At 73.0% G+C, this 47,298-nt stretch carries 46 protein-coding genes and 1 pseudogene; 16 read left to right on the forward strand and 31 right to left on the reverse strand.

The window, feature by feature from the left end:
• The 10 genes from AB0C69_RS03320 to AB0C69_RS03365 all read right to left on the reverse strand — a co-directional run.
• On the reverse strand, positions 1–1,378 hold a 1,378-nt coding region (locus AB0C69_RS03320), incomplete at its 3' end, for a right-handed parallel beta-helix repeat-containing protein (RefSeq protein WP_360349147.1).
• Positions 1,379–1,451: 73 nt separating this feature from the next.
• Positions 1,452–2,069: an alpha-ketoglutarate-dependent dioxygenase AlkB gene (locus AB0C69_RS03325; RefSeq protein WP_345178092.1), complete on the reverse strand. Its 618-nt coding sequence runs from the start codon at positions 2,067–2,069 to the stop codon at positions 1,452–1,454.
• Between the two features lie 38 nt (positions 2,070–2,107).
• Entirely contained in the window at positions 2,108–4,042 is a 1,935-nt protein-coding gene (locus AB0C69_RS03330; RefSeq protein ID WP_360349150.1) for an AarF/UbiB family protein, read from the reverse strand.
• Between the two features lie 105 nt (positions 4,043–4,147).
• A complete protein-coding gene (locus AB0C69_RS03335) occupies positions 4,148–5,014 on the reverse strand; it encodes a helix-turn-helix transcriptional regulator (RefSeq protein ID WP_345178096.1) in 867 nt (288 codons plus the stop codon).
• A gap of 163 nt (positions 5,015–5,177) precedes the next feature.
• Positions 5,178–6,215: an XRE family transcriptional regulator gene (locus AB0C69_RS03340; RefSeq protein ID WP_360349153.1), complete on the reverse strand. Its 1,038-nt coding sequence runs from the start codon at positions 6,213–6,215 to the stop codon at positions 5,178–5,180.
• Positions 6,216–6,231: 16 nt separating this feature from the next.
• Positions 6,232–6,873: a hypothetical protein gene (locus AB0C69_RS03345; RefSeq protein WP_360349155.1), complete on the reverse strand. Its 642-nt coding sequence runs from the start codon at positions 6,871–6,873 to the stop codon at positions 6,232–6,234.
• Between the two features lie 28 nt (positions 6,874–6,901).
• Positions 6,902–7,648, reverse strand: a complete 747-nt coding sequence (locus AB0C69_RS03350; RefSeq protein WP_360349158.1) for a glutamate ABC transporter substrate-binding protein — start codon at positions 7,646–7,648, stop codon at positions 6,902–6,904.
• A 236-nt stretch (positions 7,649–7,884) separates the two neighbouring features.
• Positions 7,885–8,559 carry a hypothetical protein gene (locus tag AB0C69_RS03355; RefSeq protein WP_360349161.1) on the reverse strand — a complete coding sequence of 225 codons (675 nt, stop codon included), beginning with the start codon at positions 8,557–8,559 and terminating at the stop codon, positions 7,885–7,887.
• Positions 8,560–8,688: 129 nt separating this feature from the next.
• Positions 8,689–9,027 carry a hypothetical protein gene (locus AB0C69_RS03360; RefSeq protein ID WP_345178103.1) on the reverse strand — a complete coding sequence of 113 codons (339 nt, stop codon included), beginning with the start codon at positions 9,025–9,027 and terminating at the stop codon, positions 8,689–8,691.
• A gap of 121 nt (positions 9,028–9,148) precedes the next feature.
• Positions 9,149–10,783 carry an FAD-dependent oxidoreductase gene (locus tag AB0C69_RS03365; protein ID WP_360349164.1) on the reverse strand — a complete coding sequence of 545 codons (1,635 nt, stop codon included), beginning with the start codon at positions 10,781–10,783 and terminating at the stop codon, positions 9,149–9,151.
• Positions 10,784–11,096: 313 nt separating this feature from the next.
• Between AB0C69_RS03365 and AB0C69_RS03370 the strand changes: the two genes are divergently transcribed.
• The 4 genes from AB0C69_RS03370 to AB0C69_RS03385 all read left to right on the forward strand — a co-directional run bounded on the left by AB0C69_RS03370 (position 11,097) and on the right by AB0C69_RS03385 (position 14,825).
• Entirely contained in the window at positions 11,097–11,555 is a 459-nt protein-coding gene (locus AB0C69_RS03370) for a nuclear transport factor 2 family protein (protein ID WP_360349167.1), read from the forward strand.
• A gap of 92 nt (positions 11,556–11,647) precedes the next feature.
• A complete protein-coding gene (locus AB0C69_RS03375; RefSeq protein ID WP_360349170.1) occupies positions 11,648–12,868 on the forward strand; it encodes a hypothetical protein in 1,221 nt (406 codons plus the stop codon).
• Positions 12,868–13,653 carry an SDR family oxidoreductase gene (locus tag AB0C69_RS03380; RefSeq protein WP_353831027.1) on the forward strand — a complete coding sequence of 262 codons (786 nt, stop codon included), beginning with the start codon at positions 12,868–12,870 and terminating at the stop codon, positions 13,651–13,653. Before AB0C69_RS03375 ends, AB0C69_RS03380 begins: the two co-directional genes overlap by 1 nt.
• A 14-nt stretch (positions 13,654–13,667) precedes the next feature.
• Positions 13,668–14,825, forward strand: a complete 1,158-nt coding sequence (locus AB0C69_RS03385; RefSeq protein WP_360349173.1) for a sulfotransferase — start codon at positions 13,668–13,670, stop codon at positions 14,823–14,825.
• Between the two features lie 36 nt (positions 14,826–14,861).
• On the opposite strand, the gene AB0C69_RS03390 is transcribed toward AB0C69_RS03385, so the two are convergent.
• Entirely contained in the window at positions 14,862–16,283 is a 1,422-nt protein-coding gene (locus tag AB0C69_RS03390; protein ID WP_360349176.1) for a DHA2 family efflux MFS transporter permease subunit, read from the reverse strand.
• A 142-nt stretch (positions 16,284–16,425) separates the two neighbouring features.
• Here AB0C69_RS03390 and AB0C69_RS03395 point away from each other — a divergent pair, with 142 nt between their 5' ends.
• The 3 genes from AB0C69_RS03395 to AB0C69_RS03405 all read left to right on the forward strand — a co-directional run bounded on the left by AB0C69_RS03395 (position 16,426) and on the right by AB0C69_RS03405 (position 19,324).
• Complete coding sequence (locus AB0C69_RS03395) at positions 16,426–17,409, forward strand: sigma-70 family RNA polymerase sigma factor (protein ID WP_360349179.1); 984 nt, start codon at positions 16,426–16,428, stop codon at positions 17,407–17,409.
• A gap of 89 nt (positions 17,410–17,498) precedes the next feature.
• On the forward strand, positions 17,499–18,275 hold the full coding sequence (locus AB0C69_RS03400) for a class I SAM-dependent methyltransferase (protein WP_345178122.1): 777 nt from the start codon (positions 17,499–17,501) through the stop codon (positions 18,273–18,275).
• Positions 18,276–18,442: 167 nt separating this feature from the next.
• Positions 18,443–19,324 carry a diacylglycerol kinase family protein gene (locus AB0C69_RS03405; RefSeq protein ID WP_360349182.1) on the forward strand — a complete coding sequence of 294 codons (882 nt, stop codon included), beginning with the start codon at positions 18,443–18,445 and terminating at the stop codon, positions 19,322–19,324.
• A gap of 21 nt (positions 19,325–19,345) precedes the next feature.
• On the opposite strand, the gene AB0C69_RS03410 is transcribed toward AB0C69_RS03405, so the two are convergent.
• From AB0C69_RS03410 to AB0C69_RS03420, 3 genes are all read right to left on the reverse strand, one after another.
• Positions 19,346–20,194, reverse strand: coding sequence for a class II glutamine amidotransferase (locus AB0C69_RS03410; protein WP_360349185.1), 849 nt, complete (start codon positions 20,192–20,194; stop codon positions 19,346–19,348).
• A 198-nt stretch (positions 20,195–20,392) separates the two neighbouring features.
• Positions 20,393–20,950 (reverse strand): snapalysin family zinc-dependent metalloprotease, encoded by a 558-nt coding sequence (locus AB0C69_RS03415; RefSeq protein ID WP_345178128.1) that lies wholly within the window; start codon positions 20,948–20,950, stop codon positions 20,393–20,395.
• Positions 20,951–20,979: 29 nt separating this feature from the next.
• Positions 20,980–21,702 (reverse strand): trypsin-like serine protease, encoded by a 723-nt coding sequence (locus AB0C69_RS03420; protein ID WP_360349188.1) that lies wholly within the window; start codon positions 21,700–21,702, stop codon positions 20,980–20,982.
• A gap of 659 nt (positions 21,703–22,361) precedes the next feature.
• On the opposite strand from AB0C69_RS03420, the gene AB0C69_RS03425 reads away from it, so the two are divergent.
• Positions 22,362–23,324 (forward strand): isocitrate lyase/PEP mutase family protein, encoded by a 963-nt coding sequence (locus tag AB0C69_RS03425; protein WP_360349191.1) that lies wholly within the window; start codon positions 22,362–22,364, stop codon positions 23,322–23,324.
• On the opposite strand, the gene AB0C69_RS03430 is transcribed toward AB0C69_RS03425, so the two are convergent.
• A complete protein-coding gene (locus AB0C69_RS03430) occupies positions 23,261–23,836 on the reverse strand; it encodes a hypothetical protein (RefSeq protein WP_360349194.1) in 576 nt (191 codons plus the stop codon). The two genes, AB0C69_RS03425 and AB0C69_RS03430, sit on opposite strands and share 64 nt — an antisense overlap.
• A gap of 153 nt (positions 23,837–23,989) precedes the next feature.
• Here AB0C69_RS03430 and AB0C69_RS03435 point away from each other — a divergent pair, with 153 nt between their 5' ends.
• The 6 genes from AB0C69_RS03435 to AB0C69_RS03460 all read left to right on the forward strand — a co-directional run bounded on the left by AB0C69_RS03435 (position 23,990) and on the right by AB0C69_RS03460 (position 29,246).
• Complete coding sequence (locus AB0C69_RS03435) at positions 23,990–25,156, forward strand: histidine kinase (RefSeq protein WP_360349197.1); 1,167 nt, start codon at positions 23,990–23,992, stop codon at positions 25,154–25,156.
• A complete protein-coding gene (locus AB0C69_RS03440) occupies positions 25,153–25,755 on the forward strand; it encodes a response regulator transcription factor (RefSeq protein WP_345178140.1) in 603 nt (200 codons plus the stop codon). Before AB0C69_RS03435 ends, AB0C69_RS03440 begins: the two co-directional genes overlap by 4 nt.
• A gap of 228 nt (positions 25,756–25,983) precedes the next feature.
• Positions 25,984–27,540, forward strand: coding sequence for a carboxylesterase family protein (locus tag AB0C69_RS03445; protein ID WP_360349200.1), 1,557 nt, complete (start codon positions 25,984–25,986; stop codon positions 27,538–27,540).
• A 129-nt stretch (positions 27,541–27,669) separates the two neighbouring features.
• Positions 27,670–28,335: a response regulator transcription factor gene (locus AB0C69_RS03450; RefSeq protein ID WP_345178144.1), complete on the forward strand. Its 666-nt coding sequence runs from the start codon at positions 27,670–27,672 to the stop codon at positions 28,333–28,335.
• Positions 28,336–28,457: 122 nt separating this feature from the next.
• Positions 28,458–28,661: a hypothetical protein gene (locus AB0C69_RS03455; RefSeq protein WP_345178146.1), complete on the forward strand. Its 204-nt coding sequence runs from the start codon at positions 28,458–28,460 to the stop codon at positions 28,659–28,661.
• A gap of 54 nt (positions 28,662–28,715) precedes the next feature.
• Positions 28,716–29,246: a dihydrofolate reductase family protein gene (locus AB0C69_RS03460; RefSeq protein WP_360349204.1), complete on the forward strand. Its 531-nt coding sequence runs from the start codon at positions 28,716–28,718 to the stop codon at positions 29,244–29,246.
• A gap of 36 nt (positions 29,247–29,282) precedes the next feature.
• Here the strand turns inward: AB0C69_RS03460 and ppk2 are convergent, their stop codons facing one another.
• The 9 genes from ppk2 to AB0C69_RS03505 all read right to left on the reverse strand — a co-directional run bounded on the left by ppk2 (position 29,283) and on the right by AB0C69_RS03505 (position 38,681).
• A complete protein-coding gene (gene ppk2, locus AB0C69_RS03465; protein WP_345178149.1) occupies positions 29,283–30,083 on the reverse strand; it encodes a polyphosphate kinase 2 in 801 nt (266 codons plus the stop codon).
• A 47-nt stretch (positions 30,084–30,130) separates the two neighbouring features.
• Positions 30,131–30,715 carry a helix-turn-helix domain-containing protein gene (locus AB0C69_RS03470; RefSeq protein WP_345178150.1) on the reverse strand — a complete coding sequence of 195 codons (585 nt, stop codon included), beginning with the start codon at positions 30,713–30,715 and terminating at the stop codon, positions 30,131–30,133.
• A 48-nt stretch (positions 30,716–30,763) separates the two neighbouring features.
• Positions 30,764–31,492, reverse strand: coding sequence for an ABC transporter ATP-binding protein (locus tag AB0C69_RS03475; protein WP_360349208.1), 729 nt, complete (start codon positions 31,490–31,492; stop codon positions 30,764–30,766).
• Complete coding sequence (locus AB0C69_RS03480; protein ID WP_360349211.1) at positions 31,489–32,619, reverse strand: FtsX-like permease family protein; 1,131 nt, start codon at positions 32,617–32,619, stop codon at positions 31,489–31,491. The genes AB0C69_RS03475 and AB0C69_RS03480 overlap by 4 nt, the downstream gene beginning before the upstream one ends.
• Positions 32,620–32,698: 79 nt before the next feature.
• Positions 32,699–34,039 (reverse strand): MFS transporter, encoded by a 1,341-nt coding sequence (locus AB0C69_RS03485; RefSeq protein WP_360349214.1) that lies wholly within the window; start codon positions 34,037–34,039, stop codon positions 32,699–32,701.
• A gap of 218 nt (positions 34,040–34,257) precedes the next feature.
• On the reverse strand, positions 34,258–35,460 hold the full coding sequence (locus AB0C69_RS03490; RefSeq protein WP_360349217.1) for a hypothetical protein: 1,203 nt from the start codon (positions 35,458–35,460) through the stop codon (positions 34,258–34,260).
• Positions 35,461–35,943: 483 nt separating this feature from the next.
• Positions 35,944–36,906, reverse strand: a complete 963-nt coding sequence (locus AB0C69_RS03495; RefSeq protein WP_360349220.1) for an NAD-dependent epimerase/dehydratase family protein — start codon at positions 36,904–36,906, stop codon at positions 35,944–35,946.
• A gap of 12 nt (positions 36,907–36,918) precedes the next feature.
• Complete coding sequence (locus tag AB0C69_RS03500) at positions 36,919–37,587, reverse strand: AAA family ATPase (RefSeq protein ID WP_360349223.1); 669 nt, start codon at positions 37,585–37,587, stop codon at positions 36,919–36,921.
• Between the two features lie 11 nt (positions 37,588–37,598).
• The gene (locus AB0C69_RS03505) at positions 37,599–38,681 is read right to left on the reverse strand and encodes a hypothetical protein (RefSeq protein WP_360349226.1); all 1,083 of its coding nucleotides are present in this window, start codon (positions 38,679–38,681) and stop codon (positions 37,599–37,601) included.
• 77 nt (positions 38,682–38,758) lie between these two features.
• Here AB0C69_RS03505 and AB0C69_RS03510 point away from each other — a divergent pair, with 77 nt between their 5' ends.
• A complete protein-coding gene (locus AB0C69_RS03510) occupies positions 38,759–39,598 on the forward strand; it encodes an HAD family hydrolase (protein WP_360349229.1) in 840 nt (279 codons plus the stop codon).
• A gap of 79 nt (positions 39,599–39,677) precedes the next feature.
• Here AB0C69_RS03510 and AB0C69_RS03515 read toward each other — a convergent pair whose 3' ends face one another.
• The 6 genes from AB0C69_RS03515 to AB0C69_RS03540 are packed head-to-tail and all read right to left on the reverse strand — an operon-like array spanning position 39,678 to position 46,077.
• Positions 39,678–40,349, reverse strand: a complete 672-nt coding sequence (locus AB0C69_RS03515) for a shikimate kinase (RefSeq protein WP_345178167.1) — start codon at positions 40,347–40,349, stop codon at positions 39,678–39,680.
• 21 nt (positions 40,350–40,370) lie between these two features.
• Positions 40,371–41,537, reverse strand: coding sequence for a glycosyltransferase family 4 protein (locus AB0C69_RS03520; protein ID WP_360349232.1), 1,167 nt, complete (start codon positions 41,535–41,537; stop codon positions 40,371–40,373).
• Between the two features lie 14 nt (positions 41,538–41,551).
• Complete coding sequence (locus tag AB0C69_RS03525) at positions 41,552–42,775, reverse strand: arylsulfotransferase family protein (RefSeq protein WP_360349235.1); 1,224 nt, start codon at positions 42,773–42,775, stop codon at positions 41,552–41,554.
• Complete coding sequence (locus AB0C69_RS03530; protein ID WP_345178171.1) at positions 42,772–43,752, reverse strand: glycosyltransferase family A protein; 981 nt, start codon at positions 43,750–43,752, stop codon at positions 42,772–42,774. Before AB0C69_RS03530 ends, AB0C69_RS03525 begins: the two co-directional genes overlap by 4 nt.
• Entirely contained in the window at positions 43,742–45,304 is a 1,563-nt protein-coding gene (locus AB0C69_RS03535; RefSeq protein ID WP_360349238.1) for a carbamoyltransferase C-terminal domain-containing protein, read from the reverse strand. The genes AB0C69_RS03530 and AB0C69_RS03535 overlap by 11 nt, the downstream gene beginning before the upstream one ends.
• A gap of 8 nt (positions 45,305–45,312) precedes the next feature.
• A complete protein-coding gene (locus tag AB0C69_RS03540) occupies positions 45,313–46,077 on the reverse strand; it encodes a creatininase family protein (RefSeq protein ID WP_345178174.1) in 765 nt (254 codons plus the stop codon).
• A 42-nt stretch (positions 46,078–46,119) separates the two neighbouring features.
• Here AB0C69_RS03540 and AB0C69_RS03545 point away from each other — a divergent pair, with 42 nt between their 5' ends.
• On the forward strand, positions 46,120–46,311 hold the full coding sequence (locus tag AB0C69_RS03545) for a hypothetical protein (protein ID WP_360349241.1): 192 nt from the start codon (positions 46,120–46,122) through the stop codon (positions 46,309–46,311).
• 9 nt (positions 46,312–46,320) lie between these two features.
• On the opposite strand, the pseudogene AB0C69_RS03550 reads toward AB0C69_RS03545, so the two are convergent.
• A pseudogene (locus AB0C69_RS03550) lies at positions 46,321–47,298 on the reverse strand (AAA family ATPase); the annotation flags it as partial.

A 47,298-nucleotide genomic window follows, 5' to 3' on the forward strand; every position in this document is an offset into this window, starting at 1 on the left:
GCCGCTGCTCGGCCACCTTCTGAAGATTGGTCACCTTCCGGATCTCACGCTTCACCCCCGCGAGACCCACCATCGCCTCCAACCGGCCCAGCAGCACGTCGGCGGACGGCCCGCCGGTTCCTTCTCCGGTCGGCGGCGCGGTCGCGGGCTCCTGCTTCGGCTGGGGCTCGTCGGCCACCGCGGGCTCGACGACCTGCGCGGTCGTCGTGCCGTTCGCGTTCGGGTCGAGCCTGTCCGGCTTCTGGTTGCGCTCGCTGACGAGGCCGCTCACGTCCAGGTGCGCGCCCCGGTCGGCGACCACGCCCGCGCCGCGGGTGTCCACCACCGTGCAGTCGCGGAGGGTGAGCCGGCCGCCCGAATCCACGCTCACGCCGGCGAGCCCGCTGCCGCTGATCGTCATCCCGTCCAGTACGGCGCGCGCGCCGGAGCCGAGCCCCGCGCCGACCTTCCCCGCGCCGGCGATCCGGCCCCGGACGACCGTGACGTCCGCGTGCGCGACGAACGACAGGCCGTTGGTGCTCGCCCCCGTGACCTCGCAGTCCTCCAGCAGCGCGACGCCCTTCTCGACGACCACGCCGGTCCGCCGCGGCGACTCCATCTTGATCCGCCGCGCGGTCAGGGAGCCGCCGGTCGCCACCCACAGCGCGTCCAGGTGCGGGTCCTCGATCAGGCAGTCCTCCGCGACGGCCCTGCCCTTCTCCAGGACGATCAGGGACGACCCGCGCGAGCCGTGGAACGCGCAGTTGCGGACCGCCGCGTCCGCGTGGTCGTCCACCCGGATCCCGGCGCCCTCCGGCCCGCTGATCGTGCACTGCTCGATCAGCGGGCGCGACCCCTCGGTCACCCAGATGCCGTGCCCGCCCGCCTCGTTGACCTGGCACGACCGTAGGGTCACCGTGCTGCCGCTGCGGATCGCCACCGCGTTGCCCTCGGTCCCGCTGACGCTGGTGCTCTCCATGACCCCGGACGCGGCGGCGTACACGACCGCGCCGTCCAGCACCCGGCACCCCATCAGCGCCAGTTGCGCGCCGCTGGCCGCGCGCACGGCCACGTCGGAGCGGGTCATGAACTCGCAGTGCTCCGCCAGGACGCTGCCTTCCGCGGCGTCCAGCGCGAGGCCATCGTCGCTCCAGTTGCGGACGGTCAGCCCCTGGAGGGTCACTTTTCCGGTGACCTCGACCGTCGCGTTCGTGGCGCCGTCCAACGTGACCGAGCCCGGGCCGCCCACGGCCGTCATGACGAAATCGTCGGGACAGTGGAAGCCGGTGTTGGGATAGGCCCCCGGCTCGATCAGGATGTGCCTCCCGGCGCCGTACGGCAGCGGCGCCTGCAACGCCTCCAGCACTGTCCGATACGCCCGGGGGGAGGAGTGTGACACGACCAGACGCTGCAACGGGCCTCCTCACGAATCACCGTTCATGGTGCCATGAGGCGATCCGTGCTCGCCTCGCTCAGCGGACCCCGCGCGGACGGAACTGGACGCTGATCCGGGGGCCCGTCACGCGGGCGCTCTTCGGGATCGCGTGCTCCCACGTCCGCTGGCAGCTCCCGCCCATGACGATGAGGTCGCCGTGGCCCAGGTCGCGGCGGATCGCCGGCCCGCCGCCGCGCGGACGGAGCAGCAGGCTCCTCGGGGTGCCGACCGACAGGATCGCCACCATCGTGTCGTGCGTGGCGCCGCGCCCGATGGTGTCGCCGTGCCAGGCCACGCTGTCGCGCCCGTCGCGGTAGAGGCAGAGACCGGCCGTCCGGAACGGCTCGCCGAGTTCCCCGGCGTAATGCTCGTCGAGCGCCGCCTTCGCCTCGTCCAGGACGGGATCGGGCAGTTCCGCGTTCTCGTCGTAGAACGCCAGGAGGCGCGGGACGTCCACCACCCTGTCGTACATGCGCCGCCGCTCGGCCCGCCACGGGACGGACGTGAGCAACCGCTCGAACAGCGCGTCGGCGTTGGGGATCCATCCGGGCAGGACGTCGACCCAGGCGCCGTGCTCCAGCGGCGTCCGCCGCACGGCGTCCAGAGACCGCGGACCGCTCTCGTCCGTGCTGTCCAGCAACGACCCTTGGAACATTCCTCCACTGTACCCGTCCTGGTCAAACACATGTTCGATCAGCGGCGGAAGATCACCGCCAGGACGCGCAGGGAGAGGACCGAGCAGATGACCAGGCCGCAGTAGCCGAAGAACTGGAAGAGGGTCACGTCGCGGGTCATCGCGGGGCCGTCGCGCAGGCCCAGCAGCATGACCGCCATCACGCCGGCGGTCGACGCGAGGATGGTGAGCAGCACCTGCTGGAGGAGGCCGGTGACCGTGCGGCGGTCGGACTCGTCGGAGAACAGGCGGACGTTCACGCTCAGGCGGCCCGCCTCCGCCGCGGCGGTGATGCGGTCCAGGCGGCGGGGGAGGCGGCGCAGCATCGGCAGCAGGCTGAGCAGTTCGTCGTTCGCGGCCTCGCGCAGCGAGCCGGGCCGGAGCCGTTCCCGCAGGTAGGACTCGCCGAACGTGTGGGCCTCGGTGACGATCGCGAACCCGGGGGCGAGCTCGCTCAGGCCGCCCTCCAGCGTCGCGAGCGCCCGGAAGACCGCCGCGATCTCGGCCGGGACCGCGAGGTCGAACCGTGCGACCAGCCGGAACAGGTCGGTGAACATGGCCATGTCCGGGCTGGTCCCCGGGCCGAGGTGGCGGGCCATGAAGGCGCCGAGCGCGCGGGCGAGGGCCTGCTCGTCCAGCTCGTCCGGACGGGCCACGACCTCCAGGAACGCGTCCGTCACCGCGACCGCGTCGCCCCGGTTCAGGGCGATGAGCATGCGCTGGAGGCAGCCGCGCAGCTCGGTGTCGAGCCGTCCGACCGAGCCGAAGTCGATCAGGCCGAGGCGGCCGTCGTCGAGCAGCAGGATGTTGCCGGGGTGCGGGTCGGCGTGGAAGACGCCGTCCAGGACGATCTGGCGCAGCACCGTGTCAAGGAGGGTGCGCGCGAGGGCGGTCCGGTCGAGCCCGGCGGAGTCGACGCGCGGGCCGGCCTTGCTGAGCGCGACCCCGTCCAGGCGCTGCATGACGAGGACGCGGCCCGTGCAGAAATCGTCGTGGGGACGGGGGACGACGACGTCGCCGGTGCGGGCGGTCGCCGCGACCGAGGCCATGTTGCGGGCCTCGACGCGGAAGTCGAGTTCCTCGCGCAGCGCGCTCGCGAAGCCGTCCGCGAGGTCGACGACGCCGAACGACCTGGCCCATCCGGCGCGCTCGTGGAGCGTCCGGGCGAGGCGGCCGACGATGTCGAGGTCGCGTTCGACCACCGCGCGGACGCCCGGCCGCTGGATCTTGACGACGACCTCCTCGCCGGACCGGAGCGTGGCCCGGTGCACCTGCGCGATGGACGCGGCGGCGAGCGGGGTCCGGTCGAAGGAGGCGAAGACGCCGCGCGTGTCGCCGAGCTCCTCGTGGAGGACGCGTTCGATCTGCGGCCACGGGACCGGTGTGGCGCAGTCCTGCAGCCGCCCCAGTTCCCGGGTGAACTCCGGCGGCAGCACGTCCCGCCGGGTCGACAGGACCTGGCCGAGCTTGACGAACACGACGCCGCCCTGTTCGAGGGCGTGCGTGAACGAGCGCGCGGTGCGGGCGCTCGGGCGCGCGCGTCCGCGCAGGTACGGACCGAGGCCGTGGCGCAGGAAGATGAACGAGATGCGCCGGTACCGGCGGGTCCGGGCGATCCGCGACCGGACGGCGCCGAACCAGTGGAGCGGCGACGGCACCGTCCCGGTCGGGACGAACGCCTCCCACAGGACCAGGATCGTCATCGAGACGAGGAGCGCGCACGCGAAGCCGAGGCAGGCGAGCCAGGTCAGGGCCGCGGGCTCCCGGTCCGCGCGCACGTCGCCGATCAGCGCGCTGATGATCGGGCTGGCGACCGCCTGCCCGACCGCGCCCGCCACGAGCGTCCGGAACAGGGGGAACCGGGTGTCGAGCAGGCTCCTCGCCCCGTACGCCATGACCCAGGTGTTGATCGCCGTTCCGATGAGGAACGCGATGATCGTCGCTGAACCGTCCATTCCCGCCGCCCGCCGGATCGTCTTCCACGTCACGGGGGACGGTAGTGAGCGCGGGGGGCGGCGCCCCTCCCGCCGGAGGGGGAAGTCGCTCGTCCCGACGGGGGATCAGAGCTCGTCGAGCAGGTCCCTGAGGAAGGTCGTGGTGCGGGCGGGGCGGGCCGCGCGGATGCCCAGCAGATCGATGATCTTCTGGTAGCGGACGGCCTCCTGGCCCTCCGGGTAGCGGGCGCCGGTCAGCTGCTCCAGGTAGACCACGTCGTCCAGGTCGTACTCGGCGAACCGCACGATGGTGATCGGGCCGCCCAGCGCCAGGTGCCCGCCCGCCGCGAACGGCAGGACCTGCACCTTCACGTTGGGCATGCCCTCCGACACCGCGATCAGGTGCTCGATCTGGCCGCGCATCGTCCGCGGCCCGCCGATCGGCCTCCGCAGCGCCGCCTCGTCGATCACCGCCCAGAGCGTCGTCGCGCCGGTCGGGCGGTGCAGGATCTCCTGCCGCCGCATCCGGAGGGACAGGCGCCGTTCGAGGCCCCCGTAGGCCGCGTCATGGTGCTCCAGGCCGATGACGGCCCGCGCGTAGTCGCGTGTTTGGAGAAGGCCGGGAACGTATTGCACCTCGTAAGTGCGAATCGTCGCCGCCGACTGTTCCAGGCCGAGATACTGCTCGAACCAGCTCGGCACGATATCGCCGTAGCCCTGCCACCAGCCGGGCTTCCTGGCCTCCCGGACGAGTTGCACGAAGCCATTCCGCTCGTCCTCGTCCTCGACGCCGTAGAGGGTGAGCAGGTCGAGCACGTCGCGGATCTTGAAGCCGTGCCGTCCGAGCTCCAGCCTGCTCATCTTGGACGCCGAGCCGCGGATCGCCTCGCCCGCCTCCACCCGGCTGAGACCGCGCTCCTCGCGCATCCGCCGTAACCGCGCCCCGAGCTGCATGCGCAGCGCGGTGGGACTCGCCAGCCGATTGTCAAGCACCAGGTCTCCAGCGTTCCGTACGTTGGTCCGGCAACACTCTCGGAGGGTCTCACAGGCAATCGTGAACGCGCAGGAGACCTCTCGACAGAGATACGTATCCGGCGCAGCCGCTTTACCAATCACGCCATTGTGTTGAGCGCGGGCCGGAGCGTTCCAGAAGGGGTCACCGGCGCGGGACGAGCAGGTCCAGATCGGCGCGGGTGACCCGGGCGTCCCCGGCGATCCGGTCACGATCCGTGCCGGCGCCCTCCACGACCTCCAGCGCGCGGGTCAGCATCGTCGGCTGCTCCAGCGGGCGGGCCGGGCCGGGCTCCTGACGCCGCCAGCCGCGCGAGCTCAGCGTGCTCATCGCGTCGCGGTACACCGGCTCCTTCATGATCCCGAGCGTGCGGGCCCGGTAGAGCAGCGCCGCCATGCTGACGCCCCAGGACGCCTTCAGCCGCGCGAGCCGGTCCCAGTCGGGGCCCGCGGGCAGCTCGCCGGCGATGTCGGCCTCCGGCATGAGGAACTCCGCCGCGAACCGGTGCGCCTGGTCCTCGACGATCTTCTCGCCGGGCTCGGCGTCGGCGTGCATCACCAGGTGGCCCAGCTCGTGGGCCGCGTCGAACCGGTTGCGCCAGTAGTCGCCCTTGGCGGGGTTGAAGAACACCATCGGCCTCGGGTGGACGCCGACGCTGAACGCGTCCACGCGCTCGGCCGCCCGCGGCAGCACGAGGACGATCACGCCGTGGGACTCCAGCAGCCGGACGACGTGCGGCACCGGCCCGGCCCGCTCGACCAGCGCCTTCCTGGTCAGCCTGGCGGCCTCGGCGGGCCCCGGGCCGGCGATCTCCTCCGGCGAGACCGGGTACTCGGGAAGGTCGACCTCGGGAAGGTCGACGAGCCTTTCGAGGACGGCGACGACGTCGGTGGCGATCCGCCCGTAGGCGAGCGCCTGGTCGCGCTCGATCTGCGTCGTCGACCGGAGCGACCGGAAGTGGGCCCCGTCCATGGAGACCGGGCTGCGGCCGCTCTGGAAGAACTCGACGGGCACGCCCAGCGCGATCGCCAGCCGCCGCACCGTCGTCTCCTCGGGCCTCTGCACGCCCGCCTCGTACTGCCCGATCGCCTTCGGCGTCGTCCCCACGGCCTGCGCGAGCTGGTTCTTGCGCAGGCCCCTGAGCCGCCGGGCGAGCGTCAGCCGCTCGCAGTCGAACAGCACCCCGCGCCACCTTCTGCTAGGCCGTCTTCGTCTCCCCGCGGAGCCGCATCGGGACGTCCGCTTCCCGGTCGTCCCACAGCGGCATCGTCCGCTCGACGAGCTTACGACGTGGATCGGCCCCGATGGTGTCGTCCAGGGGCCTGACCCAGTGCCAGGCGGTGCCGCCGTCGGCGTTCCACCGGGGGCGGCCCAGGAAGAGCTCCATCTCCAGCGGCGCCTCGGTGGCGCTGTGCGCGAGCACCAGCGTCACGACCCCGGGCGTGTCGCGCGGCCCGACGCCCAGCGGGAGGGCGAGCTGCGGGTCCTCGACGTAGGTCTGCCGCGCCACGGCCTGCTTGGTGGGGCTGTCGCGGTCCCACCGGATGCCCCTGACGTTCCCGAACTCGTGCCGCTTGAGCAGCACGCGGTACGGCCCGTACCGCCAGCCGGGCGAGCCGTTCAGATCGTCGCGGACGACCTGCGGCTCGGCCTCGAAGACCCGGTCGATCTGCGACGCCAGCGCGTCGAAGGCGCCGACCCCGTACGTCCGCTCCGTGAACCCGGCCGCCCGGCTCAGCCCGCCGAAGACGGCCAGCGTCGCCTCGCGGTGGGCCTCCCGCAGGGCGTGCAGGAAGCCCGCCGCCAAGAGATCGTCCCAAGCGTCCCTGTCCTCAGCCACGTCTCGACCATAGCCAGGGGCGCCGACATTACGAGCAGCCCTCGAACTCGGGGACCTCGCGGACGAGCGTGAGCCCGCTCCTGCCGAACCACTTGTCCAGCAGGCGGCCCGCCGTCCCGTCCTGGTACATCGTCGTGATGGCCCGGTTCACCGCCTCGCAGCCGTCCGCGTCGTCCTTGCGCATCCCGACCCCGTACCGCTCGTCGGTGAAAGGGGCGTTGATGATCCTCAGGTCGGGGGCCGCGAACCCGGCGAGCACCAGGTCGCCGGTGGAGATGGCGTCCACGGCCCCGGACCGCAGCTTCGCCACGCAGTCGCTGTAGGACGAGCCCGGGACGAGCCGGGCGGGGATGCTCAGACCGACCACCACCCGCTCGGTCGAGACCGAGCCGCTGGCCTGGCACATCCTCCGCCCGGCGAGATCGCGCACGCTGCGGACGCGGGTCTCGCCCCGCCGGACCATGACGTCCTGGTGGGCGACGTAGTAGGGGCCGCCGAAGGCGACGAGCCTGGCCCGGTCCGGCGTGATCGAGTAGGACGCGAGCACCAGGTCGACGGCGCGCCGGTTCAGCAGTCGCTCCCGGTCGTCGGACCTGACCTCGCGGAACGTCACCCGGGACGCCCCGAGGCGGCGGGCGATGTCGGCGCCCACGTCGACCTCGAACCCCTGGAACACCCCGTTTTTCCTCAGCCCGAGCCCGGGCTGGTCCGCCTTGACCCCGATCACGATGACGTCCTGGCGGTGGATCGAGGCCCTGGCGGTCGCGCATCCCACGAGCGCGAGTGCGAGAGTCAGAAGCACGAGAATGGCGCGCACGGACCATGACTAGCGACAGGAAAAGGCCGCCGGATGAACGCGGGACGACCGTGCAATGCCGGCGGATGAACCTGTGGCGGCCAGGCCCGGGCGCCGATTGCGCAGAAGTGGCCGGCAGCGCGCAGAAGTCGCCGGCAGCCCGATGGCCGCCGAGGCGGTGTGCCTTCGGCGGCCATCGGGCCTGCTCGCGGAATTCAGCCGCGGACTCTGTGCGTCCCCGCCGCCAGGCGCCCGGCGGCGCCTCGCTCACTGCGGAGGGCGACGACGCCCATCATCAGGAGCCAGTAGCTGAGGATGGCGCCCAGCGAGGCGGTGGTGCCCCAGCCGTTGGCGGCGTAGAAGAACGCCGGCTCGTTGCCGAAGAAGAGCGAGGGGATGAAGGCGATGTTGATCGCGGCCAGCACGTAGGCGGACATGCCGGTCCAGCCCGGCAGCGCGCCGGTCTTCCGCACCGCGTATCCGAGCGCGACCAGGAAGAACGCCAGCAGCATGCGCCCGATGGACCCGTACAGGATGTACGTCCCGCTGACGGAGATGGTCGGGTCGATCGGACGGTCCGCGGCGATGACGGCTCCGCCCTCCAGCCCGCTGGAGACGAGGGTGACGACGACGTAGGCGATCCCGGCGGCGAAGGCGAAGTTCCCCGCCCATTCGTAACGCGGGTCGACGCTCTTCACCAGTTCCCGGAAACCCGTCACGAAGAGGAGCAGGAATCCGAGGGCCAGGATCTGCAGGAGGAGGCGGGACAGGACGTTGGAGTCCGGCGGCGAGCCCGAGTAGACGAAGTACAGCGGGACCCCGACGATGAGGGCGGCGGCGGAGGCGAGGCCGGTCCATCCGGTGAAGCGCCGGGCGAGAACTGTGTCCACGAGACTGCCTTTCTCAGGGGCGAGGAGGAATCTGCATCTGCGGAACACTTTGCCGGGCGCGCCATGGCCTGTCCGTGGGCGTGCCTCCCGCTTCGCGGTAGAGCTATGCCTACCTTCCGCGCGCCCGTTTCATTTGGCCGGGCGACGCCGCCGCTCCCGGCTGCTCTTCACGGGCGCGGCCTTTCCGTCGGCGACGAGGCGCTCGTGCTGCTGCCATCCCTGGAGCCACTTCCACCCGGATCCGAGCGCCGCGGTCGACGCGGCCACCATGAACGTGGTCACCTGCGTCTCGTCGAGGTGGGCTCCGGGCACGAGCTGCGCCACGGCACCGGCGAGCCACCCCGCCGCCACGGCGAACACGGGCGTGAACAACGCGACGCCGCGCCCGAGCCAGGACGCCTCCCCTTCCGGTGTCTCGGCGATCTCAGCCGTTTCGGACGGGACGTTCTCAAGCGAGCCGTCGACCACAGGACCACTCTCCAGGACAGGCGCTTCCGTTTCGACGGCCTCAGAGTGCCGCGCCGGAAGTGCTCCCGTCCCCGGAATTCGCCAACCGTCCCCGAAAACCGTCGATAACCGGCATAGCGGCTCAGAGGGACAGGTACTCGTGGACCGAGCGGACGGCCGTGGCGCCCTCGCCCACCGCCGAGGCGACCCGCTTGATCGAGCCCTTGCGCACGTCTCCGGCGGCGAAGACCCCGGGCATGCTCGTCTCCAGCGGCATCGGGTCCCGGTCGAGGGCCCGGCGCGGCGGGGCCCGGTCGTCGATCTCGCGGCCCGTGAGCAGGTAGCCCTGCTCGTCGCAGGCGATGCCGTCCGGGAGCCACCGCGTGTGCGGCTCGCCGCCGATCATGATGAAGAGCGCGGCGGCCGGGACGCGCTCGGTGGCGCCCGCCGCCCGGTCGGCGAGCGTCAGGGACCGCAGGCGGTCGCCTCCGCCGCATCCGGTCACCTCGGTCCGCCGGCGGACGACGATGTTCGGCGTCGACTCGATGGCGCGCAGCAGGTAGGTCGACGCCGACTTCGCCAGGCCGTCGCCCCGGACGACGAGCGTGACCGTGCGGGCGTGCTTGGCCAGGTGCAGCGCGCCCTGGCACGCCGAGTTCCCGGCGCCGACGATGAAGACGTCCTGGCCCCGCATCGCGCGGCTCTCGCCCACGGCCATGCCGTAGAACACGCCGGAGCCGACGAGGGCCTCCAGGCCGGGGACGCCGAGCCGCCGCCAGTCGACGCCCGTGGCGATCAGCACCGCGCGTGCGCTGACCTCGGAGCCGTCCGCCATGCGGACCACCCGCCGGTCGCCGCGGCTCTCCAGGCCGACGACCTGCTGGGCGAAGACGATGTGCGCGCCCATCAGCCACGCCTGCTCGCAGGTGCGCTCCATCAGGTAGCCCCCGGCGATGCCGTGCGGGAACCCGGGGTAGTTCCTGATCATCGGGCTGGTCCCCGCCTGGCCGCCCGAGAAGGCCCGTTCCAGCAGCACGGTGTCGAGCCCCTCGGATGCCGCGTACACGGCCGCCGTGAGCCCGGCCGACCCGGCGCCGACGATGGCGACGTCGCAGACCTCCAGGTCGTTCTCGACGCTGACGCCCATCGCGCACGCGAGGTCGGAGACCTGCGGGTCCACGTACGCCCGGCCGTCGTAGCGGACCACCACCGGCAGCCGCGACGCGTCGGCGCCGGCCTCCTCCAGCAGCCGCCGCCCGGTCTCCCCGCCGGGCGGGTGGACGACGAACGGCAGGTTGAAGCGCGCCATCACGTCGCGCAGCCGCAGCATCCGGGGGTCGTCCATCTCGGCGACGACGCGGAACAGCTCGAACGCCGGTTCCTGCTCCTCCGTCCACGAGGACAGGAACTCGCTCACCGCCCGGTGCATCGTCTCGTCGTTCGTCCACGGCCGGACGAGGTGGTAGTCGGCGGACCCGAGCGCGATCGCCTGGACGGCAGGACTGGTCGAGGTGTAGTCGCGGTCCACCATCAGCACGCGCCTGGCGTTCGGATACAGCTCGTGCGCCCGCGGAAGGACGTCGGCGCAGGCGTCGTCCACCATCAGCAGCGCGACGGATTCCCCGGCCCGCGCCATCTCCCGCAGCGCGTCGCACGCCTCGCCGGGCGAACTCGCGCCCTTCACGGTGAACGCCTCGCCCAGCCGTCGCGTGAGGTCGGCGAGGAGGACCCGCCGCGAGCCCGCGTCGTGATCTACCACGAGTATGACCGGTGCCATCACCTCTACCAGCGTAATCCTGGCCGGCGGGCCGGAACGGCGACCGCGGACGGCCGATCTTCTCAAGAGCGCGGAGGCGTTTCCACGGCCGCCATCGCGCGCTTCCCTTGCCGGGCACCGGAATCCGGGCGCGGGGGAGTTGGTGGATCTCGCATGTCCGCTTGGCCTCGGCGCGGCGGGCACCGATCAGGCGATGCCGACCTTTTGCCGGATCTTTGGTCCCGCCGGAGCGGCGCACCCCCTTCCGCGGGCCCGGCCCGATGGGTAGAACGTGTTCTTGTGTTTTGCCGGAGGAGCTAGGAGGCTGGGGCGCATGGATCTGGTTGCGCTGGAAGAGATTCGGCGGCTCAAGTACCGGTACCTGCGGTGCGTCGACCTCAAGCTGTGGGACGAGTTCGCCGGGGTGTTCACCGAGGACGCGGTGGCGGAGTACGACACGCCGGTGCTGGGCGAGACGCTCAGGCTGGAGGGGCGGGACGCGATCGTCGAGTACATGCGGTCCAACCTCGGACCGGACAAGATCAGCACCCACACGGCCGGCTGCCCGGAGATCGACCTCGACGGGGACCGGGCGACCGGGATCTGGTCGCTGGACGACACGATCATCCTCCCGGCGGACCGGCTGCTCATCCGGGGCGCCGCCTTCTACCACGACGTCTACCGGCGGGACGGCGGCGCATGGCGGGTCGAGAGGACCGGGCACCGGCGGACCTACGAGTACATGGTGTCGCTGGACGACGCGCCGAGCCTGAAGTTCACGACCTCCCATTGAGCGGGACCCGGTCTTTGCCCGCTGCTTAGAACGCGTTCTAGTCTCCCTCCCGCCAGAGCACGGCCTCGCGCCCGCGACCCGAGGAGAGCCCGGTGGCCACCGATCCAGCCGAAGGCAGCACCGACCGCCCGGACGCCGCGACGCGCTCGTTCGCCGACGCGGTCGTGGAGGCGGAGCGGATCATCCGCGCCGCGCCGCACGTCAAGACCGACCAGGACCTGGCCGAGGGCCTCGACTACCTGGCCGGCAGCATCAAGGCGTCACTGCACATGGTGGGCGCCTACCAGCGGGACTATCCGTTCTTCGCGTCGTCGACCGGGCCGTACACCAAGCTCGGGCTCGACAATCCCGACACGCTGTACTTCCACGCCTACATCCGGGACGACGCCGAATACGTCGTGACCGGGCGCCGGGGGACGACCGCCGACCTCAGTTTCCAGGTCATGAACGGCGACTACTCGCCGGCCAAGTCGCCCGACAGCCTCACCGCCTTCGACGACCGCGAGCTGGACATCGCCGAGGACGGGACGTTCCGGCTGCGATTCGGCCCTCCGAGGGAGGACGCCGGGCCCGGCTACGTCGCGCTCGCCCCCGGCTCCGCGATGCTCATCGTGCGGGAGGTCTTCAGCGACTGGGAGAACGAGAGGCCGGGCGAGATCCGCATCCACCGGGCCGACACGCTCGGGACCTCCCCGCTGCCGGTCCCGTCCGACCGGATGGCCCGGCGGTACGAGATCGCGGGCAAGATGCTGGTGTCGCGGATCCGCACCTTCCTGGCCTTCCCGGAATGGCACTACCTGCAGTTGCCGGTCAACACGCTGACCGAGCCGCGGCCCACGCCCGGCGGCCTGGCGACGCAGTTCTCGTCCGTCGGCCACTACGACCTGGACGACGACGAGGTGATGGTCGTCACCTGCCCAGCCGCCGATCGTGAGGTGGCGCCCTACCAGGGCTTCCAGCTCGGCAGCATGTGGTACGTCTCGCTCGACTACATCAACCACCAGACGAGCCTCACCGCGGACCAGGCCCGCGTGGACGAGGACGGCATGATCCGGTACGTCGTCAGCGAGCACGATCCGGGGCTCGCCAACTGGATCGAGCGGACCGGGCACCGCCGCGGCTACCTGCAGTTCCGCTGGCAGAGGCTCGCCCGCGACCTCACACCCGAGGACGGGCCGAGCGTCGAGGTCGTCCCGTTCGCGGACCTCCCGCGCGCCCTGCCCTTCCACGAGAGCCAGCGCGTCGGGAGGCGGGAGTGGGCGGAGCGGATCGCCGCCCGCCAGACCGCCGTGGCGAAGAGGATGCTGGGCTGATGGGCGCCGGACTGCTGGAGGGCAAGGTCGTCGTCGTCTCCGGCGTGGGCCCGGGGCTCGGCCGGGGGCTCGCGCTCCAGTGCGCGAAGGCCGGGGCCGACGTCGTGCTCGCCGCGCGCAACGAGGAGCGGCTCGCCGAGGTCGCCAAGGAGGTCGAGGACCTCGGGCGGCGGACCGCGACCGTCCCGACCGACATCCGGGACGCGGCGGCCTGCGAGCGGCTGGCCGCGGCCGCGCGGGAGGCGTTCGGCCGGGTGGACGGCCTGGTCAACAACGCCTTCGCCACCCCGCCGCTGACCGACCTGACGAAGGTCGACCTCGATGCGGTGCGGGCGGGCTTCGAGACCAACGTCCTCGCCGCGCTCCACCTGACCCGGCTGTTCGTCCCGGCGCTGGAGGACTCCCGCGGCTCCGTCGTCATGATCAACTCGGCGGTGCTGCGGCACTCCCGCCGGACGTTTGGCGCCTACAAGATGGCCAAGGCGGCACTGCTGGCGATGGCGCAGAACCTGGCCACCGAGCTCGGGCCGCGCGGGATCCGCGTCAACACGATCGCGCCCGGCTACATCTGGGCGCCCAACCTCAAGTGGTACTTCCACCACCTCGCGGAGAAGCGCGGCGTGACGGCGCAGCAGGTCTACGACGAGAACGCCGCGACGACCGACCTGCGCAAGCTGCCCGAGCCCGACGAGGTCGCCGACGCCGCCGTGTTCATGCTGTCGCCGCTGGCCCGCGCCGTCACCGGCCAGTGCCTGGACGTCAACTCCGGCGAGTGGCACCACTAGGAAGGGACGGACCGATGACGAACGGTCGCGACAGCGTGGGGACCGTCGAGGACCTGCACGCCTCGGCCGCCAGGATCACCGGCTCGGACGACTTCGGCGGCGACGAGTACCTCGAAGGGCTGAAGGTGCTGCTGGAGTCGCTCGCCGGGGAGGCCGGGCTCACCCCGCTCGGCAACAGGGCGCAGCGCGCGATGCTGCGCGGCGCCCTGGTCGCCCGGCAGTACTCCGAGGCGGCCTGGCGGCGGCACCCCGGCCACGCGGACGTCCCCGTCGAACGGCCGATCTTCGTGACCGGCCTGCCCCGCACCGGGACCACGGCCCTGCACCGGCTGCTCACCGCCGACCCCGCGCACCAGGGCCTCGACCTGTGGCTGGCCGAGGTGCCGCAGCCGCGCCCGCCGCGCGAGACCTGGGCCGGCGACCCGGTCTTCCAGGCGATCGACGCCGGGTACCGGCGGCACCACGTGGAGAACCCCGAGTTCATGGGCGTCCACTACATCTCGGCGGACTCCGTCGAGGAGTGCTGGCAGCTGCTCCGCCAGAGCATGCTGTCGATCTCGTTCGAGTGCCTGGCGCACCTGCCGGGCTACTCGTCGTGGCTCGCCGGGCAGGACTGGACGGACGCCTACCGCAGGCACCGGCGCAACCTCCAGCTCATCGGCCTGAACGATCCCGGACGGCGCTGGGTGCTGAAGAACCCCAGCCACCTGTTCGCGCTGGACGCGCTGCTGGAGGTCTATCCCGACGCGCTGATCGTCCAGACGCACCGCACGCCGCGCACCGCGATGGCGTCGATGTGCAGCCTGGCCGCGCACGCCACCGCCGGATGGTCGGACGTGTTCGCCGGCCCCGTGATCGGCCGCGACCAGCTCGACCTGTGGGGCCGGGGCCTCGACCTGTTCCGCGCCGAACGGGCGCGCCACGACCCCGCGCGGTTCGCGGACGTCCACTACGACGACTTCGTCCGCGACCCGATCGGCACGGTCGAGTCCGTCTACGCGCGGTTCGGGCTGCCGTTCACCGGCGACGCCCGCGCCGCCATGACGAGGCTCCACGGCGAGAGCTCCACCGGCGCCGCGAAACCCGCCCACCGGTACTCGCTCGCGGACTTCGGCCTCACCCCGGAGCAGGTCGACGAGCGCTTCGCCGACTACGCCGCCGGACTCCGGTGATCCGCCGACCCGCTGACGGCACGGCTTCTCCGCGCTTCAGCGGGTCGGCTCGGGCGCGCGTCGCGGAACCGGCGGCGCCGGAAGGGGCCGGGCCGTCCGGTCGGGTCCGGGCAGGAACAGGGCGGCGACCGCACCTGCCAGCGACAGCGCGCCCGTGAGGGTGAGGGCGGGCCCGAAGCCGTCGGAGAAGGTCCCCGCGGTCCCGTAGCCGCCCTCGGCGGTGAACACCGCGGCGGCGACCGCCACGCCCAGCACCGCGGCGAGCTGCCGCAGGGCGTTGAACACGCCGGACGCCTTGCCGATCTCCCGCGCGGCGACGGAGTTGATGACCGCGGTCTGCGCGGCGGGCATCGCCATGCTGATCCCGGCCCCCGCGACGACCATGGGCGCGATCAGCTCCGGATAGGCGGTCGAGGGCCCGGCGGTGAGGCCGATCCACCCCATCCCGATCGCCTGCAGGGTCAGTCCGGCCGCGGTGAGGGGACGGGCCCCGGCCCGGTTCACCAGCGCCCCCGCGGCAGGCGCGATCACGGTCACGGTCGCCGTCCACGGGACGAGCTGGAGCCCGGCGGCCATCGGCCCGGCCCCGAGGACGGTCTGGAGGAACTGGGCCATGAAGAACAGCGAGCCGTACAGCGCCGCGTACATGAGGAGCCCGGCGGCGTTCCCCGCGGAGAAGCCGCGCGAGCGCAGCAGCCGCATCGGCACCATCGGCTCGCGGGTGCGCAGCTCCCAGGCGACGAAGGCGGCGAGCAGCAGGACCCCGGCCGCCAGCGCGCCGTCCACCTCGGCGGCGTCCCAGCCCGAGCCGTCCGCGCGGACCAGGCCCCAGACCAGGCCGAGCGCGCCGCCCGTCACCAGCAGGACGCCGCCGAGGTCGAAGGAGGCCCCGCCGCCGCGGCTCTCAGGGACGTACCGGAGCACCAGCGGGATGACCGCCAGCCCGATCGGCACGTTGAGCCAGAAGATCCATTGCCAGGCGAGCCCCTCGGTGACGATCCCGCCCACCACCGGCCCGGCCACCACCGCCAGGCCGGTGACCCCGGCGAAGGCGCCGAGGGCCCGGGCGCGCCGCTCGGGCGGGACGCCATGGCTCAGCAGCGCCATCGCCAGCGGCATCACCAGCGCGGACCCGCACCCCTGGACCGCGCGGGCGGCGATCAGCCAGCCGATGCCGGGGGCCGCCGCGCAGGCCGCCGAGGCCGCCGTGAACAGGCCGAGCCCGCTCACGAACATCCGCCTGCGCCCGAACCGGTCGCCCAGCGCGGCGCCGGTCATCAGCAGGACGGCGAAACTGAGCCCGTAGGCGTTCACGGTCCATTCGAGCTGTTCCATGGTGGCCGACAGGTCGAGCCGGATCCTGGCCAGCGCGGTCGTCACCGCCGTCGCGTCCAGCGCCACCATCAGCGACGCCGTCGCGGTCAGGCCGAGCAGCCCGCCGCTTGTCCTCTGCGCCATGCGCGTTCCCTCCAGGTGATCGGGCGAGCCGGCCGGCGGCTCGCCGTCGCCTGTACAAACCGCCCGCGCGGGCGGTACTCAGCGGGTGGAGGCCGACGAATCCGGCCCCGCTCTCCGGTCAGTACAGGGGGAGGTGCGTCCTATGAAGACCGATGAGAGAGATGCCGGTCCCGAGGAGTTCGGACGGTTGACGGATCCGTTCAGGCGGGAGCTGCTGGCCTACTGCTACCGGATGCTGGGTTCCGTCCACGACGCCGAGGACCTGGTCCAGGAGGTGTACCTGCGGGCGTGGCGAGCGTATGCGTCCTTCGACGGACGGGCGTCGCTGCGCACGTGGCTGTACCGGATCGCCACGAACGCCTGCTTGAACGCTCTGGAGCACAGCAGCCGGCGCGTGCTGCCCTCGGGCCTGGCCTCGCCGTCAGGCGACGTGCCGCCGCCCGGGTCGCGCGCCCCGGAGGTGCCCTGGCTGGAGCCCCTGCCCGACCGGCTCGTCGGCGGTGCCCCGGAGGACCCGGCGGCGGTCGTCGCCGAGCGGGCGAGCCTGCGGCTGGCGTTGATCGCCGCCTTGCAGTACCTGCCCGCCCGGCAGCGGGCCGTGCTGGTCCTGCGGGACGTGCTGGGCTGGTCCGCCGCGGAGGTCGCCGGGACGCTCGGGATGACCGGCGCGGGGGTCAACAGCACGCTGCTGCGCGCCCGGTCCCGCCTGGAGCGGCTGGTCCCCGCCGGGGACGAGATCGCCGAGCCGGACGAGCCGGCGCGCCGCGAGCTGCTCGACCGGTTCGCCAGGGCCTTCGAGACGGTCGACATCGCCGGGCTCACCCGGCTGCTCACCGAGCAGGCGGCCTGGGAGATGCCGCCCGTTCCGCACTGGTTCAGAGGCCGGGAGGCCATCGGCCGGCTGCTCGCCGCGCGGCTGCCCTCAGGCCGCGATCCCCACCTGCTCGTGCCCGTCCGCGCGAACGGCCAGCCGGCCTTCGGCGCGTACCTGCGCGGCGAGGACGGGATCCTGCACGCGCATTCCCTGATGGTGGTCACTCCCACCCGCTCCGGAATCGCCCGCATTTCGAGTTTTATGGCCCCTTCCCTTTTCGACGACTTCGGCCTTCCCCGGGTGCGCGAATGATCGCTTCCGCCGCGCCGCCGCTTTTACGGGGCGCGGCGGAAGGGTAGGTCACGAGGCGAACCGCAGGTGCTCCTTGGGGGACGAGCCCGATGACGAAAGCGCTGCCGCCCACCAGCCGGAATCGCGCGAGCCTGGCGTACCGGCTGCGCTACGCCGCCCAGAATCCAGACAAGATCGGTACATATCTGTCACGTATGGCGCGCGACCTGAAATTCCGGGTCTCCAGCCGCGACCACGTCGCCTACTACCGGGCCGTCATGAGGGCCGACGCGGCCCGGAGCCCGGAGGCCGCCGTCGGCAGCCCCACCCGCGAACGCTGGCTCGCCCTCGGCCAGATGCAGTTCGACTACCTGCTCAGGCACGGCCTCAAGCCGGACGACCGGCTCCTGGAGATCGGCTGCGGCAACCTGCGCGCCGGCTGGCGGTTCATCGACTACCTCGACGCCGGCAACTACTACGGCATCGACATCTCGCCCGACATCCTGCTCGCCGCGCAGCACACCCTCGTCCGCAACGACCTCCGCGAGAAGCTGCCGCACCTGACGCTGGTCGGCGACCTGAAACTGCGGTTCCTGCCCTCGGAGCACTTCACGGTCGTCCACGCGCACAGCGTCTTCAGCCACTCGCCGCTGGAGGTCATCGACGAATGCCTCGCGAACGTGGGGCGCGTCCTCGCCCCCGGCGGCTTCTTCGACTTCACCTTCGACCGCACCGAGGGAACCGAGCACCACGTCCTGCGCGAGGACTTCTACTACCGCACCGAGACCCTGACCTCCCTGGCCGAGCGCCACGGCTTCACCGCACGCTTCATGGACGACTGGGAGGACCTCCCGCACGGCCAGTCCAAGATCCGCGTCACCCGGTGAGGCGGTCCGGGGGCCGCGGCTCCCGTCCCGTGGCACCGTGACCCGTCCTACACCCGCCACCTGCATCATCCGGGCGGGGGAGGGAAAGCAGAAGCGGTGTGGGATCCCCCCAGGCCTCCGTCGCCGAGCAACGCCCCCGGAGGCTCCGCACGGCCGATCTGAGGACCATGATTCTCTTCACCAACGCCAAGGCCGGCACGCATGACGCCCAGACCTTGGACCGGGTGGCCGCGCTGCTCAGGGACGCCGGGCGGGACGTCACCGTCTGCCCGTGCGTCGCGCCCGACGACCTCGACGAGGCGCTGGACAGGGACCGCAAGGCGGTCGTCGTGGCCGCGGGCGGCGACGGCTCCATCAACCGCCTGGTCAGCACCCTGCACCGGCGCGGCGAGCTCGACCGGACGGTCGGGCTGCTGCCGATGGGCACCGGGAACGACCTCGCCCGCAACCTCGGCATCCCGCTCGACCCCGACGAGGCCGTCCGCCTCCTGCTGGACGGCGGGCACCGCGAGCTGGACATGGTCGTCGACGAGGACGGCCGCGTCACCCTCAACGCCGTGCACGTGGGCATCGGCGCCTCGGCCGCCGAGAGCGCCACGCGGTTCAAGCGCACGCTCAAGGTGGCGGCGTTCCCGCTCGGCGCGGTCATCGCGGGCCTGCGCCACTCCGGGTGGCGGCTGCGGGCCGAGGCGGACGGCGAACTCGTCGCCGAGGGCAAGTTCCTGATGGCCGCGCTCAGCAACGCGCCCGGCATCGCCGGCGGCTCCGCCCAGCTGGCGCTGGACGCGCATCCGGGTGACGGGAAGATGGAGCTGGTCGTCTCCGCCGCCACCGGGCCCTTCGCGCGGATCGCCTACGCCCTGCGCCTGCGCGACGGCAGCCACCGCCACCGGGACGACGTCCTGCACATCAAGGCCCGCAAGGTCACGATCAGCGGCGAGGAGTTCCGGAGCAACAGCGACGGCGAGGTGTCCGGTCCCTACACCAGCCGCACCTGGACCCTGCACCCCGGCGCCTGGCGGCTGATCGCCCCGCCCCGGCCCGCCTGAGGACGGGCCGCCACCGGAACGTCAGGCGGTGCTCTCCTCGGGCTTCCGGACGGGGACGAGGGGATGCAGTTCGTGGGTGCCGGGCCGCACGACCGCGTACGAGCTCTCCGGCACCTCCGTCCACGCGCCCTCGAGATGGTGGATCGGCTCGGACACGACGAACCGCGCGTCCGTCCCGAGCCGCTGGAGGACGTCCAGCCCCGGGTAGAGCGAGCGCAGCTCGGCGATGTCGGTGGAGTAGAAGAGCGACCTCGTGCGTCCCTGACTGGAGTAGCGGAACACCCAGATCGACTCGCCCTCGCTGGTGGCCACCGTCATCTGCAGCGGATCGGGCACTCCGTGGCGACGCCCGAGGTCCTCGACGAGGCCGATGGTGCGGGCGACGGCGCCCGGCGGGTCCTCCCGCAGGCCGAAGGTGAGGGCCAGGTAGAACAGGGCCTCGGAGTCGGTCGTGCCCTCGATCTCGGGGTAGAGCGAGGGATCGACCGCGAACATGACGTCCCGCTTCAGCCGCGGGTAGTCGGCGATGGCCCCGTTGTGCATCCACAGCCACCGCCGGTACCGGAACGGGTGGCAGTTGCTGCGCTGCACCGCGGCGCCGGTCGAGGCCCTGACGTGGGCGAACAGCAGCGGGGTCCGGATCTCCCGGCTGATCTCGCGCAGGTTCGGGTCGTTCCAGGCGGGAAGGACGCTCTTGTACACGCCGGGGATCGGCCGGTCCCCGAACCAGCCGACGCCGAAGCCGTCCCCGTTCGTGGTCTCCGCCCCCAGCCGGGCGTGCAGGCTCTGGTTGATCAGGGAATGGGCCGGCCGGAAGAGCAGGGCCTCCGCCAGGGCCGGGTCCCCGGAGTAGGCCATCCACCTGCACATCGCCACCACCTCGCATCGACTCGCCGCCGCGGCGACCGGGAGCCCGTCCCGGGATTCGGCCAGGTACGAACCCCCTTTACTTCCTCCCTACCCGATGAGACCCGCGCGCACCAGCGCGAACGGGGCCGGACGCGCGGCACCGCGGGCACGTGTCGGCGTCGTGCCCGCGGTGCGACGCGGTCGGAAGAGGGCGGACGGTCAGAAGACGAAGCAGTCCGCGTACCGGGTCTCCCGGCTGAGCGCGGCGGGCACGAGACCGCCCGCGTTGCGGGTGACCTGGGCCGCCTCGGTCGAGTGCGGGGTGGTGCTCTGGCAGGACGTCGGCGAGCTGTGGCCGGACATCAGGTAGTCGCAGCGCCCGTTGCGGTTGTCGGGCAGGCCGAGGGCGTGCCCGAGCTCGTGCGCCGCGATCCTCGGCGGGTAGAAGCCGTCGTTGACCGCCTCGCGCCCCATGTAGATGGTGGCGCGGCCGAAGCCGTTCATGTAGGTGCGGGGCCAGCCGTTGTCGGCGTACACCTTCACGGTGGCCTGCGCACCGGTCGCGGCCCTGAGCTGGATCGCCGGCACGGCCGCGTTCCACGCCGCGGCGCCCTGGTCGACGGCCGCCCTGAACTCCTGCGCGGCACTGGCGTCGTAGTAGATGGTGCGGACCGCGACCGGGGCCGCGGCCGACGCCGGCTCGACGGCGAGGGCGGGCACCAGGAAGGACAGTCCGAGCGTGACGGCCAGCGCCGCCATGATCCTGCGAAGTGACATGGGAGCTCCTCGGGGGTGGGGGCGGGGGGTCAGCGGCCGATCTGCTGATTGATCCAGGACAGGTACGGCGCGATGCCGGTGTAGAGCGTGGTGGTGGCGCACTCGCCCAGGTTGTCGCCGGGGCCGTGGGTCTCGCCGACGAGCGTCCAGTCGCCGCGGGTGCCGACGACGGCCGGGCCGCCGGAGTCGCCGTGGCAGGCCGAGTGCGTCCGGTCGCCCGAGACGCACACGTCGTTGGCGGTGCCGCCGCCGGCCGCGCACCGGCTGCTGGGCAGGATCGTCAGGTCGATCTCCTGGAGGACCGTGGCGGTCCTGCAGCTCGGCCAGCTCATGCAGCCGAAGCCGAGCAGCCGCACGGGGGTGCCCGCGGCGGGGTTGGACTGCGCCATCTTCACCGGGGCGGACTGGGCGGGGGTGGAGAGGTGCATCAGCGTGAGGTCGGTGCCCGACCGGGTGGTGCGCCGGTCGATCTGGCGGACCTCGCCGCCGGAGTTCTTGTAGGTCGAGCCGATCCGGGCCTGCGACGCCGAGCCGCAGTGGTTCGCCGTGACGATCCACTGGGCCGCGACCAGGCTGCCGCCGCAGCCGTTGCTCAGCGACACCATCCAGGAATAGGTCTCGGTGGCGTTGTGGCCGCCGATGATCGGCACACCGCCCTCACCGGGGGGCTCGGCGGCGTTCGCGGACGTCACACCGCACATCGCGAGCGCGAAGGCGCACGCGACCAGCGTCGCCTTCAGCAGTTTGCGCATGACGGTTCTCCAATCGGGGGGTCGTGCCGCCGGGGCCGTCCTGCTCGCGCGCGGAGCGGGGGGTGCGGCCCGGAACGGCGGGTTCGCTGCTCGTCCTCGGCTCCGTCGCGGAGCACCGCCCGCCATTCTCGGCGGGCTTGCGGGAAAACGCGTTCGCGATAAAGATGACGGCGGCCGGCACGGGCCGGACCGGCATGCTCCTGCGCATGCGACGGCGAATTCGTCTTCTCGCGGGGACCACAGCTACGGGAGAGTAGCCGAGGAAAACGAGCCCCCTCCAGAAGGTGAAAAGCACTAGATGTTCAATGTGTATTTCGAGGGGCATAGAAACCCGCCGGTTCCAGCGCGTTCACCTGGCGTTCGCAGAGCGCGTCCGCCGCCCGCCGGAGGCCGGGCCCCGGCCGGGTCGGGGCGGTCAAGCACAGCTCCCGCAACGGTCGCGACGAATAAAAGAACAATTCCCAACATCACCCGCCAAAGCGGACCGTTTTCTTTGCCTTTTTGCCGCCTCCCTCCCCTTCCTTGACCCGCGTTTTGCTTTGCGCATGGGTAACTATTCACGACACGGAATACCGACTGCGGTGTGGTCGCCACAAGCCGTGGCGTTCCGTATTGGTCGGACAAGTCGCCCGCGCCCCCATGCAACGAAAGGAGAAAAGGTGAACTACGGAGAAGAACTCCGACGCGAGATCAGGTCGGAAGGCACCACCCCGCTGATCGGGGTTTTCGACATGTTCTCCGCCTCCGTCGCCGCGCAGCACTACAACGGACTCTTCGTGTCCGGCTTCGGCTTCGCGGCGTCGCACTACGGCCTTCCCGACATCGGCTTCATCGCCTGGCCCGACATCGTCGCGTTCGTGCAGCGGCTGCGGCTCGCCTTCCCCGGGCGGCACCTGCTCGTGGACATCGACGACGGCTACGTGGACCCCGAGGTCGCCTGCCACGTGGTCGAGCAGCTGGAGCTGATCGGCGCGTCCGGCGTGATCCTCGAGGACCAGCAGCGGCCGCGGCGCTGCGGGCACGTGGACGGCAAGCGGATCCTGCCACTGCAGGAGTACCTCGACAAGCTCGACATGGTGCTGCGGACCCGGCGCGACCTCGTGGTGGTCGCCCGCACCGATGCCGGCGAGGAGGACGAGGTGCTGGCCCGCGCCGAGGCGCTTGCGCGGACCGACGCGGACGTCGTGCTGGTCGACGGCGTCCGGAGCGTCGAGCAGATCCGCCGGGTCCGGGCGGTGATCGGCGACAAGCCGCTGCTGTTCAACCAGATCGCGGGCGGGAGGTCGCCCCGCATCTCGCTGCCGGAGCTGACCGAGCTCGGCGTGGAGGTCGCGATCTACAGCACCCCGTGCCTGTTCGCCGCCCAGAGCGCCATGGAGGAGGCGATCGTCCGGCTCAAGCGCGACGACGGCCGCCTGCCCGAACACACCGCGGGGAGCGTCGGCGTCCGGGAGTCGCTGGCCCTCCTCGAACGCAACATCAGCCGCAACCACCCCAGGCCGGAACTCGCCGCGATGTTCCCGGACGGCGGCGCCTTCTCCCGGCCCGCCGCGGCCGGTCACAGCAGGAAGACGAGCATGGCGGCGACCACCACGTCGATCACGCCGCAGGCTTCGGCGTAGGAGCGGGAGACGACCCTGTCGAGCTTGAGGTGGACGGCGTCCCACACCCCGTGCAGGAACCAGCCGGCCGCGACGAGGTAGCGGCCGAGGTCAGGGTCGACCGCAAGGCTCGCGAACGCGAGGGCGCCGAACCCGACCATCCCGGCCGCCTGCGCTCCGAAGACGGCCCGCCCGTCTGGCGCCTCGGCGAACGCCCCCCAGACGAGCAGGACCAGCGCGGCGGCCGTGATGACGGCGGACAGCGGGACCACGTCCAGCATGCCGATCGCGGCCATGGCCACGACCATGGACCCGACGACGGGCCAGGACGCCCCGCGCCGGCCGATCCGGGCGAGGATCAGGTACTCCAGGGCCAGCAGGAGCAGCAGCTCGCCGAACCCGGAGACCGCCTCGTCCGGGTCGCCGAGGCCGCCGCCCCAGATGAGCGCCGCGGCGGCGAGGGCCGCCGCCGTGGGCCAGCGACGCATCAGCGCGTGACCCCGGCCGTGGCGCGTGGCTTCCTGTGCTCGCACGGTGCTCCTCCTCGGGTGGGCGACGCCTCCACCCTCGGGCGGCGCGACGGTCCCGGGTAGTGGCGGACCACCACGCGCGCGGATGACATCTGTCATGCGGATACCGGACAAATGACACCCGCCCGGGGCGCCTTCCGCTGGAACAATGGCGGCGTGCGCACAGGGGCCGACGAGGCAGGGCTGGCGGGGTTCCGCCGCTACACCTGGTGGGCGGTGCCGGGCACCAACGTGGCCGTCCTCATCCTCCTCACCGGCGAATGGATCCTGGACGGCGACGTGCCGGTCCAGCCGCGCGCTCTCGGCGCCGCCGCGCTGGCGGTCGAGGTCGCGGCGGTGGTGGCCCTGCTGAACGCGCGGCTGTCGGCCGGTGCGCGGCCCCGCCCGCCCGCGGGCTGGCCGGCCGCCGGAGCGCTGGCCGCTCTCGTGCTCGCCGTCTGCCCCCTGGCCGTGCGCGACTACGGGCTGTGGCCGATCGCGCCCGCGATCATGACGGCGGTCGCCGCGACCTACCTGGACCGCGGCCGCCGGCTCCGGCTGATCGCCGCCGCGGTGCTCGCCGCGGCGCTGCCCGGCGGCGCCGTCAGCCTCCTGAGCGGGGACGGCGAACTGCCGTACGCCGCGCTGTTCCCGCCCGGGGTCACCGCCTTCGTCGCCTGGGCCATGCTCGGCCCCCTGTGGGCCTGGGACATCGCGGGGCGGCTGGACGAGGCGCGCCGCCTGTCGGCCGAACTCGCCGTGAAGGACGAGCGCCTCCGGTTCGCCGCCGACCTGCACGACATCCAGGGCCACCACCTGCAGGTCATCGCCCTGAAGAGCGAGCTGGCCGCCCGGCTCGCCGAGACCGACCCGCCGCGCGCCGCCGCCGAGATGCGCGAGGTCCGGCGGCTGGCCGCCGACGCGCTCGGCGACACCCGCGCCGTGGTGCTCGGCTACCGCCGCACCAGCCTGGACGACGAGATCGCCAACGCCACCCGGATCCTCGCCTCCGCGGGCATCGACGCCCGCACCACCGCGGAGCCCGCCGCCATCGGCGACACCGCCCGCCACCTCCTCGGCCTGGTGATGAGGGAGGCGACCACCAACCTCCTCCGCCACAGCCGGGCGCGCCACGCGTCCGTCGACTACCGCGTCACCGGCGGCGTCGCCCGCCTCCGGGTGGGCAACGACGGCGCGTCCGGCCCCGGCGCCGCCCCCGGCACCGGCCTGACCGCCCTCGCCGGCCGGCTGCGGACCGCGGGCGGCGACCTGACCTGGACCCGCGACGCCGACCGGTTCGAACTCACCGCGTCGCTGCCCGCCGCGAACGGCGACGACCGATGATCCGGCTCCTGATCGCCGACGACGAGGACCTCCTCCGCAGCGCCCTGGCCTCCCTGCTCGCGCTGGAAGACGATCTGGAGGTGGTCGCCGAGGCGGCCACCTCCACCGACGCGGTCCGGCTGGCCCGCGAGCACCGCCCGGACGTCGCGGTCCTGGACCTGGAGATGCCGCCCGCCGACGGCCTGCGCGCCGCCGAGGAGATCACGGCCGAGCTGCCGACCCGGATCGTCCTGGTCACCCGGCACGCCCGGCCCGCCGTCCTGCGCCGCGCCCTGGCCGCCGGCGTCCGCGGCTTCGTCCCGAAGACGACCTCCGCGTCCCGGCTCGCCGAGATCATCCGCGACGTCGCCGCCGGCCGCCGCTACGTCGACGCCGACATCGCCGCGGCCGCCCTCACCGAGGACGAGTGCCCCCTCACCGACCGCGAGCTGGAGGTCCTGCGCGCCGCCCGCACCGGAGCCTCGGTCAACGAGATCGCCGCCCAGGTCCACCTGGCCCCCGGCACCGTCCGCAACTACCTCTCCACCGCCATGACCAAGCTCCGGGCCCCCACCCGCCACGCCGCCGCCCACCGAGCCTGGCAGCAGGGCTGGATCTGACCCCGCGCCTACATCCGTGGGCGGGCGCGGGGCCTTCGCTCCGTCCGGAGTCGGGGGTCCAAGACGGGACGCCGGGCTGAGGCTACGGGGCGCCGGGTTCCCTAGCGTCGAACCGGCGGGTCATCCCGTCCTTTGCTCTCGAACGAGTGCCGCCGGACGGCGGACGTGATCAGACGGGCGGTCGTCATCGTGGCGGGTCTCAGCAGCGTGTCCCCTGGAGTCAGAAGCGTGTCCACCGCGCTCGCGGCGGTCTCGGTCGCCGGGGCGCTGATGGCGTGCCGTTCGCCGCATGAGCCCGCGCGAGCGCCGCTGACCGTGCGCGTGGATTCCGGAAGCGTGCGGGGCATCGCGAAGGGGAGATCCCGGCAGTTCCTCGGCATCCCCTACGCCGCACCGCCCACCGGAGCCCGGCGTTGGACGCTGCCGCGCGAGCCGGCTCCGTGGCGCGGCGTAAGGGACGCCGGGCGGCCGGGGAAGGACTGCGCGCAGGGCTCGCCGGGGCCCGAGAACCCGTCCGGCGAGGACTGCCTTTACGTCAACGTCACCACTCCGCGCGGACGCCACGGTGCGTTGCCCGTGATGGTGTGGTGGCACGGCGGCGGCTTCACCCAGGGGAGCGGGAAGGACTACGACGCCGTCCGGCTGGCGACCGAGGGCAAGGCCGTCGTCATCACGGTGAACTACCGGCTCGGCATATTCGGCTACCTGGGGCTGCCCGGGCTGAAAGGGTCGGGCGACTTCGGCTTCGCCGACCAGATCGCGGCGCTGCGGTGGGCGCGGCGCAACGCCTCGGCGTTCGGCGGCGACCCGCGCAACATCACCGTCTTCGGCCAGTCGGCGGGCGCGATGTCGGCCTGCGCGCTGCTCACCTCGCCCGCGGCCCGGGGACACTTCGACAAGGCGATCATCTCGTCGGGTGCGTGCGGGCTGCGCTGGCCCGCCGGCGGCCTGTTCCCCGGAGCGCCCGCCGACCGGCCCTACGTCCCCGTCGCCCAAGGCCGGGAGGACGGCGAGGCCGCCGCCCGGGAACTGGAGTGCGCGGGCACGGACGCGCTGGCGTGCCTGCGGGGCAAGACCACCGCCGAACTCCTCCCGCACTCGCCGTCCTTCGCCGACCACCTCGCCTACGGCACCGAACTGCTGCCGCGGGACCCGGCGGCGGCGCTGCGCGCGGGCGCGTTCACCCGCGTACCGGTGATCATCGGCGGCACGCGCGACGAGGCCCGGTCGTTCGTCGCGGGCGCGATCCGGTACGACCCGAAGCTGATCACGGCGGAGACCTATCCCCGGCTGCTGGAGGAGGCGTTCGGGCCCGCCGCGGGCAGGGTCGCCGCCCGGTACCCGCTGTCGCGGTACCCGTCCGCCGGGCTGGCCTGGGCGACGGTCCTGACCGACGCGTCCTGGGCGTGCTCGGCACTGGCCGGCGCCCGGGACCTCGCCGCGCGCACGACCGTCTACTCCTACGAGTTCGCCGACGAGAACGCGCCCAACGTCAACGGCCTGCACGTCCCCGACGTCCCGCAGGGCGCCGCCCACGCCACCGACCTGCCCTACCTCTTCGACCTGGGCGCCAGAGACCTGCTGGTGAACCGCGAGCGCAAGGGGCTGGCCCGGACCATGGTCGGCTACTGGAGCGCCTTCGCCCGCTCGGGCGACCCGAACCACCGGGGCGCGCCGCGCTGGCGGCCCGGCACCGCGCCGCTGAGCCTCGCGCCCGGCGCGATCCGCACCGTCGACGCCGGGGCGGAGCACGGCTGCGGGTTCTGGGAGACGGTCGCCCGGTGACCGCGGCGGGGCTCCCGGCAACGGGACGCCGCCGGCGCGGCGCGCTGCGATGATGGGCGGGCCGCCGGCGGCGGGACCCGACCCGGCCGGGGGTCCGGGGCCGCGCCCGGCCGCCCCGAGGGAGCCGCCATGACGATCAAGGTGCTCGTCGCCGACGACCAGGACCTGGTCCGGGCCGGATTCTGCATGATCATCGACGCCCGGGAGGACCTGGAGGTCGTCGGCGAGGCGGGCGACGGCGACCAGGCCGTCCGGGAGGCCGCCCGGCTGCGCCCCGACGTCGTCCTGATGGACGTGCGGATGCCCGGCGCCGACGGCATCGACGCCACCCGGCGGATCACCGCCGCCGCCGACCCTCCCAAGGTCATCATCCTGACCACGTTCGACCTGGACGAGCCGCTCTACGCCGCGCTGCGGGCGGGGGCGAGCGGTTTCCTGCTCAAGGACGTGCGCCCGCCGGAACTGGCCGACGCCGTCCGGGTCGTCGCCCGGGGCGAGGCGCTGCTGGCCCCGACCGTGACGCGCCGGCTCCTCGACCGGTTCGTGGCCGTCCAGCCGGCCGAACCCGTCCGGCCCGCACGGCTGGCCGAACTGACGGACCGCGAGGTGGAGGTGCTCACGCTGGTCGCCCGGGCCGCCTCCAACGCGGAGATCGCCGGGTATCTGTCCCTCGCCGAGGCGACCGTGAAGACCCACGTCTCGTCGGTCCTGCGCAAGCTCGGCGCCCGCGACCGCGTGCACGCCGTCGTGATGGCCTACGACCTCGGTATCGTCCGGCCCCGCCCCTCAGCCTGAAGTCGCATCCGCAGGACCCCTCGCGCGGCCGAGGCCCCCGCGTCCGCGGCGGGCCTAACCTGATCACAGGAAGTAAGAGGACCATCACCAAGGGCGGTGCGCGGATGTTCAGGTCACGACGGGTGCATGAGGACGAAGAGTGGGAAGGCGTCGTCGACGGCAAGTCCCGGAACATGCCGGACGGGTCGAACCTCTACCACTACCTCAAGGTCACCTTCACCGGCGGCGGCAGCAAGAAGATCCGCGTCGACGGCTCCCTCTGGAACTCGGTGAGCGAGGGCGACCGGATCGTCAAGCGCGCCGGATCCGACCCGGCCAAGCAGTAACGGCACCGTCCCCCGCGGCGCCTCCGCCCACCCGACCGATCACTGAGGGACCACATGCGCAAGGTCGTGCTCTACCACTTGATGTCGCTGGACGGGATCGCCTTCGAGGACGGCGACTGGCTCGCCGACGACGGCCCCCAGCTGGTCGGCTACCTCGGCCGGGTCATCGCCGCCCAGGACGACGTCCTGATGGGGCGCGGAACATACGACTACTGGGCCGGACACTGGCCCACGTCCGACTTCCAGCCGTTCGCCGACTTCATCAACGGCACCCGCAAGCACGTCGTCACCTCAAGCGCGCTCGGCCAGGAGTGGACGAACTCCACCCGGGTCACGACGGACGTGCACGAGTACGTCACCGCCCTGAAGCAGGAGCCCGGCGGTGACATCGGTCTCCACGGCAGCATCGAACTGGCCCGCTCGCTGCTCCGGGCCCGGCTTGTCGACGAACTGCGGCTGGTCGTGGCCCCCGCGGTGGTCGGGAACGGCAGGCGGGTGTTCGACGGCGACGGCGTCCAGTCGTGGAAGCTCGCCGAGGTCGAGCGGGGGAAGAACGGCACGCTGTTCCTGGACTACAGCCGCTGACGGGCCGTCCCGGGCGGCCGCCCGCGGCGCCGGGTCTCATTTCAGGGACGCGGAGTGGTCGGGGACGTAGGTCTGCATGTCGCGCGGCGGCCGCTCGTATCCCCTGGGGGGCGGCCGTTCGGGGAGCGCCAGCCGCGGCGGCTCCACCGTGCGGTAGGGGATCGTCGACAGCAGGTGGGCGATCATGTTGATCCGCGCGCGGCGCTTGTCGTCGCTCTCCACGACGTACCAGGGCGCCTCGGGGATGTCGGTGTGCACGAACATCTCGTCCTTGGCGCGGGAGTAGTCCTCCCAGCGGGTGATGGACTCCAGGTCCATCGGCGACAGCTTCCACCGCCGCGTCGGGTCGGCCAGGCGGCTGCGGAAACGGCGCTCCTGCTCGGCGTCGCTCACGGAGAACCAGTACTTGCGCAGCAAGAGCCCGTCCTCGACCAGCAGCCGCTCGAAGATGGGGCACTGGTGGAGGAAGCGCGTGTACTCCTGCTTGGAGCAGAAGCCCATGACGCGCTCGACGCCCGCCCGGTTGTACCAGGAGCGGTCGAACAGGACGATCTCCCCGGCGGCCGGCAGGTGCTCGACGTAGCGCTGGAAGTACCACTGGGTGCGCTCGCGGTCGGTCGGGACGGGCAGCGCGGCGATCCGGGCGACGCGGGGATTGAGGTACTCGGTGACCCGCTTGATCGTGCTGCCCTTGCCGGCGGCGTCCCGTCCCTCGAACACCACCACGACGCGGGCGCCCTCGCTGCGCACCCACTCCTGGAGGTTCACCAGTTCCGACTGGAGGCGGGCGAGCTCCGGCTCGTACACGCGCCGGGACAGCCGCTTGTCCTTGCTCATGCACAGATCTCTACCCAGGAGGATGCCCTGCCCGCCGCGCGTCCCGTCTACGGTGCCGCGGGGTCCAGGTAGGGGGCGAGGAGTTCGTGGGCGAGGCGGCGGGCCGCGCGTTCGGCGAGGCCGTCCTCGATCATCCGCGTCAGGGCGTAGACGATCGACTGGACGAGTTCGGCCGTGCGGTCGGGGTCGGAGGCGCCGTGGTCGGCCAGGGCCGCGCGGAGCGGCGTCTGGAGCTCGTCGTGGAGCAGCCGGCTGGAGTTGGCCAGCGTGTCGGTGCGCCCGGTGGCCGCGAGGGCGCGGGCCAGCGCGTGGTCTCCGCGGGCGACGAGGCGGAGGTTGGCGTAGACGTAGGCCAGGATCCGGTCGCCGGGCGTCCTCGCCTTCGCCATCCGCGCCTCGACGTAGGCCGACCAGCGCGGGAAGGTGTCGACGATGAGGGCGTCGAGCAGGTCGTCGCGGGACCTGAAGTAGGCGTACACGCTGGAGCGGGCGAGCCCGGCCCGGCGGGCGACGTCCGCGAGGCCGGGGGCCCGCTCGGGGTCCTCGGACAGCAGGGTGCGGGCGGCGTCGAGCAGGGCCGCCCGCTGCGCGGCCCGGTGCTCCGCCACGGTCGGCGCCTGGATCTTCGGCACGGGGCCCCTCCGGTCCGGTCGTCCTCGGCGGGCGGCCCGGCCGGGGCGTCAGGCGAGCGCGGCCAGGCGTCCGTCGATCATCTCGTACACGGTGTCACAGTGTTCGAGGACATCGTGGTCGTGGGTCACCATGATGGCCGCCACGCCGCGCTGCCGCGCCTCGCGGGCGAGCAGGCGGACGATCTCGTGGCTGCGCGCCCGGTCCAGGGCGGCGGTGGGCTCGTCCACGAGCAGCACGCTCGGCCCGGTCACCAGCGCCCGGGCGATGCCGACCCGCTGCCGCTCCCCACCGGAGAGCTGGTGGGGGTGCCGGTCGGCCCGGTCCGCCATTCCCACGTCCTCCAGCAGCGCGAGAGGATCGCGGCCGGAGCGGGCGCGGCGCGGACGGAACCGCAGCGGCAGCCGGAGCTGGTCGACGGCGGTGAGCGCCGGGACCAGGTTGCCCGACTGGAAGACGAACCCGACGTGCTCGCGCCGCAGTCTCGCCCTGGCCCTCGCGCCGGCGGCGGTGATGTCGAGCCCCGCGACCGTGACGGTGCCCCGGTCCGGGCGGGCGAGACCGCCCGCGACCGCGAGCAGGCTCGACTTGCCGGCGCCGGACGGGCCGACGACGGCGGCCAGCTCGCCGGGGCGCACCGCGAGGTCGACGTCGTCGAGCGCCTGGACGGTCTCGGAGCCGTCGCCGTGCCTGAGGCTGACGCCCTCCATGACGAGCCCCGGGCGGTCGTCCGCGCCGGGTTCGCGGGGCCCGGCGGCCTGCGTGGTCTTCCCTGTCATCGGTTGCCTCCAAGCGCGGTGGCGGGGTCGATGGACGCGATCCGGGCGACGGCGGCGCCGGCTCCGGCGAGCCCGAGGAGGACGAGCCCCGCGGCGGCGGCCGTGACGCTCGGGGCGCTGAGCGCGAACGGCATCCCGCCGCCGGTGATGAGCGAGCCGAGGCCGACGCCGATCCCGGCGCCGATCGCGACGGCGGCGACGAGCAGGAGGAACGCCTGGGTGAGCGCGTCGCGCAGCAGCCAGCCTCTCGACGCCCCCATGGCGCGCAGCACGGCGACCTCGTGCTTGCGCTGGATCGCCCAGACGGCGAAGAACGCTCCGACGACCAGGGCGGAGATGGCGTACAGGAACACCTGGATGAGCTGGAGGGTCGAGGTCTCGGCGGAGTAGCCGGGCGAGGCGCCGTAGGAGTCCTCCAGCGTGAGGCTCTCGGTCCCGGCGGCGGCGTCCCCGGCGGCGAGGTCGACCGACGCTCCGGGCTTCGCGCGCACCGCCACGGCGGTGATCTCCCGCGTGGCGTGCGCGGGCACCGGGTCGCCCGGGGCCGCGCCCGCCTTGATCAGCTGCCAGGTCCGCAGCGGCACGTAGCCGACGTCGACATGCCCGAAGGTGTCCTGCCGCGGGGTGGCGCCGACGACGCGGAGCCTCGTCCCGAGCCGGGCGACCGTGATCGTGTCGCCGACGCGAAGGCCGGCGTCCAGGGCCGTGGCGCTGACGACGACGCCGTCCGCGTCCCTCAGGCGCGAGCCCTCGCCGACCTCGGGCGACAGGAACGAGTCCGGCGCCACTCCGAACAGCGCGAGGTCGACGTCCACGCCCCGGTCGCTCTTGGTGTTGACGAGCGTGTTCCCGTAGGGGGCCGCCTGCTGCACGCCCGGACGGCTCCGCCAGGCGTCCACGGCGGACATGTCCACCACGCTCCGGGAGAAGGCCGAGTCGTGCTGGACGTCGCGCTCGAACGCGAAGGAGGTGACCGGCAGGTTCTGCAGGCCCGACACCCCGTCCCTGACCAGCCCCACCGACAGCCCGGACAGCATGACCATGAGAACCGCGATCAGGCCCACGACGGCGCCCATCAGCCCGAACCGGACCTTGGCGAACCGCAGCTCACGAAGCGCGAGGAACATCAGCCCCACCCCCGCGCACTTATCGACATCATGTCGACAAGATAGCAACACGATGTCGCGAACCAGCTCCGGGGTCCCGCTACCGGCGGGACCTGCCGCGGCCGGGTGGGGGGAGGGGGGTGGCCGGGGTCGGAGCGGCGGGGCCGGGGGCCCGGCCGGGGAGCGTCAGGGCCGCCACCAGCAGGGGGGCGAGGGCGGACACCGCGCCGCCGAGCGTCATCGCCAGGCGCGGGCCGACCAGCTCGGACAGCCGGCCGATGAGGGGCGCGCCGAGGGGGTTGGTGCCGAGGAAGACCAGCGTGTACAGCGCCATCACCCGGCCGCGCATGGCCGGGGCGACGTCGAGCTGCATGGTGGAGTTGGCGGTGGTGGTGAACGTCAGCACCGCGGCGCCGGTGGGGACGAGCAGCGCCAGGAACAGCCAGTACCACGGCATCAGCGACACCGCCATCTCCAGCACCCCGAACAGCGCCGCCGCGCCGAGCAGCAGCCGGCGGGTCGGGCGCACCCGCCGGGCCGCCACCAGCGCCCCGGCCAGGGAGCCGGCGGCCAGCATGGTGGAGGCCAGCCCGAAGGAGGACGCCCCGGTGTGGAAGACCTCCTTGGCGATCAGCGGGATGGTGACCGCGAAGTTCATCCCGAACGTGGCCACGAGCCCCAGCAGCAGCAGGACCGTGACCAGGTCCCGCCGGGCCCGCACGTACGCCAGGCCCTCCCGCAGCTGCCCCCTGCCCCGGGGCACCGGTTCGGCCGAGCTCAGCTCGCCGGCCCGCATCGCCGCCAGGGAGGCCAGCACGGCGACGTAGGACGCCGCGTTGACCAGGAAGACCGGGCCGGTGCCGATCGCCGCGATCAGCAGGCCCGCCACCGCCGGGCCGAGGACGCGGGCGATGTTGAAGCAGGCGCCGCCCAGCGCGATGGCGTTGGGCAGGTCGGTCCTGCCGACGATCTCCACCACGAAGGTCTGCCGGGCGGGGTTCTCCACGACGGTGGCGACCCCCAGGCCGAGTGCCAGCAGGTACACGTGCCACAGCCGGGCGCTTCCGGTGACGGCCAGCACTCCGAGGACCAGCGCGAGCAGGCCCATCGCCACCTGGGCGAGCACCAGGACCCGGCGCTTGGAGTAGCGGTCGGCGATCACGCCGCCCCACAGCCCGAACAGCAGCATCGGCAGGAACTGCAGGCCGGTGGTGATGCCCAGCGCGGTCCCGTCGCCGTGGCTCAGTTCGAGGATCAGCCAGTCCTGGGCCACCCGCTGCATCCAGGTGCCGGTGTTGGACACCAGCGAACCGGCCGTGAACAGGCGGAAGTTGCGGTTGCGCAGCGAGCGGAACATCGGCGCCGCCAGCATCGGCGCCAGCCGCGACCGGCCTCCGTCCCGGTCGCCGTCCTCCTCGCCGTTCTCGTCTGCAGGGTTCATCGCCTCTAGGTTCACTCATGACGCGAAGCGCCGCCCGGGACCGCGCCGCGACACGCGGTACTCCCCTCGGGGACAGCTCTGGAACGATGTATCCAGGCGCTACGATCAACGGCGAGCGAAGAAGAACGGCGGGGGGCGGGCACCCCCCGCCGTTCGACTGAAGCGGTCACGGTGTTAGGGCACCGTGCCCGTTACTGCATGCCCGGCGGCTTGCGCCGTCAGGCGGTGTCAGGCTCACCCAGGGCCCGCGCCTTCTTGGCGCGGGCCTTCCTGATCTGCTCCTTCGTCTTCTCCTCGACGAAGATGAGGCCGACCGCCAGTGCTCCCAGGCAGACCAGGAGGTACCCGGCGATCGTGTCCTGCGTGAACTTCGGGGGCTTCTGGCCTGCGACCAGAGTCCCCCAGAAGAGGCCCAGCAGCGGCTTGGCCGGCTGCAGCTGAGCGTGTGCGGAGATGGTCAAGCCCCGCTTCCAGGCGGCGCTCGAACACAGCGCGCTGATGGTGGCCAGCGTGCCGACGCCCAGGGCGCCGATCGTGGCCCACGCGCTGTGCTGGCTCACGACCGTCGGGCCGTGCGCGCTCAGGAAGAGCACGAACAGCACCGGAACCGAGACCAGCCCCTTCAGGGCACTGGCCGTCAGCACGGCCTCCTTGCGGGAGCCGGCCTTCAGCTCGGCCTCCTTGACGGCGATGGCCGCCAGCTCGGCCTCCCGGGGAGTGGTCGCCGCCAGCGCGGCCTGCTTGGCGGCGTTGACCGCCCGCTCGGCCTCGTTGGCGAACTCCTCCTCCAGGCGGCCCAGACCGGTGAAGATCCGCGCCATGGCCCAGTACATCATCCCGTTGAGGACGACGCTCAGGATCCCGATGGGCGAGAGCTGCCAGGCCGCCATGCCGTACAGGAGCGTGGCGCCGGTGCCCGAGACGAGCACCCACCCGACGATCTGCCAGTTCTTGCGCCCCGACACCAGGGCCGCGACCATCGGCCCCACCATGAGGGCCAGCACCGCGACCATCGCGTAGGGCATGTGGTGCAGCGCTTCCTGCCCGCTCCAGATGCTGACCGGTGAGGTGCATCCGAAGATGAGCGCCGAGCGCTTCACCCGCCGGTCGACCTGCCGCCACTTGGGGCGGACGACGAGCCAGAGGGCGGTGCACGCCGCGACGTCGGTCAGGAAGGCGGTCACGAAGGCGGGCATGCCCGTCGCTCCCGACTTCAGGAGCAGGACGTTGTTGCCCGTTCCGACGACCATCGCCACCACGGCGACCGTCCACGCGATGGCCGGGCGCCGCCTCTTGGCGGGTCCGGTCACCTCGTTGGTCAGCCACTCGCGGGCGAGCCTCACCCGCCGCGGCACGAAGCCGCAGATGGTGAGGACGAGCGCGAGCGCGCGACCGCGTTCGCGGTTTTCGAGGTTCCTCAAGGGGACCCCCTCCTTTGTGAGCGGTGCTCACGAGGAGGTCCGGGGTCTTCAATCCCGGTCCTCCTCGCTGCACCCGATTGACGGGCGCAACTCGAAGACCGGGATCGGTCCTATTTTGTTGAGTTGCGTAAGGCCGAACGTAACACAAGAGGCCGACCGTGTCGGCTGGTATTCTGGTCGGCGTGCAAGCCCCTCGATTCACGCGGCGGCCTCTTCACCCGTCGGCAGGGGCGCATGGGAGGCGGCGACCCGGCTCTGTGGTTGAGAAACCCTTTGTGAGGCAGGGCCGGGCCGTCGTTTTCCCAGTTCAACTGATGAGTAGGAAAATATCCTTCGAGTTGTGCGGGAATGGACGCGTCCGGGGAAAGCGCAGATGCGCAACCCGGCCCCGTGACCGGATTCGGTCGCGGGCCTCTCCCGGATGAATGACGCGGGGGAGTGATGCGGGCACGGCGAGCCGCGCCCGCATCGGGTAATGGAGTGTCAGGGGTTCACTGCGGCCAGTGACGAATGGCTCGCGAACCAGGCGATCGTGTCGGTCAGGCCGGTTCTCAGGCTCACTCGCGGTTCCCAGTCGAGTGCCCGGCGGGCCAGGGCGATGTCGGGACGCCGCCTGGTGGGGTCCTCCTCGCGGGCGCCGACATGGTGGATCGGCGACGGCGAGTCGCACAGCTCCCGGATGAGCTCGGCGATGGCGACGACCGTCAGCTCGTCGGGATTCCCGATGTTCATCGGCCCCGGATGCCCGGCCAGAGCGGCTTTGACCAGCGCCTGCGCGGTGTCGTCCACATGGCACAGGGAGCGCGTCTGCCGCCCGGTGCCGTGCACGGTGACGGGCCGGCCGGCCAGCGCCTGACGGATGAAGGTGGGCACGAGCCGGCCGTCCTCCGCCCGCATGCGGCGGCCGTAGGTGTTGAAGATGCGCAGGACCGTGGTGTCGACGTCATAAACGGCCCGGTACGCCTCGCAGGCGGCCTCTCCGAACCGTTTTCCCTCGTCATAGCAGGAGCGCGGCCCCATGGGGTTCACATTGCCGTGGTAGGACTCGGTCTGCGGATGCACGGACGGGTCTCCGTAGACCTCGCTGCTCGACGCGTACACATATCGGGCGCCTTTCGCCCGGGCGAAGTCCAGAGTGTTGAGAGTTCCAAGAGAACCGACACGGAGGGTCTCCACCGGGCGTGCCAGATAGTCGACCGGGCTGGGCAGCGAGGCGAGATGCACCACGGTCCCGATTGCGCCCGTCAGGTCGAGGGGCTCGTTGATGTCGTGTTCGATGAGTGCGAACCCGGGCCGGTCCGCGAGATGTGCCACGTTGTGGGGCCCACTCGTGGCGAAGTTGTCCACGCAGTACACCCGGCACTCCATGTCCAACAGCAGTTCACACAGATGTGAGCCGATGAAGCCGCTTCCTCCGATTACTGCGACGGACGATAATGAGTTCACCTATGCCACCCTCTACTGAGTGCCGGATCCACGCTGTGCACGGATGAAGTCGATGATCACGTCGATGTCCGGGTCGTAGCCCTTCGCGGTGGCGACGCGGAGCGAGGGGACCGCGAGCGACACCTCCTCGAATCCGCTCGGGGCCCCGCCGCCCGTCCTCCCTCGCCGGGCCAGCGCCGCACGCCGCGCCCCGGGGCCGTCGGGCTGCTCGCGGAGCCGCGCGGCCACGCGCCGGCGCGCCAGCCTGGGATCGATGACGCAGTGCACGAGCCTGATGTCCGCTTCGGTCTTGAGCGAGTCCAGCCCCAGGCGCCATCTCCGATGCTGGAACGCCGCCTCGGCCACGACCGACACCTTCGCGGACAGCAGCAGATCGACCGTCTGGAAGAAGGCGTCGAAGGCCATGCGCGCGACGGAGTCCTTGGCGGCGACGCCGAGGTCGTGACCGAAGGTGTGGAAGATGCCCTCGTTGATGGCGTCGCGCGACACGAGGGGGCACGGTAGCGCCCGGGCGAGCAGGCCCGCCATGGTCGTCTTGCCCGAGCCGGGAGGCCCGCTCACGATGACGAGGGTCGGACGGTGCGCGCCGCCGGCCGGCGCGGCGGGCGTCCCGGCCGGGGCTCCTGCCGGATCCTCGTCCGTGGCGGCGCGGCGGTCACCGTGTCCCACTTCGTCGGCCATTCCTTCGGTCCTCAGCCGAGCGCGCCCGGCGGCGGGCCGGCCTCGTCCGCCCAGGCGACGGGCAGCCCGCGCCGCGGCACGGCGAGGGGCGGCGGCCCTCCCGAGGGAGCGAAGCCCACGCCCAGCCATGTTCCCGCCGTGATCGCGGCGTCGCTGGGGCCGCCCCCGGCCGAGGCCGCGGCGGTCCCGTCGTGCAGGAACCGCAGGTCGGCGCTGACGCCGGCCGCGTCCCGCACCGCGCGCAGGAGCGCGGGAGCACGCGCCGCGAGGCACCCGTAGATCCCCTGCCCGTCGTCGGCGGGCAGCCCGTCCCGCACGAACGAGGCGACGCTGACGACGACCCGGACCCGCTTCGACGCCGGGCCCGCGGCGTCCCGGAGCGCCGCGGCCAGCGCGGCGCCGACCGCGGCCTCGACGGCGTCGGCGCCGGGCCGCCGGGGCACGGGCCCGGCGCGCAGGTGGCGCAGGCGCCGCAGGGTGCCGTCGTGCCGCTCGGCGACCGCGGTCCTGATGCGGGTGTGCCCGAGGTCGGCCACCACCGCGGCCTCGGCGCCGGAGCCCGCGGGCACGTGCCGGGCCGCGCCGATGAGCGGGGCGAGCTCCGGCCGGGGCGACACGGCCACGGGGCACGGGTGCGGTGCGAGACCGGCCGTCGCCCGCGCCCCCTCCAGGACGAGCGGTCCGCACCCGCCCGCCAGCAGGCCGCCCCCGAACCACACGCGCTCGACGGCCGTCCACCGGGCGAGGAAGGCCCGGCGGTGCGGCGTGCTCCCCTGGCGTTCGGCGGTGGCGGGATCGCGCAGTGTCGCGACCAGCGCACCGAGGCGCATCCCGAAGGCGTGCAGGACGGCGGCGGCCGAGCGCGCCGCCTCCGCGTCGGACGACGCCGCGGCGCGGGCGAGATCGTCGGCCAGGCGGTCCCTCCGCAGGCCGGGCAGGCCGAGGTCGGCGGCCAGGGCGTGCAGAGCGTCCCGGGAGCACGCGTCCTGCGCGAGCCGTCCTTCGACGCCGATCGACCCCGCGGGTCCGAGGATCACGTGGTTCAGGGACGCGTCGCCGGTGAGCTCCCGTGGGCGGTCGAACGTCTCGGTCACGATGCTCTCCGGGGGTCGCCTGCGCTCGTCGCGCGCCGGGCCGTCACGCGCGCCGCGGCCGGGGCTATCGTCGCGGCGTGACGCCTTCGCCCCCGCCTCCGGTCCGCCCGGCCGCGCGTCCGAGACTGATCGCGACCGACCTCGACGGCACGCTGCTGGGGGAGGGCGGCGCCGTCAGCGCCCGCAACGCCGCCGCACTGCGCCGGGCGGCGGGCGCCGGCGCCCGGGTGGTGCTGGTGACCGGGCGGTCGCAGCACCGGCTCGCGGAGGTCTACTCCCAGCTCGGCGCGCGGTACCTGGCGGTCTGTGCCAACGGCGGCGTGGTGTACGACCCGGCGGCGGAGCGGGTGCTCGCCTGCCGGCCGATGGCTCCCGCGCACGTCCGGCGGGTGTGCGCGCTGCTCCGCGAGCGGGTGCCCGAGGTGGTCTTCGCCGCGCACGTGGAGTGCGGCGGCCGGGTTCTGCACGAGCCCGGCTGGCCCCGGAGACGCGGGGCCGCGTCCGCTCCCGCGCCGGGCGTGCCGCCCGACCTGACCGGCGGGCCGGTGGTGAAGCTGCAGGCGCGCGCTCCCGGGCGCGAGCCGGAGTCGTTCGTGGCGCTGGTGGCCGCGACCGTCGGTGATCTGGTCGAGGTGACCCGGCAGGGATACCTCGGCCTGGTCGAGATGAGCCGGCGGGGGGTGACGAAGGGCAGCGCCCTCGCCGCCGTCGCCGGGGAGCTGGCGGTTCCGGCGTCCGACGTCCTGGTGTTCGGCGACATGCCCAACGACGTTCCGATGATGCGGTGGGCCGGGCGGTCGGTCGCCGTGGCCAACGCGCACGCGGAGGTCCTGGCCGCGGCCACGGACGTGACGCTCGCCAACGTCCAGGACGGGGTCGGCGTCTACCTGGAACGCCTGCTGGACGGGCACGCCTGACCGGCGCGGGGGCGCCGGAGGCCGTTCCCGGCGGTCGCGGCCGCCGGGGCCGCGCCCGGGGCGGCCACGTCGCGACCGCCTACTGCTCAAGGCCGAACGCCGCGGAGACTCGCCGGACGAGGTCGTCCTCGGTGACCTCGGGGTCGACCCTGAGGCCCGTCAGGTCCAGGTCCCGGGTCTGCTCGGCGAGCCGGTCGGTGAACATGGCGTCGCGCTGGAGCAGGTTCCGCAGGGCGTGCCGCGGATCGCCCGTCTTGGCGACGAACCCCCACGCCGGGCCGCCGCGGCCGTCGAACACCGCCTCGCGGAACGCGGGGGTGGGCAGCAGCCACACGGCGTGGCTCATCTCGGTCAGCAGGGGCCGGACGAGGTCGGGCAGCAGCCGGAAGCCCTCGGCCAGCACCGGGCGGTCGGCGGGAAGGGCGAGAAGGTCGTCGACGATCAGGCCGAACCCCTCGCCCCGGTACCAGTGGAAGGTGTCGAGCATCTCGCGCGGGCTCCTGGCCACCCACCGCTGGTCCATGTCCATGGCCGCGAACTCGCGCAGGTAGGGGGCCTCCTCCGCGGGCATGCGCCGGGCGTGGTCGGGCATCACCGCGTCGGTGTCGTACAGGTGCATCCCGTACCGGTCCGCGATGCGCCGGGCGATGGTGGACTTGCCCGCCCCGCTGCCGCCGCCGATCCAGTAGACGTGCCGCAACCGCTCCCGCGCGACGTCGGGGTGCGTCCCTTCGTTCAGGGCAGAGTGCATTCGTCGGCTCCTCGCGAGTGCCTATCGGCTTGAGGTCTCACCGCTGCTGCGGCGGTCGGCGGTCTGGTAGAGGTCAGCGTACTGACGGGCTATCCGGCTCCAGGCGTACTCGCGGACGCGCGCGTCGGCGGCCGGGCGCAGCTCACCGTGCAGGGCCGCGGCCATGTGCTCCTGGAAGCCCGCGACGTCGTACGGGGACACGGAGGGGACGTCGGGGAAGTCGTTCAGGATCTCCGGCACCTGGTCGGTGACGACCAGAGGGCAGCCGCAGGCGATGGCCTCCAGGGCGACCATGCAGAACGTCTCCAGCAGGTTCGACGGCACGACGGTGACGTCGGCGGCCTGGTAGTACGCGGGCAGCTGCTGGTGGGGGACGAAGGAGCGGAACGACACCGACGCGTCGATGCCGAGCTCCGTGGCGGCGCGTTGCAGGTCCTGCCGGAAGGGGCCGTCGCCGACGACGAGCAGCCTGCCGTTCTCGACCTTCCCGCTGATGCCCGCGAACGCCGACAGCACGGTCTCGACGTTCTTGTCGGCGGCGAGGCGGCCCACATAGAGCACGATCTTGGCGTCGGCGGGCAGGCCCAGCTCGGCGCGTGCGCGGTCGCGGTCGCCCTTGGCGAAGTGCTCCAGATCGATGCCCGGCGGGATGACGGCGGAAGGCGGCAGGCCCGCGTCCGTCAGCGCCCGGGCCTGCGCCTGGCCGATGGCCACGATCCTGGCTCCGGCGCGGATCCGGCTGATGCGCCGGGCCAGCAGCTCGTCCGCGCGCGCGTCGGTTCCGGTGGGCAGCCACCGGCCGACCCGCCCCCAGTGGGTGACGACGATCGGGCCATCGGCCCGGTCGAGCAGCGCCTCGGCGTCTTCGAGGCCCTGGACGTGGATCACGTCCGCGCCGGCGAACTCCGGCAGCGCCGTGACCGCGGCCAGCCACCGGCGCCGCCGCAGGCGGCGGCCGATCGCGCGCACCCCTCCCGGAGCGGCCGCGATGGCGGTGTCGAGCCAGGTCGGCCAGCGCAGGTAGTGCGGATCGAGGTCGTCGAGGCCCGCGAAGTAGGCCATCCGCGGCCCGCCGACGAACAGGCTCACCTCGGTTCCGAGGGACGGCAGCGCCCGGGCGATCTGGATCATGCCGATCTGACCGCCGGGCACGCCGGACCGGCCGGGGACCCCGCTCTGGCTCCTCATGATCATCAAGGTCTTCACGCATTCCCCCGCTCACCCGTCCCGGCCGCCGCCGGCGCGCGTCCGGCCGCGTCCCGGGAGAGGACGCCGGCGGGCACGGCCGACATCCGGTAGATGGACACCCGGCCGCGCTCGGCCCCGTACACCTCGACGGGCAGGGACATCTCCCAGCCGACCCGTCCGTCGTCCGTCAGCTCGAAGGCGGCGCCGGCGGTGGAGTTCGTGACCAGGACGCCGCCGCCCGGCAGCGGCTCGGCGCCGCCGGCGAGCGGGCAGAAGAACGACTCCGGCGGGGAGGCCGTCCAGCTCCACCCGATGCCGCCGGTGGCCGGGTCCACCGCGACCAGGCGCGAGCGCCGCCTCTCCACGCCGTTGTCGAAGACGAGGATCCGGCCGTCCGGGAGCAGGGTGGGCTGGTGCGGCCTCGACAGTTCGCCGGGCCCCCACCACCAGACCACCCGCCGGCCGGCGAGGCTGATCACCGCGATGGCGTCGAGTTCCCGCATGCAGACCAGCAGGTCGCCCTGCGACCAGAGGCCGGCCGGATGGGGTGGCAGCACTTCGAGGGTGTTGGTGTGCAGGACGTCGCACGGGGACCCGGGCAGGGCGCGCAGGAGCCGCAGGGCGCGGCGCCGCTCTCCCGCATGGACTCCCGTCCGCAGGATCGCGCGGGTCTCGGCGGCCACCCCGTCCGGGACGCCGTCGTCGGGGACGGGCCACCCGCGCCTCCGGAACGCGGCGGCGCGCCGCCGGATCTCCGTGTCGATCAGCCGCCGCAGACCGAGGTCCGTCCGCAGGAGGTCGTACAGCGACGCCTCCCTCGTGACGGCGCCGTCGGCGGAGATCGTCGTGATCAGGTTGTCGAGCACGACGTGGCCGGTCCGGCCGTCGTCCACCCGGCGGGGCGCCTCGCCGAGCACGAGGACGGTGCCGTCGGCGTTGATCGCGAGATCGTGGTGCGCGGCCACGTCGCACGCCCATTCCAGCCGCGAGTCGCGGGTGAGCTTCAGCAGCGCGTGCAGCGGCACGATCGCGAAGAGGCGGCCCGCCTCGTCCATCTCGACGTGGTTCCAGCCGCGCAGGTAGCTGGGCGGGTCGTCCTCCGGGCGGGGCTGGCCGTGGGTGTGGCTCCAGGTGTGCAGGATCGTCCCGTCGCGGTCGACGACGTACGCCGTCGGGACGGGATAGCTCGACGCCGGCGAGAACAGCAGGCCGCGCGGCTCGTCGGACCGCGGGCTCACGCGATCGCCTCCGGCCCCACCGGCGCGGCCGCGGTGAAGAACCGGGCGATGTGGGCGTCGTCGGGCGGCAGCCCCCGGGTGATCCGCTCGTGCAGGTAGCCGAGGATCTCGTCGAACAGCAGGTTCGGCATGCGCCTGCGGCGCGCGATGAGGTCGTCGCGGTACCGCTCCAGCGCCACCAGCCAGGCGCGGTACCCCTCCACGACCGGGTCCGCCACCGGCCACTTGGCGTTGATGTAGTCGCGGGCCAGGGCGAACTTCGACGGCGAGATCAGCTGGGCTCCGGACACCACCCCGCTGGTGTCGGGGATCTGGTGGTACACGGAGGTGATCTCGTCGACGAACGCGACGCGGTAGTCCAGCTCCGCGGTCAGCGCGATCCACAGGTCCCAGTCCTCGCAGACGTCCAGCCGCGGATCGAACCGGACGTCGGTGCGCCGGAAGTTGCGCACGATGACCGAGCCGGTGTGCAGGTAGTTCGCCACCATCAGGAACCGGGGGTCGTAGGGGTAGGCCTTGAGCCGGTACCCGCCGAGGTCGTCCGGGAGGGCGTCCAGCCGCCGCTCGGACACGACGGCGCCCGAGTAGACGAAGTCCGCCTCGCCGCGCCGCAGCGGTTCGCAGCCGGCGGCCAGGTGCGAGGGCAGGAAGACGTCGTCGTCGTCGAGGAACGCGATGTACTCGCCCTGGGCGGCGTCGATGGCGACGTTGCGCGGCACGGACGCCCCGCCCGAGCACCGGTCGAGCTCGATCAGCGTGACGCGCAGTCGCGGCTTCCAGGCGTCGACGAGGTCGCCGACGGACCGGCCGCCGTCGTTGACGACGATCGCCTCGACCGCGTCCCGGTCGTCGGAGAGCCTCCGGGCGGCCGTCATGACGCTGTCCAGCGCCGCGTCCAGCGCGGCGGCCCGGTTCAGGGTGGGGATGATGACGCTGACCAGCGGCTGGGAGCGGGGTGTGCGCGGGTCAGCCGGCATGTCCGCCTCCCGTGGCCGTCCGCGTGTACCAGCGGTCGCCGACGACCATGTCGTCGATGCCGCGGTCCTCGCAGTAAGCGGCGAGGTCCGACATCCGGTTGATGAACCCTCGCCGCAGGTGGTTGAGCGAGGTGTTGCACAGCACGCCCAGCCCGGTGCGGTCGGCGAACGCGCTCAGCAGGCCGTGCAGCGGCGGGTTGCCCGCCGCGGTGACGCTCTGGGCGCGGGCCGAGCCGTCGACGTGGGTCACCGCCGCCAGCCGCGGCGACCGGACGCGCCGGAAGTACAGCATGTACGGGTCGGGGAAGTCCTCGACGAAGGCGTCCGCGAGGTCCTCCTCACGGCAGCACGGCGCGATCGGCCGGTACGGCTCCCGCTGCTTGATCTGGTTGAGCCGGTCCCGGGTCGCCGCCGAGTAGGGCTCGGCCAGCAGCGACCGGTTGCCCAGCGCGCGCGGACCGACCTCCCAGCGTCCCTGCACCCAGGCGACGATCCGGCCCGACGCGAGCGCCGCCGCGAGGGCGCGGTCGTCGAGGCGCCCCTCGTGCCACCGTCCCGGATCGGGGCGGGTGTCGTCGACGAAGCCGAGCCCGGCGTACACCGACCAGTCGATCGGCGTGGTGCGGCCGCGGTGGGCCAGCGCGTCGATCGCGGTCCCGATCGCCGACCCGGAGTCGCTGGTGCACGGCGGAACGAACACCGAGCTGAAATGCCCGAGGTCGCGCCACGCCGCGTTCCAGTCGCAGTTGAGCCCGCAGCCGCCCGAGATCCGCAGCGGCGTGCCGGCCGGCAGCTCGCGGACCGCGACCTCGGCGAACATGTCGAAGATCCGCTTGGTCAGCAGGGCCGCGGCCGCCTTGGCGGCCTTCGACTGGACGCCGGCGTTGTAGAGCACGGTGTCGGCGAAGTCGGCCTTCGGCGCCGGGTTGACGGCCGGCGCGGCCAGGATGCGGTCGACGGCGGACTCGATGTCGGCGTCGGCGTCCTTCGCGTCGGCGTACGCCGCCAGCGCCATCAGCTTGCCGCTGCCGTCCGTGCGGGGCGTCTGCCCGTGGTCGGGGAACGTCGGGTCGGCCAGCGAGAAGAGGAACGCGTAGCGGTCGCCCGGGTGGGGCAGCACCGGCACGGTGCGCACGACCTGCCAGTCCCGGTCGACCAGGTAGAACGAACCGATGACGCCTTCCCACACCAGGACGGTGCTCAGCTCCTCGTCCCCCGGCGGCGCCATGCCGACGGCGGTCATGAGGTGCGAGCGCTCGTGGGACGAGGTGAAGTACTCGACCTCGGAGCCGAAGAAGCGGATCCGGCTGCGCCGCACCGCCGAGACGCCCGAGTAGCCGGCGCCGATCACTCCGCCCGTGCGCGGTTTGGCCCATCCGCCGAGCGCCACCACGTCCGGCATGCGGTCCAGCCGCTGCGCGGCCTCCAGCAGCGTCGTGGGGGTCAGCGGCGCGTACCGGGGGAACGTGTCCTTCTCCGACTCCAGGCACCACAGCAGCCGGCCGTCCTCGACTACGGCGATGGATCCGTCATGGCCCGGTTTGATCGCCATGATCAGCATTACGGGTGGACCTCCTGCGGGGATTCGCCGAGCTCGCGGGTGACCGCGGCGACAAGGTTGGTGACGATCTCGGTCATCAGCCGTGCGCCGATGGCGGGGCTCGCCGCCGCCGCCCGGTAGACCACGCCGGTCTTGGTCCGCAGATCCTGCGGCACGGGGAGGACGAAGTAGCGCGCCCGGCGCGGGATCTCGTCGTCGGCCAGCAGTTCCTCGCGGACCAGGTGCGGCGCCGCGTGCATCACCAGGCTCGTCTCCACCATGGCCGCGTGGTGGTCGTCGTGGCGGGCGACGCCGGTCTCGGCCGCGATGGCGTTGCGGCTCTCCTCGGTCACCACGTCCCACCAGGTGACGGCCATGATCCGGGCCTGCGGCGCGGTGTCGGCGAACAGCTCGGCCGCCTCCCTGAGCGCGCCCAGGTTGACCTTGTGCGAGTCGAGCAGCACGAACCTGCGGGCGCCGTGCCGGTAGGAGGCGCGCAGGATGTCCAGCACCAGCGCGGTGAAGGTCGCGGCCCGCACGTTGGTCACGCCGGGGAACCGGCCGCCGCTGGCCGCGGGATCGGTGGCCAGGCCGTAGGTCACGGGCGGCAGGACCAGGACGCCGAGCCGCTCCTCCAGCTGCCGGGCGAGGTGGTCGGAGATGATCGTGTCGGCGGAGAGCGGCAGGTGGGGGCCGTGCCCGTCGATCGAACCGATCGGCAGGACGACGATCCGCCGTCCGATCTGGTCGTCGTACTCCTGCCAGGTCATGTCCGCTATGCGCATCAGTGCGTCTCCTCTGTGGAGGGCCCGGCCGGCGCCGCGTGCGTGAGCGCGCCGGGCGCGCCGCCGCGGCGGGTCCGGCCGGCGGCCGCGGGCGCGTCGCGGTCGACCCAGCCGAGGCTGGGGGGCGGCGGTCCGGCCGCGGGACGCGCCGGAGCCCGCGAGGACGTCCTGCGGATCGTCTTCGAGGGGCTGCGCCCACGGGAGCGCCCCGGCCGGCCGGGCGCCTCCGGGTAGCGCGCCCGGCTACGGCGCCGCCAGCTCGGCGGGCAGGTCATCCTCGTGGAGCACGGTCAGCGTGGTGACGGCGCGGGTCAGCACGACGTACAGGCGGGCGAGACCGCGGACCTCGGCGGCGGCGATGGCGGCGGGCTCGGCGACGATCACGTGGTCGTACTCCAGGCCCTTGGCGAGGGTCGCCGGGATGACGAGCAGCCGTCCGGCGCCGGCCGACTCCGGCCCGAGGACCTCGTGCTCCAGCCCGGCGGCCTCCAGCGCCGCCGCGTGCGCGCCCGCCCGCGCGTCCGGGACGATCAGGCCGACCGAACCGGGGCGGGCGAGGGCGTCGCGGGCGGCCTCGACCGTCGCGGCGGCCAGGTCGGCGACGCGCCGCACGGTGAGCGCCCCGGCGCCGGCGCGCAGCGAGCGCGGCCGCTCCAGCCCGGGCGCGACGTGCGGGAGCAGGCGGGCGGCGAAGTCGAGGACGGCGCCCGGAACGCGGAACCCGAGGGTCAGCTCGGTGACCTCCCCGTCCTGCCCGAGATGGGTGAGGACCTCTTTCCACGTGCGGGCCGACCACGCGGTCGTTCCCTGCGCGAGGTCGCCGAGGACGGTCGCCGAGCCCGTCGCGCAGCGGCGCCCCAGCGCCCGCAGCTGCATCGCGGACAGGTCCTGCGCCTCGTCCACCACCAGGTGGCCGAGCGAGGTCGTGCGCTCGATGAGGTCGTTCAGCTCGTCGAGCAGGGCCCGGTCGGCGGCGGTCCACTTGGCGGAGCGGTGCGAGCGGGCGGGCCTCGCCGTCAGCAGGACGGCCTGCTCGTCCTCGTCGAGCACGCCCTTCGCGGCCGCGCGCAGCAGGTCCGCGTCCGACAGCAGCCGGTGCAGGACCTGCTCGGCGCTCACCTTCGGCCACACCGCGTCGAGGACCTCGTTGCGCAGGGTCGGCAGGGTGCCGGTCAGGCCTTCCGACGAGAGGCGTGACCCGTGAGTGAGAGAGCACCCGCC

This window comes from Actinomadura sp. NPDC048032 (assembly GCF_040653175.1).
GTDB classification, from domain to species: Bacteria; Actinomycetota; Actinomycetes; order Streptosporangiales; family Streptosporangiaceae; genus Spirillospora; species Spirillospora verrucosospora.

Coding starts and splice junctions, on each gene's coding strand:
- AB0C69_RS03325 (WP_345178092.1), bottom strand. CDS start 2,069: ATGTTCCAAGGGTCGTTGCTGGACAGCACGGACGAGAGCGGTCCGCGG.
- AB0C69_RS03330 (WP_360349150.1), bottom strand. CDS start 4,042: ATGGACGGTTCAGCGACGATCATCGCGTTCCTCATCGGAACGGCGATC.
- AB0C69_RS03365 (WP_360349164.1), bottom strand. CDS start 10,783: ATGGCACCGGTCATACTCGTGGTAGATCACGACGCGGGCTCGCGGCGG.
- AB0C69_RS03370 (WP_360349167.1), top strand. CDS start 11,097: ATGGATCTGGTTGCGCTGGAAGAGATTCGGCGGCTCAAGTACCGGTAC.
- AB0C69_RS03380 (WP_353831027.1), top strand. CDS start 12,868: ATGGGCGCCGGACTGCTGGAGGGCAAGGTCGTCGTCGTCTCCGGCGTG.
- AB0C69_RS03385 (WP_360349173.1), top strand. CDS start 13,668: ATGACGAACGGTCGCGACAGCGTGGGGACCGTCGAGGACCTGCACGCC.
- AB0C69_RS03390 (WP_360349176.1), bottom strand. CDS start 16,283: ATGGCGCAGAGGACAAGCGGCGGGCTGCTCGGCCTGACCGCGACGGCG.
- AB0C69_RS03395 (WP_360349179.1), top strand. CDS start 16,426: ATGAAGACCGATGAGAGAGATGCCGGTCCCGAGGAGTTCGGACGGTTG.
- AB0C69_RS03400 (WP_345178122.1), top strand. CDS start 17,499: ATGACGAAAGCGCTGCCGCCCACCAGCCGGAATCGCGCGAGCCTGGCG.
- AB0C69_RS03405 (WP_360349182.1), top strand. CDS start 18,443: ATGATTCTCTTCACCAACGCCAAGGCCGGCACGCATGACGCCCAGACC.
- AB0C69_RS03410 (WP_360349185.1), bottom strand. CDS start 20,194: ATGTGCAGGTGGATGGCCTACTCCGGGGACCCGGCCCTGGCGGAGGCC.
- AB0C69_RS03415 (WP_345178128.1), bottom strand. CDS start 20,950: ATGTCACTTCGCAGGATCATGGCGGCGCTGGCCGTCACGCTCGGACTG.
- AB0C69_RS03420 (WP_360349188.1), bottom strand. CDS start 21,702: ATGCGCAAACTGCTGAAGGCGACGCTGGTCGCGTGCGCCTTCGCGCTC.
- AB0C69_RS03440 (WP_345178140.1), top strand. CDS start 25,153: ATGATCCGGCTCCTGATCGCCGACGACGAGGACCTCCTCCGCAGCGCC.
- AB0C69_RS03450 (WP_345178144.1), top strand. CDS start 27,670: ATGACGATCAAGGTGCTCGTCGCCGACGACCAGGACCTGGTCCGGGCC.
- AB0C69_RS03460 (WP_360349204.1), top strand. CDS start 28,716: ATGCGCAAGGTCGTGCTCTACCACTTGATGTCGCTGGACGGGATCGCC.
- ppk2 (WP_345178149.1), bottom strand. CDS start 30,083: ATGAGCAAGGACAAGCGGCTGTCCCGGCGCGTGTACGAGCCGGAGCTC.
- AB0C69_RS03475 (WP_360349208.1), bottom strand. CDS start 31,492: ATGACAGGGAAGACCACGCAGGCCGCCGGGCCCCGCGAACCCGGCGCG.
- AB0C69_RS03480 (WP_360349211.1), bottom strand. CDS start 32,619: ATGTTCCTCGCGCTTCGTGAGCTGCGGTTCGCCAAGGTCCGGTTCGGG.
- AB0C69_RS03485 (WP_360349214.1), bottom strand. CDS start 34,039: ATGAACCCTGCAGACGAGAACGGCGAGGAGGACGGCGACCGGGACGGA.
- AB0C69_RS03500 (WP_360349223.1), bottom strand. CDS start 37,587: ATGGCCGACGAAGTGGGACACGGTGACCGCCGCGCCGCCACGGACGAG.
- AB0C69_RS03515 (WP_345178167.1), bottom strand. CDS start 40,349: ATGCACTCTGCCCTGAACGAAGGGACGCACCCCGACGTCGCGCGGGAG.
- AB0C69_RS03520 (WP_360349232.1), bottom strand. CDS start 41,537: ATGAGGAGCCAGAGCGGGGTCCCCGGCCGGTCCGGCGTGCCCGGCGGT.
- AB0C69_RS03530 (WP_345178171.1), bottom strand. CDS start 43,752: ATGCCGGCTGACCCGCGCACACCCCGCTCCCAGCCGCTGGTCAGCGTC.
- AB0C69_RS03535 (WP_360349238.1), bottom strand. CDS start 45,304: ATGGCGATCAAACCGGGCCATGACGGATCCATCGCCGTAGTCGAGGAC.
- AB0C69_RS03540 (WP_345178174.1), bottom strand. CDS start 46,077: ATGCGCATAGCGGACATGACCTGGCAGGAGTACGACGACCAGATCGGA.